Source organism: Parablautia sp. Marseille-Q6255 (assembly GCF_951230155.1).
GTDB lineage: Bacteria > Bacillota > Clostridia > Lachnospirales > Lachnospiraceae > Choladousia.
Genome location: NZ_CATNVD010000008.1, coordinates 1 through 57,671, shown reverse-complemented (window position 1 = coordinate 57,671; position 57,671 = coordinate 1). Strand labels below are relative to the sequence as shown.

The following is a 57,671-nucleotide window of genomic DNA, read 5'->3' as shown; positions in this document are numbered from 1 at the left end:
CATACCCGCCTTCGCGTACCTTCTGCATTACGCAGTTCTGGAACACCGCCCTGTTTTCCGAACCAGTATAATCACACAGGATTTTAAGCCCCTGCGGAGTCTCAAAAATATACGACCCGCGTCCCCGCCTTGTACTGATGATCTCAAGCTCGTACTGCTCCAGCACCTTCAAAGCTCTGTCATTCATTTCGTTCCCCCCTGTTTCTCCGCCGCGCTCCACTTTGGCGCCGCGTTCTCTCTATCATATGAACAGGGGGAATAAAATATGTCACGCGACCCGCTCAGGTCAAAAAAGCCGCTGCGCAGCTCTTTGATCTGTTCCTCTTCTCCTCATCAGAAGATACAGCCCGACTGTAAAATAATATTGGCATACGGCGAGCTTTCCCCGGTGCGGACCACTGCCCTGCACTGCTTTGTCTGCTCTTTTAGCAGACTGTGCGGTACAAACTGCAGCTCCACATCTACGCCCTTGCCCAGAAGCAGCAGCTCGATACGCTCCAGAAGCTGCGCGTTGTGCGTCCTGATCTCCTCCGCAAGCACCACAGCTTCCACTTCCATATCATCCAGTACCGCCTCCAGCACACTCAGAAAGGAAGGTTCGCCCAGGCGTACTGCCAGATCAATGCGCTCTGTCTCCTCCGGGATCGGAAGCCCGCAGTCAGCGACAGCGATCTGATCCGTATGCCCCATATAGGCCAATACCCTTGCAATATCCGCATTCAAAATCCCTTTTTTCTTCATAATAATACCCTGCCTTTCTCCTTTGCGCTCCATCTGGCTTTTTCACAGCCGGTCTGCCGTCTCCTCCCGGCTTATTTTTATTTAGTCCTGACTCCTGTGCTTTGACTGTTTGTTGATTTTTGACGCAAGCACGCCTGCTCCGAACCCATTATCAATATTGACGACACTGACTCCGCTCGCGCAGGAATTTAACATAGAAAGAAGCGCGGCCGCCCCGCCAAAGTTCGCGCCATACCCGACACTTGTCGGCACGCCGATCACCGGGCAGGCCACCAGCCCTCCGACTACGCTTACGATCGCACCCTCCATGCCTGCTACTGCTACGATGACATTCGCATCCTCAAGCACCGGAAGCCGATGCAGCAGCCGGTGAAGTCCCGCCACTCCCACATCATAGACCCGCTCGACACGGTTGCCGTACAGCTGCGCGGTCACTGCCGCTTCTTCCGCGACCGGAAGATCACTTGTCCCGGCGGCAAGCACTACGATCTTGCCTTCTGCTTCCGTCTCCTGCCGGTTGACCACCGCAATACGGGATACTGGATCATAGTCCAGCGCGATCTCCTGCGCCACCTGGTCCGCCTTCTCCTGCGAGAGCCTGGTCACCATGATATTTGTCACGCCGCGCTTCTCCATCGCGGAAGCGATCCCGGCAATCTGCCCGGCGGTCTTTCCCTCGCCGTAGATCACCTCCGGCATCCCCTGGCGCAGAGCGCGGTGCATATCGATGTCCGCATAATTGCCTACCAGCATCTCCGGCTGCATCTGGATATCCGCCATCGCCTCCTGCGCTGTTATTTTTCCATCCTCAATCTGTTTCAGCAATTGAAATATCATTTCCTGCTGCATATCAAAATCACTCCATTTCCCACTCTTTTTATACCTTCTGGTATGCGACCCGAGGACTTCCGTCTTCTATATAAATACGACCGCATCTGCGAAATCCGTTCTTCTCCAGCACATGCTGCATCACCCTGTTATCCTCATGCGTATCCATGCGCAGGTTGCCGCACTGCGCGTATCCCCACTGCATACAGCACGATCCTGCGCCCTTTACGCCCTCGCGGGCCGCAATCCGGTGGATCACTCCGTAGGGTCTGTCATTGATCCATGCCCCGTCCTCTATCACTGCATACGTTGGATCATCGCCAAATGCATACATAAATACTGCCGCGATCTCTCCGTCCTGTTCTGCGACATAGCTGATCCCCTTTTCTATATCCTCCCGGATCAGACCCTCGGGCGGATAGCTGGTCCCCCACTGCTCCGGATTTCCCGTGCGCGCCATAAATGCCCGCGCCTGTGCATACAGCTCCATGATCTGTGCCAGATCCTTCCTCTGTGCCTGTCTGATTTCCATATCCTTCCTCCTGTTCCTCCCTGCTCCCGCTCTTTCCCGTCTCCTTCTGTGTGCTGCCAGATCCATGCCCGCTCTGTACAGCGCCCAATTGTGCTCACCTTACCATGATGTACACGCCCTGTCAAGCGCCGCAGGAAAATACGGGGTTTACTTTTTGCCGCCGTCTGTGCTACAATGCACACATTCGTGCACAATATGTATGAAGTACAAAAATCCGAAAAATATCATCGAACAAGAAATGGAGGATACCTTTGAAGAAAAAAGAAGTGCTGCTGATCCTTGGCATCGTCGCTGCGGCCGTACTGCTTGGGATCGGACTTATGCTATTTAAAAGCAACGACGGGGAATCCATCCGCATCACCGTAGACGGGAAGGAATATGGCACATGGAAACTTGACGAGGACCAGACGATCGAAATCAAAGATACCAATGTCTGCGAGATCAAAGACGGAAAAGTCCGGATGATCAGAGCGACCTGCCCGGATCATCTGTGCATGGAGCAGGCCCCGGTAGACGAAAATGGCGGTATGATCGTCTGCCTCCCAAACAAGGTGATCATAGAAGGGACGAATACCGCTGGCTCCGGCAACGGGGGCGGCGTAGATGCCGTCGGATGATGCGCCATCCGGTCACTCCCCCAAAGCATCCTGGCTATCAGCAGACCGCGCAGCTCGGTCTGTTCACCGCCCTTGCCTCGATCCTGGGATATATCGAAACGCTGTTTCCGGTCTTTGCCGGCATTCCCGGGATCAAACTGGGACTCGCCAATCTGGCTGTCCTGTTTATCCTGATCCGCTACTCCTGGCAGAAGGCTGCTCTCGTGTCTATTGCACGCATCATCATCATCGGAGCGATGTTCGGAAGCATGTTCAGTATCCTGTACAGCACCGCCGGCGCAGCTCTGAGCCTCGCTGCAATGACACTCGTCCTCGCCCGCACTGACTTTTCTATTATTACGGTCAGCGTGATCGGCGGAGTCACGCACAATATCGGCCAGCTCCTGATCGCAATGGCGCTGATGGAGACAGGCAGCCTGATCTACTATGCACCTGCCCTTTTGATCTCCGGTGTTGTGACAGGCATCCTCATCGGCGCGCTTACGGGCGAGCTCTTAAAAAGGCTGCGGTAGCTTTCCGCAGCCTTTCTTATTTTCAGATAACCGTCTGTTTCCGCTTACCGGCGTTTATTCTGCCATGATCTGGTATTTGCGCAGAAATTCGTCCGAGAGTGTGATCTTTCCGATACATTCTGCCGTGCCTGTCATAGACGCATTCATCTGCTCATCAATATGGACCGTCAGCGTACCTCCCGGCATATGCACATACACACAGGGGTCTGTCAGCCCGAGCTGATACGCCACGCCCGCTGCCGCACAACAGCTGCTGCCGGACGCCAGCGTATAACCTGCGCCTCTTTCATAGACCTCTGTATAGATGTTGCTTTTATCTGCAATACAGATGATCTGCGTATTGATCCCGTCAGGAAAACGCTCTTCCTTCTCCAGCCCTGCGCCGATCTCGCAGACTGCTTCTGCGCTGATCTCCTCCATCGGAATGATGCAGTGCAGATTTCCCATCCACACACACGTCCCTTCATATGTCCTGCCGCGGTAGCCCACCTGCACATGCTCTGTCTTTTTCTCATCGCTGGACGGAGCCGTCTGCCCACAGTACAGCTTTCCCATGGAGACCGTCATTTCTTTGCCGATCTCATCATGATAACGCACAGATACCGTGCGGCTCCTGGTCTGCAGTACATATTCCTTTTTGTTGATATAGCCTGCGTCCTTTAAATACTTTGCAAAAATAAACAGTCCGTTTCCGCTGATCGCCGCCTCACTGCCGTCTGGATTAAAGATCCGGACTCCCATCTTTCCAAACATCTGGACCGGGCCTGCGAGGACGCCGTCTGCTCCTGCGCCAAACTGGCGGTTGCATATACTTCGGATATCCTCCGGTTTCAGCTCGTATTCATTTTTTAAGCAGTCATAAACCAGATAGTCATTTCCAAAGCTGTGATACATCCCAAGTGTCAATTCCATCATGATCCCCCCGTTTCACTAATACGGCTACGCCTGTGTTCTGTCATATCATTTCCTGTTCAAATATCGCATCCACGGCACACTGATACTGTGCAAGGCTTTGCGCTTTTTTGAGCTTCTTTGCGTACTTTTCACAGTCCGGAAATAAACGGAACATATAGATCCATATCTCCTTCATGCGGAACATCGCATTTCTGTCCTCACCGAATGCCTCGCGGTATCCTGCCAAAATCTCATCATGAAACTCACGCAGACGCTTCCGGCTCGTCGTCTCTCCGGTACGGATCCGGTGAAACAGACCCGGATCTGCGATCACGCCCCGCCCCAGCATCACATACTCCGTCTGAGGATACTTCTCCGTAAATGTCTCATAATCCGTCTGTGTCAGGAGATCTCCGTTGTAGCAGACAGGAAATGGAAAGCTTCCAAGCAGCTGTCCAAACAGCTCCTGGTCTGCCCGTCCCCGGTAAAGCTGCTTCTGCGTCCTCGGGTGGATGATCAGCTCAGAAAGCGGATACTTCCGGTATATCTCCATCAGCGCAGCCGCCTCATCTGCATCCTCGCTCCCGATCCGGGTCTTGACGGAAACCTTTATATCGATCCCGTCAAAGATCTCCCCGAGCAGACGATCCAGATCCTCCGGAAATGCCAGAAGCCCGGAGCCCCGTCTGCGCGAGACAACAGTCGCAGAGGGACAGCCGAGGTTCAGGTTTATCTCCTCATAGCCCATATCGCGAAGAACCTGTGCAGTCTGTATGAAATGCTGCGCGTTGTTCGTCAATATCTGCGGCACCAGCTCCGGGACATGGTTGTTTTCCGGCAGCACGTCCCTCGTCTCCTTCGTCCGCAGAAGCTTATTCTGGTCGGGAGCGATAAAGGGGGTAAAATACCGGTCTGCACCCGGAAAATATTTTTCCAGGGCATTGCGGTATATGTAGCCTGTGATCCCCTCCAGCGGCGCCAGGTACAGCTGCGTCCTGCGCATAGCTGTCTGCGCGGTCAATGCAGCTTCTCCACCGCAGCTCTCTCGATCGCAAGCCCTGCCTTGTAGCGTTCGATAAACGCATCAAAGCCTGCCACATCTGCTGCATCCGGCGCCATCTCCACGCCGGTATCCTGCCCGAATACCTTACCGTTCAGGAAGGCATCCAGCGTCTCCCCTTCCTTCTTATTTACCATATAAGAAGCCAGAAGCGCAATGCCCCACGCGCCGCCTTCTCCGGCCGTCTTCATAACAGATACCGGAGAGTTCATCGCTGCTGCGAGAATACTCTGTCCCACTCCCTCTGTCTTAAAGAGTCCTCCGTGTCCCATGATCTTGTCTACCTTTACATCCTCGCCCTTGAGCAGGATATCCATGCCGACCTTCAGCGCGCCAAGAGAGGTGTAAAGATTGACACGCATAAAATTCGCAAGGCTGAATTTACTGTCCGGCGTCCGTACAAACAGCGGACGCCCGGCTTCAAAGCCCGTAATATGCTCGCCTGAAAAATAGTTGTACGCAAGCAGACCGCCGCAGTCCTTATCCCCCTCAAGCGCCTTGTTGTACAGTGTGCCAAACAGCTCATTCATATCCGCCTTCACACCGAACGCATCCGCAAACTCTTTGAAGATGCTGACCCAGGCATTGAGGTCGGAGGTACAGTTGTTGCAGTGTACCATCGCCACAAGATCGCCGCTTGGCGTAGTCACAAGATCGATCTCCGGGTATGCCTTTGAGAGATCCTTCTCCAGAACGATCATTGCAAATACAGAGGTTCCCGCTGACACGTTTCCTGTCCTCTGTGCCACACTGTTTGTCGCTGCCATGCCGGTCCCCGCATCACCCTCAGGAGGACACAGCGGAATACCTGCTTTTAATCTGCCAGATACATCGAGCAGCCGTGCACCCTTCTCCGTAAGGACGCCTGCCGTCTCGCCGGCTACAAGCACCTTCGGCATGATCTGCTCGAGCTTCCATGGATATCCCTTTGGCGCTACGAGCTCGTCAAATTTGCGGATCATTTCTTTATTAAAATCCTTTGTCTCAATATCAATCGGGAACATGCCGGACGCATCCCCTACGCCGAGCGCCTTCTGACCAGTCAGCTGCCAGTGGATATATCCTGCAAGCGTGGTAAAAAACGTCACATCCTTTACATGCTCCTCACCATTTAAGATCGCCTGATACAGATGCGAAATACTCCACCGCTGCGGAATATTATACTGGAACAGGTCAAAGAGCTCTCTGGAGGCCTCTCCCGTGATCGTATTTCTCCAGGTGCGGAACGGAACGAGCAGCTCATCGTTTTTATCAAACGCCATATATCCATGCATCATGGCGCTGAATCCGATCGCCGCAAAGGATTCTACCTCCACACCGTATTTTTCTTTTACATCGGCAGCCATGCTGCTGTAGCAGTCCTGCAGACCTTCCCACACTGCCTCGAGGCTGTAGGTCCAGATGCCGTTTACGAACTGGTTTTCCCAGTCGTGGCTTCCTGATGCGATCGGCTTGTTGTCCTCTCCGATCACGACTGCCTTGATCCTTGTCGAGCCAAGCTCAATACCAAGTACTGCTCTCCCCTCTGCAATAGTAGTTTTTGCATCAAATCCCATAGTAACACCCTCCTGAATCGGTAAAATTTTCACAATATTTTGAAATATTATAACACGATTTTAGATTATCTGCTACATTATTCTGCTTTTTTTATAATTCTTCTGTGACTATTTGGGCAGGCGCACATCCTCCAGCCACTGACTCACCGGCCCATCCAGATGATCAAACAGATATCGTTTCCCGCCTGTCTGCCTGCCCAGATATTCCTTTCTGATTTCCTGCTGCATCAGTTCCACTTCCTCAAGGAGTCCCGCTGCTGAAAGCCTTCCTGCACCTGCGCCGAAAATAATGATCTGCTCCAGCGCATCCGACGTCGCTACGGTGACGTGATACCTCCTGCCTATCGCACGGACTGTTTTCTCAATATACTGATCTGCCGTTTCCGCTTCCTTCGTATAAACGACATGGATATTGTGATACTGAAATACCTCTCCTCTGCCCCCGGAGACCCTGTACGCGTCAAAGACAAGGATCAGATGACATTTTTTATATCCCTGATAATTGCACAGAATATCCATCAGCCTGCCGCGCGCAGCGTCGATATTGACCTTCGCCAGCTCCCTTAAATCCTCCCACGCAAAAATAATATTATACCCGTCAACCAGCAGATATTCCTCCTGCGCCTCCCCGGACTGCCCGGTCCTTTGCGTGTCTGTTCCGGAAGCCTCTATGCGCCGGCTTTTTTTATATGGATTGTTTCTTTGCCGGTCTGCGTCCCTTTTGGAGGTCCCGTACGTGCGTGCAAAAATCTCTTCGAGCTCCTTATCCTCAGCCGTGCTGATCCCATAGCCGCCCTCACGCCTTTTCTCCTGCGTCTTCGGATATCCTTTCATCGTCCCCGCAGCTTGGTCACTCATTACAGCCGCACCATCCGGCACCCCCTGCTTTGCGCTCCAGCCGCTTTCCACATGCATATAATCACGCACCTGATCCCAGCTTACCACATAACCCGCTCCATGCGCACAGAATACCGATCCGGTCGGATGTTCCAGATCCGCCTCGGGATCATAGGCGCGCGCTTCTATCACCTCTTCGGCATTGTGGCACACCTCATATCCCTTCAGCGTACACGTCATCCGGCCGCGCCCCTTGGTATAAGAGATCAACTCGGTCTGGTAGCCCCGCATCGTCACCACCGGCGCGCTCCCGCAGATCACTGTCATCTCACCATCTGTCTGAGGCGGTTCAAATTCTCCGCACATCTTCTGGATATCCGTCATCACACGCCCGATCGCTTCTGTCGGAACCTCGATCTTAAATGCATACACGGGCTCCAAAAGAATGCTCTGCGCACAGCGCAGTCCGTGGCGCACTGCGCGGTACGTCGCCTGCCGGAAGTCACCGCCCTCTGTGTGCTTCTGGTGCGCACGCCCCGCGATCAGCGTGATCCGCATATCCGTGATCTCCGATCCGGTCAGCACGCCTTTGTGCTGCCGCTCTTCCAGATGCGTCAGGATCAGGCGCTGCCAGTTCTTATCCAGCATGTCCTCGCTGCACGAAGCTGCAAACTGCAGCCCGCTCCCGCGCTCCGCAGGCTCAAGCAGCAGATGGACCTCCGCATAATGACGCAGTGGTTCAAAATGGCCGACTCCCTCCACCGCAGAGGCGATCGTCTCCTTGTACACAATATTTCCCGCGCCAAACTCTACCCATATGCCAAAGCGCTCCCGGATCAGCCTTTTTTGCACTTCGATCTGTACTTCTCCCATCAGCTGCGCATGGATCTCGCCGGTCTGCTCCTCCCATACAATATGCAGCTCCGGCTCTTCCTCCTCCAGCTCGCGAAGCTGCAAAAAGGTCTTATGTACGTCACATTCCGGCGGCAGCTCAATCCGGTAAGACAGCACCGGCTCCAGGATCGGCAGCGCCGCCTGTGTCTGCGCGCCAAGTCCCTCCCCGGCATACGTATGATCAAGCCCTGTCACCGCACATACCTCTCCTGCCTGCACTTCCTGGACTGCCTGAAAGCTGCTCCCGGAAAAGATCCTGATCTGATTGACCTTCTGCTCCCAGACCGCCCCACTGCCTGTCCCTGGAGCCTGTCCCTTTGCCTCTTCCCGCACAGGCTGCGCTTCCTGCTGCATCCCCTGTACCGCCTCCGGTCTCCGGTTCGTCAGCAGATCCTTCACCCTCAGCCGTCCGCCTGTGATCTTCATATGCGTCAGTCTGTTTCCCTGCGCATCGCGTGTGATCTTAAATACTCTCGCGCCAAATGCACTGCCGTACTCCCGCGCCTTCGCATAGTCATGGATGCCCGTCAGAAGCTCCTGTACGCCCTGCATCTTGAGCGCCGAGCCAAAATAACAGGGAAAAACCTTTCTCTGCGCGATCAGGCGCACGATCTCCTGCTGCGCGACTGCCCCGGATTCCAGATAATGCTCCAGAACCTCCTCGTCACACATCGCCAGATTTTCATAGAATCCCTCCAGAAGAGCCCCTGCACTTTCTGCCCCTGCAAGCGGACCAAAATCTACACACCGGCTATCCAGCCTCTTTTCCAGCTCCTGCATCAGCGCTGCGCGATCCGTCCCCTGCTGGTCCATCTTATTTACAAACACAAATACCGGGATCTGATACCTGTCCAGCAGCCGCCACAAAGTCTCCACATGACCCTGCACCCCGTCCGGACCGCTGATCACGAGGATCGCATAATCCAGGATCTGGAGCGTGCGCTCCATCTCCGCCGCAAAATCCACATGCCCCGGCGTATCCATCAAAGTCACGGGAACATCTCCCAGCAGAAGCCTGGCCTGCTTGGAAAAGATCGTGATCCCACGTTCCCGCTCCAGATCAAAATTATCGAGAAACGCATCCTGATGATCCACACGCCCCAGTTTGCGGATGCTGCCTGTCAGATACAAAATCCCCTCCGCCAAAGTCGTCTTTCCGGCATCGACATGGGCAAGGATCCCCACACAGATATGTTTTTGTATTTTTTCAGACTCCCTCTCACCCATAAAAAATGCCTCCTTCCATGGTCACATAATGCTGGATTATACCACAAAAAGAGGCGATAGTCGAGATGCCATGCGCAATCAGCCACAGCGACCACGACAGGCAGGAGGAATGACATGATACAGAACTTGTCTTTTTGGACACTTTTCAGTTGATAGCTGGCTGAAAAGCGTGAGTGCTTTTTCTAACGGAATTGGCGGCACCTTATTCTTTGGTATCTCTGACAACCGGAATCCAGTTGGACTTTCCGATGTTCAAAAAGATGCTGAAGCCATCAGCCGCTTAATAAAAGAACGAATCACACCATTACCTCAGTTTACCTTGAAGCCTTTACAGGAAGATGGTAAAAATTTATTGGCACTGGAAATTTCTTCTGGTCGCAGTACCCCATATTATTACAAGGCAGACGGCGTGATGGAAGCATATATCCGTGTTGGAAATGAAAGCGTAATTGCACCGGATTACATTGTGAATGAACTGATCTTAAAGGGAACCAATCAGTCCTTTGACACCTTAACAACAGAAGCTGTGAAAAAGGATTACAGCTTCACACTCCTGGAGGCAACCTATCTGGAACGAACCGGCCTCCGCTTTGAGCCATCCGATTATGTCTCCTTCGGTTTGGCTGACAAAAATGGGTTCTTGACCAATGCCGGAAAGCTCATGACCGATCAGCACACAGTTTATAACTCCCGTATATTCTGTACCCGGTGGAATGGCTTGGAAAAAGGCTCTATCTTTGATGATGCGTTGGACGATAAAGAATACGAAGGGAATCTGATTTATCTACTGAAAAGCGGCAGTGAATTTATTCGCAATAATTCCAAAGTCCGTTTTATCAAAGAGGCACAGTATCGTGTAGACAAGCCGGATTATGCTGAACGAGCTGTGACAGAGGCTCTTGTTAATGCGCTTATCCATCGTGATTATATTGTGCTTGGCAGCGAAGTCCATATTGATATGTTTGATGATCGGGTGGAAATCACATCTCCTGGCGGTATGTTTGGCGGCGGATCAATTCAGGAATACGATATTTATAGTATCCGTTCAATGCGACGAAACCCTGTGATTGCTGACCTGTTCCACCGCATGAAATACATGGAACGCCGTGGAAGTGGTCTGCGCAAAATCGTCAGTGAAACTGAAAAACTACCTGGATATTCAGAAACATATAAACCGGAATTTTTCTCGACAGCAATAGATTTCAGGGTCATCTTGAAAAATGTAAACTACATCATGTGCGGTGCTTCCGTACATGATGCCGCACATGAGACAGCACATGATACATCTGTGATCAGCAAGCAAAACTTGCTATTGGAATTTTGTGCAGACCCTAAAAGTCGAGATGAAATGCAAGCATATATTGATGTTTCCAGTCGTTCTCACTTCAGCAAATATTACCTCAAGCCTTTATTATCTTCTGGTAAACTTGAAATGATGTTTCCAGACAAACCCAAAAGCAAAAACCAGAAATACTCTACCGTTCATTCCAAATAACCAAGAAGCAGGGCATTGGGTCTCATCTCCCATTGTCCTGCTTCTTTTCATTCCAAATTATATTCACATCATTTACCCATACACCCAATCCTGGATCGCAAATTTCAAACTCTGCACCTTGCCCAGCAGCCAGATCGCAGCCAGCGGCAACCCCATCGGGTTACTCATATTATCCGGTAGAGACAGGCAAAAGACAAGGATACTGGCAAAAAGAAAAAGCATCATAACCCCCCGTCTCATGCACTTTGCGAGTCAACTGATTCAAGTTATTGCTGCATCTTTTGATGGATCAGCTCCAGTTCCTCTGCGAACACCCAAAACAAAACCGGAACATCCCGCTTTCGCTTTATACCCCAAAAAGAGGCGACAGTCGAGATGCCATGCGCAATCAGCCACAGCGACCACGACAGGCAGGAGGAATGACATGATACAGAAAACGCAGCTTCTGCAAGGATAACCGGTAACCTCATTGAATGAATTTATTGACATATTTTCTGAAGTTGCATATAAATAGTATAAGGTGGGCAACGGCGTGTGTCTGCCAAAGCGTTGAAGCATAACAGCGTACCGGGATGCCTTGTTATGCAGAGTTTTCAGTAGGGGTTGTGCAGTAACCTCAAACCGGAGTAGGCTGCAAAGCCGAAAGAAAATGCTCAAAGCCGCCTTGCATTGCAGGGCGGCTTTCTTTATGGACAGAGAGGTTTTATGGATAAATTACAAAAGTGCGCAAAAGCATTTGAGAAATTGTTGGAGATACAATATCGGATCGTGATTGGCCGAAAGGGAAAAACCGCAGAGTTAGTAATTGGCTTTTCCAAATTGGACTTTCATCATCTGATGAGTCTTGGAAAACTGAAAGATTTGCGGATCGCAAAACAAAATCGTGGTTCTGTATTTGATGAAATCATAACCGGAAGCACTACCTATGATAGATCAGTCCTTTTATTATTGAATGAATTTATTGTTAAATATTCGTGCAAAATATTGTTTTCTTCGTGCAAATGGCATATACTATAATTACCAGCAGAAAGGGGTTGATCGTATGGCTGGAAAGACCACAAACATCAGTATCCGCATGGACGCAGATTTGAAAGCGCAGGCGGACGCACTGTTTTCGGAACTTGGCATGAACCTGACTACGGCGTTTAACATCTTTGTGCGCCAGTCGCTTCGTGAAGGCGGCATTCCCTTTGAGGTAAGGCTGGAACAGCCGAACAAAGAAACGGTTGCTGCCATGCTGGAAGCGGAAAGGATTGCAAAAGCCCCGTCTGTAAAGGGCTACAATGACCTTGACGAGTTGTTTGCTGACCTGAAAAGATGAAAGAAACCAAATATACCGTCAAGTACACGACCAGTTTCAAAAAAGACTACAAACGAGCCATAAAGCGTGGCTTGAAGATCGAACTTCTGGAGCAGGTCGTGGCATTGCTGGCGATGGGCGAACCGCTGCCGGATAAGAACCGTGACCATGACTTGTCCGGCGATTGGGCAGGGCATCGGGAATGTCATATTCTCCCGGACTGGCTGCTTGTCTACCGCATAGAGGGTGATGTTCTGGTGCTGACGCTGGCTCGCACCGGCACACACAGCGACTTGTTCGGCAAATGAACAGTCTGCCGCAGCTGAATATGACCGTCAAGGTCCGATGAAAAAACCGATGTATTGAGCGTAAAGCAATCATGCGTCGGTTTTCTTTTTGCAAAATCCTGGTATGGCTATTCACCATTTAATCCCCAGTTGTATAGTAGAAAAGTGATGACGAAAAAACAGGCAACTGCTATAATGTTTGCATATAGATATGACAATTTGACAATCGCTTTTTCTTAGTAGCTGTCTTTTTTAACAGAGGTACTGAAATGACATTTTATGAACTGATGGTCCCTGCACTTTCCATATTGCTGGAAACCTAAAAAAGTCTATGGGTTTGCTATACAGGAAGAAAATCTGGACATCAACCCCTTACTTAAAGGAGATTACTTATGTATCAAGAAAACGAACTCCAAAAATTGTATGAGCGTCTAAAAGCGCAATATCCCCAGTATCAGCTGGATTTTTCCGGAGACAGTCTGACCCTGAACCGGCTCTACTGCAAGGTCGAGGTAAGGCAATCTGGCGCAAAGCTATATGTAAACGGAAATCTGTATGACCAATTTACCAGTGAATATGTGGATGACCCAGACGATCTGTATGAACTGATTGAGGCATTTTTACTGGATCTTCAGCACGCAGGTATGAAGCAGGGAAACGAAACCTACATTGCCGCCACAAAGCAGGCCGCCAAGATGGGAAGCCGCTTTCCGATTGGAACAGCGATGTGCTTTACCCTTTTGATGATTGGTCTGATCGCTTGGAACAGTCCCTGGCTGTTTTTGTTGATCCTTCTTCTTCCGGCAGCGTCTCTCCTGATACTAAAACAAATGCAAAAAAAGATCTTCCAGCGCTGCTGGATCTGCCCTGCCTGCGGCCAGCCCTTGCCCATGGGCGGGAAAGGTCACAGCTGTGAGATGGCGTATGTAGCCCAATGTCCTCACTGCGCCCATGTGCTGGAACAACCGCCGAAGTTAGCGGCTGTTCAGACGGAATATGCTCCCCCAAAGCCTCTGGAACCGCCCCATGATCTGCCAACCCCCGGAAGCAAGTGGCCATGTATGATTACTGGCGGTATTACCATCGCTTTTGCTCTGCTCCTGCTCCCGCTGATTTTTATTCCCGACGGGAATGAGCCGCTGGACATGGCGGGCGTGTGGACCGGTGTGGGGATTCTTCTCTACCTGCTTGGATTCGGTCTGACACTGCTACTGTGCCGCCATGTCGAACCGGAAGAAACCCAGCAGCCGCTGGTGATCGTACGGGAGCGGATGGTAGTCACGGTCCTTGGCGTAATTGTCTGGGTGCTTGGATTTGTTCTGACCCTCATGGGTGTCATTGTGGCCGGGACGCCACCCTTTGAACCAGATGTCACTGCCTTTGTGACAGTTCCCGGCGTGCCGCTTTTTCTTATGGGAGTATGGATGATTTTGGCCGGGCGCAACCGGTCTTTGTCCGTATTCCAGGATAACTCTATTTTGTACATCAGCAGCTGGGGAAGAAAACGGGAATTTGCGCCGGGGCAGGTAGCCTCCGTTCGGCTGACAGCCAACCGTTCCATTCATCTGCGGAACAAGGACGGAAAAAAGCTGGTATCTATCGAAACAAATATGCGGGGTATCCCACGGTTTGCAGAGTGGCTCGAAAGTACCCATCTTGCTGCAACATTGACTCCTGCGATGGAAAAACAAACCAGACAAGAGGAACAGCAGGAGAACACCGTCCAATGGCGGGAGGAGTACCACACTCACTGGCATGACCATATCAAAAGTATCCGGATCGGATTGTGGGTTGTTATTGTATTGTTTGCCATTGGCGTTCTTGTTCCTATTCCGCTATATCTTTTCGCTGATGCAAAGTTTACTGCGGTTATGAAAATTGGTGCACTTGCTCCTGTTCCATTTCTTTTATTTTGTTTGGTGTTCGCGCCTGTACTCTCCTTTGGAGACAAACCGCAGAACGCAACACCAGAGTGGAGAGCCATGCACATCCATGTCCCGCTGATTATTTGCTTGTTAATAGGATATACTTATTTCTGGCAAGTTAGTGACATCTGGGGCGATTTGGTGCTTCGGGAGGCAGATGGCAACTGGGGATGGCTAATTCGGATACTGTCTATCACCATAGTATTGGTTGTGCTGCAAGTTCTTCGTTCGCCGAAGCGGAATCGGGTAGCCGCAGGGTTGTATATGGGAGTGGTTGGGCTGTCCATTGCCTGTGGACTTCATTACTGTGTAAATGCAGCTCTTATTGGCCCGGCCCAGCATTATCCAGCTGTTATTGTGGATAGCCATGCAGAAGATCCGGATGTAGATGATGATGATTACACATTGACTATTGTGATGGATAACGGGGAAGAAACAGACCTTGTAGTTACTGAAAAAGTATATGAGATGGCTATGAACAGTGAACCATTGGAAATTTGCCATAGAGAAAGTCCTTTTGGCGTGGTTTTTCTGGGTATTCATATGCCGTCAACAGAATAATTAAATTTCATAAAAGATAGAATTATTTAAGGATGTCCTTATAAACAACCATATATCAGAGGAGATTGTGTAATATGAAGGAACAAAAGAAATCTTCTTGGGGAGCCGTTCTGGTGTCATTTTTAAAGGAATTTCTATTAAACTCATTCGAATCCCCAGGTCATCTTTATTATGATGAAAATTTAACCAATGAAGGAAAAAGAAAGAAAAATTATATTTGGAGAGTGCTTCTACTGGTGACTGCGATAGGAGTAGCTCTGCTTCCTTTTATAGCCTGGAATATGTTTGTTCCAGATGTATTATGGGCAAAAATAGTTACCGTTGTAATGTGTGAAGGCTATGTTGTTTTTATAGTACGTATGGAGATTATCCAGATAAAGGATGAACTAAAGGAAGATATGTTAAAAATAGGGGAATATATAATTACTCCCAAAGGAAATATTTCCCTATTTAAAGAAATTGATTTTAAGATTGCTCAAACAGAGTATTCTTATACAATATTGATTTCCAGGAAACCTTTAAAATGGCTTTATAAGAAGTTTTATGTTACAATCTACGGAAGACATGGAAAAGTAAAAAAGATTGAACTGGTTCGGGCAGACAAAAAAGATTCTACGAAATACGGGACAGTGAATGATACAGCCTTAGAAAAGTTACAAGAAGAAAATAATAGGTTTTTAAAGAAATGCTTAGGCACGCCCAGCAAAAAGAGTATGAGAGATGTCGAATATTATTATGACTGGGGACAAATACAATCATTCTATGATAATCGTTCTTGTCGAACAGGAATTGTAATTATATTTTAAATAAGGAATTTAAATTTTCATAGTTATATTAAGCAGGAAATCTGAAATGAAAAGATCTCCTGCTTTTTTGCACCGCCGATTTCTTTTACTCTGTAACAATGCTCTTGCAAGATAAATAGGTCGCAAGAAAATAACTCCCGTAAACAATAAGGAAAAGAATAATCGTCAAACCAAGGTTTGTTGAAATATGGATATTCATAAACTCCTCAACGACAGTCATTGCTTTGCCGATCAGGAAGGTCGAATATGTCCCGGCAACGGTCAGTGGAATTGCAAAGAACACAGCCGTCTGCGTAAAAAGTGTGCGGTTGATTTGCCTGCGTCTGGCTCCCAGCTTTTGCAGCAGGCCATATCGGTAAATATTGTCAGTCGTTTCCGTGAGCTGTTTCAGCGCCAAAAGAGCGGCACAGATCAACAAAAAGATCAAGCCGATATAGCAGCAAAGGAAACTCACCAAAGCATTAAGGCCGTAGAACATTTCGTACATCATGTTCTTTTCTGCATACCGATATCCACGCGTTTCGTCCAAACCAATGGGGATCATTTTTTGTAGAATCTCATTGGAATCCACATCCGGTTTGTATTGCACCAAAAGCACATTAACATCTTTTTCAAGGACAGCTGCCACATGCTCCGGGACAATCAATGTTCCGCGATCATTGTTTCCAACAGAAGTCATAAAATACGTTTCTTGCAGAACTTCATTGGATGCACGCTGTAAGGTCGTACCGCCGATTACAATTTCTGAATGACTTTGTAGAGCCGCTGAAACATGTTGATATGTTCCATTGTAATTACAGTTTAACAAATATTCGTCATTGTTCAGCATGATTGGCTTTTTACCCTGCATAACTAAAGCACGGTTAAAATCTGAAACGGTCATTACGGAAACTCTGCTATCGGGAATTTTTTCGTCAATCGGCCACAGCTCGACATTCTGACCTTCAAATAGCTCTGCATAGGTCATGTCAGCCTCATAAATGCTGATTTGCTCCATATCTTCGGCATAGTCACTCATTATAACATCTTGTGTGGCAAGATACTCTGCAATATCATTGTCGCCATCAATAGAAACATTAGAAAGAACATTCAAATCATAGGGAGTTGCAGCTTTTGACAATTCATTCATTGCAAGAGCTGTACTTGCTCCGATGGATACAGCGCAGATGGTAATGGTCAGCAGACCACAAATAATTGTCACCACAAAATAATTCGTGCGGATTTTACTGCTGATTTGGCATACAAGGAATGTATTCAAACCTTTCAAATAGAACTCTTTACCGGCTCTTACCACCTGGATGAAAACAGTGGATAATGAATGGAATAGCAGAAAAGTTCCAACAACCAAAGCCACTCCCGCAATCTGAAAAGACATGTTTTCACGAGATGGCAGTATTCCGTTTTTATTGAACAACACAGCGGAAATCCCTATACAGATCAGAGAAAGTACAAACAGGCAGATTGGTAAAACACGATTTTCTGCTTTTATGCTTTCGTTCTTTCTGCTGGCTGTCAATAAGTCGATTAATTTGACATTCGTTACAGACCACACATTAAAAAGCATAACGATAAAGAAGATAATCGCAAAGCAAAGTACCGTCTGTCGAAATGCTCCGGCAGAAAATACGATTTGAAATTTATCCAGTTCAATCGCAAAGAGCTTTAATGCAATCAAAGAAAGTCCCTGCGAAAAGAGAAACCCAAGAATCAAGCCAGAAGCCAAAGCAACGACACCAACACAGAGTGTTTCACCGGCAAACAGTCTGGAAATACGCCCTTTTTTCATACCGAGCGTCATATATACGCCCAATTCCTTTTTGCGGCGTTTCAAAAGAAACTGGTTGGCATAAATAATCAGGAAAGCCAATACTACCGCAATGACAACAGAAAGCGCCGACAACAGTATGCCAAGTTGGTCGTATAAGAGCGTTCCGGTCATTCCCATATTGGAAAAGGCCGGCTGATCGGAAATTGAGTTAAAGGCATAAAACAGACTGACCGAAAGCGTCAGTGTAAGGAAATAAACCAGGTAGTCCCGGATGTTCTTATGAGTATTTCGGAGGATCAGCTTAAATGAGGTCATTCTGCTCACCTCCCAAGACCGAAACCACTTCCAGAATCTTTGCAAAAAAGTCTTTGCGTGTGTCTGTCCCCCGATGCAGTTCATTGAACACCTGACCGTCTTTGATAAACAAAATGCGATGGCAATAGCTGGCTGAAAAAGCATCATGCGTTACCATGAGGATTGTCGCCGCAAGCTGTTCGTTCAATTCCGTCAGCATCGTCAACAGCATCCGTGAGGAGCTGGAATCAAGAGCGCCAGTCGGTTCATCAGCCAGTACCATTGCGGGATTGGTTGCCATTGCTCTTGCAGCGGCTACCCGCTGCTGTTGGCCGCCGGACATCTGATAGGGATATTTGTTCAATACCTCCTGAATGTTCAGCTCCTTTGCAATCTGAGGAACACGTTTTTGAATCTCGCCGGGTTTGATTCCTGCGATAGACAAGGCCAGCGAGATATTCTCGTAAGCTGTCAGAGTATCCAGCAGATTGAAGTCCTGAAAGATAAAGCCCAGCTTTTTTCCACGAAAGTCTGCAAGCTGCGATCCATGCAGCGTTGTAATGTCCTTTCCCTCCACATAAATATGTCCGCTGGTAACGGTATCAATCGTAGAGATACAGTTCAGCAAAGTGGTTTTCCCCGAACCGGAAGCACCCATAATACCGAGAAACTCACCCTTACGCGCAGAGAAAGAAATATGATCGACAGCTTTTGTCAGGCTGCCCTTGTTACCGTAAATTTTTTGGATGTCATCCACCCGTAAAATCATGTCCTCCATTGATTATAAGACTCCTTTCTCAAAAGCGGTTTGCTTTTATATTCTTACTCTACCATAGAGACTTCTCCTGCGCCATTAAGTTAAATTACATTTACCTTACCAGAATGTAAGGTTGAAAAAAGCGAGGTTTTACAGCCCCGCCTCTTTCAAATAGCTCTCCGTGGGAAATACCATGGTTGCGGTAGTCCCCTGTCCGGGTTCACTGGAAATGGAAAGTATAATATTCATTTTCTTGCACAGCTTTTGGCTCAAATACAGCCCAATCCCGGTTGACTTGGAATAGCAGCGTCCGTTTTCACCAGTGAAACCTTTATCGAATACTCGTGGCAAGTCTGCAGCGGAAATCCCAATCCCATTATCGGAAATAAAAAGGGAAACATTGTTTTTATCTACTCTGGCAAAAAATTCAATTTGCAGATTGTCTTTTCGATACTTAATCGCATTGGATATAATCTGTCCGATTACAAATGCACAGCTCTTGCTATCAGCAACAACGGGAATGTCCAGACCATCCAACACTGGTTTACCGCCTGCCTGGATCAGAGGCTTGGAATATTTTTTCAGCGCAGCATGAACAAGCGACTGCAATGTGGTTTTTTCCACCTTAAAATCCTTCTCCACATCCGTGCTGCGGGCATAGTATAGTACCTGTTCCACATAAGTATCAATTTTACGGAGTTCATCGTCGATGCGCAGCGTGGTAGGATTTTTTTCATTTTCTATCATCAGACGGGCAGAGGTAATAGGGGTCTTGATCTCATGTACCCATGAATCAATGTACTCCCGGTATTCCCTGCTTGCCTGTTTCGCATTGGCAATCTGGTCGTTCTGGTATTTATTGCAGCGCCTTAAAATATCCACTAAAATCTGACCTTCCAAAAAATGAGGCTGTGTCAAAAGTTCGCCCAAAAGCGACTTTTCTTCCATCTGTTCCGACATTTTCAGGAGTAGATTATAATAACTTCGCTTGCGTAAAAAATCATATGCCAAAGCAAAAATATGCGCTGCCATAAGGATCATTTCGGCAAACAGAATAAAAATAGCAGGGAGTTCAATCAGCCAAAGCAGGCCAAACAGCAGAAGTGCCGATACCAGCATACATATCAAGGAAAAAATTCGGTCTAAAAGATACTCGGAGAATCTCATACGCAATACCCCAAGCCACGCTTCGTTTCCAAATAGTCAGGCAAGCCGATCTCAGCCAGCGTTTTCCGCAGACGAACGATATTCACATTCAAAGTGTTTTCGTCTATGAATTGCTCACTCTGCCAGAGTTCATCAATAATGGCGTCACGAGGAATGATATTTCCCTTGTTTACCATGAGCAGACGCAAAATCCCCATTTCATTTTTAGTAAGAGATTTTCTCTTCCCCTGATAATTGATTTCTGCTTTGAGCAGGTTTAGAGTTAAGCCTTTGTGTGTCAAAACCATATTGTCCTGCACTTCATAAGTTCGTGCCAGAAGTTTTTGTATACGAGCCAAAAGGACCTGTGCATTGTAGGGCTTTGAAATATAATCATCGGCACCGATATTCAAACTCATTAACTCGTCAAAATCGCTGTTTCTGCTGGTAAGCACGATGATTGGAAGATTGGATTTCTGCCGGATTTCTCTGCAAACCTGAAAACCGTCCTGATACGGCAGATTAATGTCCAGAAGAATCAAGTCAGCCCCAGAAGAAAGAGCAGTTTCAGCAATACAATGAAAATCACTGCTGCTGGCACATTGATATCCGTATTTTTCAAGAAATTGGGTAAGTTCCTCACGGATTGCTGGTTCATCCTCTATGATAAAAATTTTCATTTCGTTGCCTCCCTTGTTTTGCTCTCATATCCAGCGCCCCTTTTCATGTCATATAATCCGTCTTGCATCTTCACAAAACATATTATAGTTCTCTTACTCGGGCAATACAAGTGTATCGAAATTTTTGCACCGGTGTTCCAATGCGGGCATTGCGATCTCTGTCAGGATACGCACCGCCTTTGGGTATGGCATACAAAATCGGCATAGCCGGACTTCTCCAGACTATGCCGATCGTTTTCCATGTATCAATTTTCTATAAGACGCTCTTTGCCATGTTTCTCTTCGAGCGTGTCAGAAGCACACCTGCCTGTAAAATTACAGCACGATCCCCTGTGCGATCATTGCCTCTGCTACCTTCTCAAAGCCTGCGATATTCGCGCCTGTCACGTAATTGCCCTCTACTCCGTAGCGCTTTGCAGCATCTGAGATCTTTGCGTAAATATCGTTCATCATCTCTTTGAGCTTGGCGTCTACCTCCTCAAACGTCCAGCTCATACGCATGCTGTTCTGGCACATCTCCAGTGCGGAAGTGCCCACACCGCCTGCGTTTGATGCTTTGCCCGGAAGGAAGAGCATGTCTGACTCAAGGATGAAATCTGTAGCCTCACGTGTGGTCGGCATATTTGCACCCTCTGCGATCACCTTGCAGCCGTTTGCATAAAGTGCCTTTGCATCATCGAGGTTCAGCTCATTTTGTGTTGCACACGGAAGTGCAATGTCACAGGTCACGCTCCAGATACCTTTTCCTTCTGTATAAACAGCTCCCGGTACCTGATCGGCGTACTCTTTGATTCTGCCGCGGCGCACTTCCTTGATCTCTTTTACCACATCAAGCTTAATCCCCTCCGGATCATATACATAGCCGTTGGAATCGCTCATTGCTACTACTTTAGCGCCAAGCTGCTGCGCCTTTTCTGTCGCATAGATCGCTACATTTCCAGAACCGGATACGACAACTGTCTTTCCTGCCAGCTCCATACCGTGATCCTTGAGCATCGCATCCAGAATATAGATCAGACCATATCCCGTCGCCTGCGTACGCACGAGAGAACCGCCCCACGTCAGACCTTTTCCAGTCAGGACGCCCTCATACTGGCCGGTCAGTCTCTTGTACTGGCCATACATATAACCGATCTCTCTTCCGCCGACTCCAATATCTCCTGCCGGTACATCCTGATCTGCGCCGATGTATTTGGACAGCTCCGTCATAAAGCTCTGGCAAAATGCCATTACCTCACGGTCCGATTTGCCTTTTGGATCAAAGTTTGATCCGCCCTTACCGCCTCCGATCGGAAGACCTGTCAGAGAGTTCTTGAAGGTCTGCTCAAATCCGAGGAATTTCAGAATACCCTGATTTACAGACGGATGGAATCTCAGTCCGCCCTTGTACGGTCCGATCGCACTGTTGAACTGCACACGGTAGCCTCTGTTTACCTGCACCTTACCATTGTCGTCCACCCACGGAACCTTGAAGGAAATAACCCGCTCCGGCTCGACCATGCGCTCGAGCAGACCTGCTGCGCGGTACTTTTCTTCATTTGCATCAATAACGAGTTTCAGAGAATCAAGAACTTCTTTTACTGCCTGATGGAACTCCGGCTCGCCCGGGTTCTGCGCTACAACGCGCTCATAAATTTCCTCTGTGTATGACATTCTTATCGACCTCCCTGACTAAAATAAATTACTTTTTGTATTATACAATGTCAAAAAACATTTCGCAAATATTTTTTGATGTCCGCACGAAAAAGACATTCGTTTTTTGTCATTTACGTGCAATATAGAAAAAAACAGGCAGCCCGACCCTGTATCGAACGCCGCCTGTTTTATTTATCCCGCTATATTACAGGGCATTTTTTGAATATTTTTTGTGCTGTTTTCACAGCGCGGGCGCGAATTTTTTCTATGTCGCTTCATCGCGTCACCGCATCAATGTCCACTGTCTTCCCCGGAAGGGATCAGTCCTGTGAAAGATCCTGATAATCAGCCAGAGCTCCGAGTGTCAGATTGACCTCCCGCTCCTTATACTCGCCATTATCTGCCGTGCTGACCAGTACCTTTACCTCCTCGCCAGCCGCGTAGTATGCAAGCATATCCTTCATCTCCGACATCGTCATAACACTGCTTCCGTCAAATTTTGTAATGATATCGCCTCTCTGAAGTCCTGCCTCATCTGCCGGACTGTCCTCAGCCACCTCAGTGATAAAGATTCCCTTCGGAATACCGTAGTACTCTGTCATCTCGCTGGATACGCTCTCGCCTGTGATGCCGATATAAGCGCTGTCTTCTTCTTCCACGGTCTCTGTCCGTGTCTTCTTGTTCATCAGATCCTCTAGGATCGGCTGTGCATAGGAGATCGGGATCGCATACCCCATGCCCTCTACACCACTCTCCGCTACTTTTGCGGAATTAATGCCGATCACATGGCCGTTCATATCAAGAAGCGCGCCGCCGCTGTTTCCGCCGTTGATCGCCGCATCTGTCTGGATCAGCTGTGTATTATCGTAACCGTCCAGCTGGATCGTACGGTTGAGCGCACTTACAATGCCTGTCGTGACAGACTGACCATACCCAAGTGCGTTACCGATCGCAACCACCTGCTGTCCAACTACGAGATCATCTGAATTTCCGATCTGGGCCACCTTGATCTGATCGAGCGTGTCATCAGAAATGTCAGAAAGGTTAACCGCTACTACTGCAAGATCATTGCCCGCATCCGTTCCCTTTACGACCGCCTCATAGATCTCATTATCCACAAAACCGACTGTGATCTCGGTTGCACCCTCTACTACGTGATTATTGGTGCAGATCAAAAGCTCATCGTCACTCTGTCCGATAATGATACCAGAGCCTGCGCTCTCCTGCTCGATCGTATATCCGCCATCCGGCTGGCCGTATCCGAAATAATATCCGTACATACCGAAAATATCCTGTACCTCCTGCACGGATTTATTCGTAATCGATACAACTGCCGGCATCACCTCCGCCGCGACGTCAGCCACGCCAGTAATCGTGCCGTCTGCCTTCACCTCATCTGCCTCATCTACATCCTCTGTATCCTCTGCGGAGAGCATGGTGAAATTCTCTGTGTTGTCCTGTGCATCATCTTTATCTGCAAAACCAGTCAGTCCGGTAAATGCTCCTACGGTCAGTACGCCTGCGCATAATAATGAAATAACTGTTTTCTTCTTCATAAGAACCCCTCCTTTGTTTTTATGGCTTAAGTATAATCAGCTCTTTTGACTATAATGTGATAAAATTGTGGTAAAACTGTGAACGCACGGGATTTTTTCTTATTTTTATTATTTTGTTTTATCATACATTCACTTATCCTGACATTTATATAAGATCATCCCGAACCACGTTACAATATTCCCGCCGTTCATAAACTCGATCCCTGTTTTTTCTGCAAGAAGCGGAACCACGATGCCGTACCCCTCAATGCACGGGATCATCTGGTCCGGACAGCGGCACGGCTCATCGGGATACGCACACGTCTGGCAGATCGCACAGGATTCTCCGGAAAGTGCGAGCGTCTCAAACGCTTCTTCCTGAAATATGTCCCGGATCTGCCTCGTGACCATCTCATGCTCCCCGCGCGTTGCAAGCATTTCTTCCATGTTCGCAGCGTCTGTGACCTCTGCGACAGTCGTAAATACAAACACACCGTCGTATGCTTCGCAGCGCTTCTGACACGCTTCCACGCTCCCCACACCGGGAGGACACGCCCAGCTTGTCCCGTATCTGGGACATTCCTCACGGCAGATACTGCGCACGCGCGCAGAAAATGGGATATCGCTGCACGCAAGCCACGCATACTGGACGACCGGCAGCTCTGACAGCTTCTCTTCTATATTTATTTTTCGATCTTTTTGTATCTTCATCCTTTTTCTCCAAAAACTGTTTTGCTTTTCCAGTATATCAGTTTTTGTCCTCCTTTACCACTGACTTCCTCAAAGAATAACTTGATTTTTTCGACAATCCTTGCTATCGTTGATACAAAAGACGCTACAGGAGGATTCTATGGATTTTCTTTTGAAAGGCCTTCTGGCACTGTTCTGGCTTGTCGTGATACCGACTGCCTCCGGTGCTTTATTTTTTAAAAAAAATGAGCCATTTTCTCTGGCAAAAAGTTTTCTGTTTGGATACTTGTTTTTATTTTCCATATCGGAGGTGCTGATCCTGCTGTTTATGTACTTCAGCCGGCCGCTTCATGAGCTTGTCCTGTGCTATGGCATCACAGCCGGACTTGCCGCAGCAGGGGGAGCTATCCGGATGTACCGGCGCAAAAGCTCTGTGCCTGGGGATTTCCGGGCACTGCGCGGCACCTCTGTGTGGTTGTGGGCAGCTGTCGGATTCATCGTATTTCAGGTTGCCGTAGCAGTCGTACTGGCGCACCATGATGCGGATGACGCGCTCTATGTCGCCGCTGCTACTACTGCGGTTGAGACGGATTCTATTTTCCGCATCAACGCATACACAGGACTGCCCTACGTGCGTCTGCCAAGGCGGTATATCCTATCTCCGTTTCCGATCTTTCTTGCTGTCGTCAGCCAGCTTTCCGGGGGACTTCATCCCGCCATTATGGCGCATACGATCTTTCCGGCTGTATTTCTCCCGGCTGCCTATCTTGTGCAGGATCAGATCGGTAAAAAATGGTTTTCAGACAACAAAACAGGGCGCGGGGTCTATCTGTTCTGCGCTGCGCTTCTTATCTGGTTTTCTGCCTATTCTGTTTATAATGCGGGAAATTTCCAGATGGTACGTATCTGGCAGGGGAAAGCGCTCCTCGCTTCCATCCTGCTGCCCATGATCTTTTATCTGTCATGGGCGATCGTTCTGAAAAAACAGGCAGAGCATTCCTGGCTCTTATACTTCATGGCGAATCTTTCTGCGTGCCTGCTCTCCTCTATGGGGATCATCCTCGCGCCCGTCATGATGGGGATCTTTATCGTTCTGGGACTGTTTTTTGTGCGCAGCCTGAAAAAAACCGCACTTGGGCTTCTGTGCTGTACGCCTTCGCTCCTGCTGGGAGCATCATACATTTTCATTATGCTGGGCAGGAAATGGGGAATTTTATGAAAGATATGATGACATGGATTTTTTCAATCTGGAAGCTGTACTGGGACGACGGTTTTTATCCGTATCTGCTGCTGCTGGCTATTGCCTATCTGCTGATCTTCCACAGAAAAAAAAGCGGAGCCAGACAGGTCCTGATCAGCTTTGGCGCCATTTTGTTCGTATTTGTATGTCCGCTGACTGCTGCCATCATCCGCGCCTGCATCGGCAGCGATGTATACTGGCGCGTCCTGTGGCTGCTCCCGCTGATACCCGCGATCGCAGCCGCAGCCGCATGGCTGGTGAGTACCCGGAGATCCCGGCTTACTCAGACACTGATCATGCTTCTTCTCATTGCCGCGATCGCTCTTGGAGGCCGCGGTATGCTGCAGGAAGGAAACTTTATCCGCACCGCCAACCGTCAGAAGGTGCCTGATACCGTTGCCCGCATCTGCAATATCGTTCAGGACGCAGCACGGTCCGATGGCCTTTCTGAGATACGGATCGCCTCGGACGACGGGGCAAACGCCTATATCCGGGTATACGATGCCTCTATCCTGATGCCGTTTGGACGGTGGGGCAAGGGCGCCCTCACCAAAAATGATCAGAAGCTTTATGACGAGATCATCTCCGAAACGCCCCACTACAAAAGGCTTGCCAGACGCGCCAGACGTGCCGGCTGCAACTTCCTCGCACTGCCGCAGCGAAAAAAAGATCCGCATCGCGCCATGGCGCAGTACGGATATGAAGAGATCGGAACCTCCGGTCCTTATACAATCTACCAGTTAAAAGAACCTCAGGCCTAGCTATTGCCGGAAAGGAGACATATGGCAAATTTCTGTTTAGTGATCCAGTATGACGGCACACGGTACAACGGCTGGCAGCGTCAGGGAAATACCTCTGATACGATCCAGGAAAAGCTGGAAAATATTCTTGCATATTTATATGGAGAGCCGGTCGAATTAAATGGTTCCGGACGGACTGACGCGGGTGTCCATGCACTGCGCCAGATCGCCAATTATCGTGTACCGCGCATCGTAAGCCGCTACTCCTGCCGCGAGATCCTTGATTATTTCAATCGCTATCTCCCGCAGGACATCCGCATACTTTCTGTTATCAAAGCGCCTGACCGCTTTCATGCCCGTCTAAGCGCTACGAGCAAAACGTACGAATACCGTATTGACTGCGGCCCCATTGCCCGGGTCTTTGACCGCAAATATCTGTACCGCATCGAAGAGCCGCTGAATCTTCCCAAAATGCAGGAGGCCGCCGCACTGATGACCGGACCCCATGATTTCAGGAGCTTTTGTGCCAACCGTCATATGAAAAAATCTACCGTGCGCACAATCTATGACATCTCCTTCGCCGAACAGGATGGCGTACTGTCTATCCGCTACCGTGGCGACGGCTTCCTCTACAACATGGTGCGGATCCTGACGGGTACGCTGATAGAAGTCGGTCTCGGAGACCGCCTCCCTTCCCAGGTGGCGGCAGCGCTGGAGCATCAGGACCGCTCCCTGGCCGGATTTACAGCCCCTGCGCAGGGACTGTTCCTCACTGAAGTCGAATATCCAGAAGAACTCTTTTCCTGATCACAGGGCTTTCAGTACCTGCCACAGCGCAGATACCGGAAGCCCTACTACGTTGTTGTAGTCCCCCTCGATCCCCTTTACCCACGCTGCAAATCTTCCCTGGATCCCGTATGCGCCCGCCTTATCCATCGGCTCTCCCGTCTCAATATAGGACTGGATCTCCTCCTGCGTCATAGGATAAATATGAACCCTGGTCCCGCAGGAAAATGTCTTTACCAGAGCGCCATCTGCGATCACCGTCACTCCCGTAAAAACCGAATGCGTACTGCCTGCCAGCAGACAGAGCATTCTGTGCGCATCAGCTTCATCCCTGGGTTTTCCCATGATCTCACCATCCTTGCAGACCACCGTATCCGCTCCGATCACAATCGTACCACATACAGTCTCCCCTTCCGTGCCGTGCAGCTGCTTTACCACTGCCTCCGCCTTTTGCCTGGAAAGCTCCTCTACCACCTGCTGCGGATCTGTCTTTGTAATGATCTCCGGCGCATTACTGATCACCACCTCAAAATCCACTCCGATCTGTTCCAACAGCTCTTTCCGCCTCGGCGATGCCGAAGCCAGGATAATCCTCTTCATACCAGTTACTTCCTTTCTTTTTCTTTGCCTTTCCCCCCACATATGCTATACTGTCCACGAAAGCAATGAGCAGTGCGAATCCGACTGACGGCAGACCGACTGCTTGCAGGCGCGGATGCCGTAAGACGGATTCATAGGGCGAATGCCCGTGAATGAGAAAATGCCTGCATTTTCGAGTGCCACTGCGAATAAACTCTGCCGCATCCACAAACAATCGGCAGTGCGAATCCGACCGATGGCAGACCGGCTGCTTGCAGGCGCGGATGCCGTAAGACGGATTCATAGGGCGAATTTATTCCTGCACATTATTTGTTTATCTACGAGGGGGTTCTATATGTTTACAATTATCACAACACAGATCCTGAAAATGCTGCTTCTGCTTCTGACGGGATACGCCTGCTACCGTTTTGGGCTCATTGACCAGAATGGTAATAAATCTCTGGCGAATCTGCTTCTGATGGTCGTCAATCCTGTCCTTGCAGTCACGGCGCTCCAGACAGATTATGAGCCGCGCCTCGTATCTGGTCTTTTGCTATCGTTCGCGCTTGCCTTTGCCGCACATCTGATCGGTATTGTGCTTTCGTCTTTACTTATTAAAAAAACCGGGAATCCGGATTACTCTATCGAGCGTTTTTCAGCCATGTATTCCAACTGCGGATTTATGGGAATCCCTCTGGTACAGAGTATTCTCGGTTCTGAAGGAGTCCTCTATCTGACTGCCTATATGACGGTGTTCAATCTCCTGTCATGGACACACGGTATGATCCTGATGACGGGAAAGGCGACCTGGGCTGATCTGAAAAAGGGTCTGTTTTCCCCCATGATCCTTGCCAGTACGTTGGGACTGATCCTGTTTTTCACACAGATCCGCTTTCCTGCCATGATCGGCGATACGCTGGACTACATAGCTGCGATGAACACGCCGCTCGCAATGATCATTGCCGGCGTATCGGTAGCGCAGACGGATCTGCTGCAAATGCTCCGCAACAAAAAGCTTTATCTGGTAGCATTCCTGAAGCTCCTCCTTATGCCGGCCCTTGTGCTCATCAGCCTGATGCTTTTGCACACCGGCTCTGTCGCAGCCTGCGCGATCCTGATTGCCGCAGCCTGCCCGGCTGCTACTACCTGCACCGCATTTTCTCTGCGTTTTCAGAAAAATTACAGATATGCCTCCGAAATGTATGCGTTTACCACGCTGTGCTCTCTGGCAACCATTCCTCTCTTTGTTTACGCAGCAGAGCGCCTTCTGGTCTGAACCGGAAGACGCCCTGCCATGCAACATAAGCACTTTTCCAAAAATAATCCTTTTCCATCGCATTTCCACTGCTTTTTAACTTTCATGCTGATTCAGTCATTGCCCTTCCAGAACCCTTCCTGTCCCAGCTCTGTCATGCGCACGCGATCCTTAAACTGAAGCTCCGGATTCTTAATGCTGACTCTCGTCCCTCCCGGCACAGAGGATGTGATAAATGCATTAGAGCCAATGATGGCTCCTTCTCCGATAACGGTCTCTCCTCCAAGGATAGACGCTCCGGAATATACGGTCACATTATCCTCCAGCGTCGGATGGCGCTTCGTGCTGCGCAGTGTCTGACCGCCTCTCGTCGAGAGTGCGCCAAGCGTAACACCCTGATAAATCTTTGCGCCGGTACCGATCGTTGTGGTTTCTCCGATCACGACACCCGTGCCATGGTCAATGAAAAAATAACTCCCGATCGTTGCTCCGGGATGAATGTCGATACCCGTCAGACTGTGCGCATGCTCTGTCATAATGCGGGGAATCAGAGGCACACCCAGTATATGCAGCTCATGGGCAATACGGTTCACAGTGATCGCAAACACACCCGGATACGAAAAAATCACCTCATCTGTATTAAATGCAGCCGGATCTCCATCATACGCCGCCTGCACATCCGTAGCGAGAATCGCCCGCAGCGCCGGGATCCTCTGCAAAAAGCGATGCACAATATCCTTTGCCTGCTGATAAGCAGCCTCCTCGTCTCCCGGTGCATTCTCCGAATGGAATAACGCCTTTGTAACCTGCTTTGTCAGACGATACTGAATATCCTCTAACAATTCTCCCACATGGTATTCAATTGCATTTTCATTGAGTGTCTTTGTCTCAAAAAACCCCGGAAATACTACGCACCGGATCTTATCGAGCAGATCAATAATAATCTCATTATTCAGACGATGTCTCGTATGGATGCTGCATGTCTGCGGATATTTCTGATAGCTGCCAAGAATCTCCCCGACCAGTACATCCATTTCTTTTTTATATGAATTCATATCCGCTCTCCTTCTTATATGTTTATCTATTTTATGCTGCATCCCGGCGCACTGCTGCAAATCTGATACAAAATATCCTCCGTCACACGGTACGGTACATTTCGCAGCTTGCTTTCATTTTCCATAAGCCCCTGCACAGCTTTCGCGATCAGCGCATCTTCTACCTGCATCGGCCCGATCAGCTTATGAAGAAACGCCGTAAAATACTGAATATCCGGGAAACCGATCAGATGAAGCACCTGCTTTTTCACAAGCGGCCCCGCAGCTGCAAGATACCCGGGGAGAAAATAGCCCACTGCCCTGCCATGCGGGATCCCCTTCTCATACGTCAGATAATAGCTCAGTCCATGCGGAAGAGCGGTCCCGGTATGAGCGATCGCCATGCCCGCAAGTGTCGAGGCAAGAAGAAGCGCGTCACACTCCTCTACCGTACGATTGGCGCCGATCAGCACTTTTTTATTGTCGTTCCAGATATGCATCCCATACTCACAAAGCATATGGGTAAATGGCGTCGCATTGACATTTACGTAGCTCTCCACAAGATGCCCCAGCGCATCAACCGCAGTATCAATAAGCGTATCCTTCCCGATCCCCAGCAGATATTTTCCATCCACCAAAGAGAATACCGGGAAAACCCTGTGCGGAAGGCTTGCTTTGATCCGGCGCTCATGCACTGTCAATATCGCATACGGCGTCGCCTCCGATCCAGTCCCGCATGTTGTCGGCACCTCGACAACCGGAAGCGCCGTATCATCCCCCTTCTCATACAGATACGCCGCTTCCTTATCCGGCTGTGCGATCATAAGCGCCGCTGCCTTTGCCGCATCCATCGGCGATCCTCCTCCGATGCCGATCACGAAGTCAACCTTCTCCAAAAGCCCCAGCCCGCGCAGATGCATTACCTGCTCAACAGACGGATTCACCTCTGTCTCATCAAAAACAATATACTCCGTTTTCTGTTCCTTCAGTGCCGCTGTGACATCTTTCAGCGCTCCATTGTGCGCAGAGCTCTTTCCGGTCACAATCAGCGCTTTTTTCCCCAGTCCTGCCCACTGCGAAGCATACTTCTTCACACAGTCTCTCTCACTGTATATCTTTGTCGGTACATAAAAATACATCCCGTTCTCCCCTCACTTTCCCTGCATCCGCATCCTTCCGCAATTATTTTTCTGTCGCATCTTCTGCTGGCTCTGCCACAGCCTCTGCCACAGTCTCTGCCTTCTCCTCCACAGCCTCTGCTGCTGCCTCTGTCTTCTCCTTCACAGCCTCCGCTGCTTCCTCTGCCTTTTCCGTCACTGCTTCCGCGATGTCTTCTGCTTTTTCCGTCACTGCTTCCGCGATGTCTTCTGCCTTTTCTTTCACCGCTTCCACTGCGTCTTCTGCTGTTTCTTCCACAGCCTCTGCCACAGTCTCTGCCTTCTCCTCCACAGCTTCCGCTGCTGCCTCTGTCTTCTCCTTCACAGCCTCCACAGCTTCCTCTGTCTTCTCCTTCACAGCTTCCACAGCTTCTGCTGCTTCCTCAGCCGTATCTTCTGCAGTTTCCTCCACAGTCTGTGTTACATCTGTTGATTCTACCGTGACTGCCTTTGCCGCCTCTTCCTCATCGACGATCTCAAATACCTCCGGCATCTTGTTCCCGCAGTTGGAACAAAATCTTTCTGTAGCAGACACTTCCATATTACAGCACGGGCACAAAACAACTCCTTTGACGTTTCGAATCTGTTCTTTTAATTCCGCGATGCGGATAAACTTATCACTGATCGCATGGATCTCTGCTTCAAACCCGGCAAGCGCTTCCTCCTTATACTGTTCATACAGCTTTTTCCCGATCTCTGCATACAGGCTCTGGATCTTTTTCTGCTCCTCATTGATCCTTCCATTGAGCTGCCGCACCTCATTCATCTTCTGTACTTCTTCCATCGTATCACGACTGAATTTCCTGACTTTTCTCCCCAGCTCTTCAAAATTCATTTCATTGCCTCCTCATCTTTCCCAGCTATTACTCATTGTAAATCAGCGCCATGAACACAAGATCCGTATCTGCATTATTCTCCATCGCATGGCTCTGTCCGACCTCAATCACACAGACATCTCCCGGTCCTACTTCTGTTTTGGAACCGTCATTGTCAATAAAGGTTCCTTTGCCTTCCAGAATAAAATATGGCTCTGTATTTCCGATATGCTGATGCCAGCCAATGCTGCATCCCGGCTTCAGCCTCATCAGAGCATACATATTTCCGTGACCATTTAACTCTTCTTTGGATACGATATGGCGGATCTCCACCTCGCCATTTCCTCCCCGAAGCTCTTTCTTTATCTCCAGCTGTGTTTTTCTAACCATGTTTTCGCTCCTTTCCGCAGTACTCCTTCCTCTGCCTGTCCGGCCTTTGCCTCTCTGGTTTCTATGCGGCACGGGCTCTGAAATTCTCTGCGTTAACCAGATAAATTTTAATACCCTCATCTTAAAAGAATCGCCAGAAATTGTCAACTTTAATCGCCTTGATTCAGAAAAATTTAAGGTGTTTTTGGCCGCTCATAAATGATATGCCATGACGATGCAAAAAACACTTACGGCTGAAAAACAGCCGACACAAGCAGAATATATCTGCCTATGTCGGCTGTACAAACAGATTGCCCTATCTGATTTGCCTGCGCTCCTATTACACAGTAAAAAAAGCATTTTTTTCTTCAAACGCTGCCGGTCTTTTTTTAAACAGAAATTCTCCCTTTCTAACCGAGGCGAGGACTCCGGCGCGCTCACTGATCGCCTCAAATTCACTTTGCGCGTCAAGGACAATGAAATTTGCCGGCTTTCCTTTCTCTATTCCGTAAAATGCCTGCATCTGCATTGTTTTTGCGCCATTTACCGTAATAAGATCGAGTACCTGATCCAATTCCTCAAAGGACATCATCTGTGCAAGATGGATCCCGTGATCCAAAATATTCATTAGATTTCCATTTCCCAGAGGATACCACGGATCCTGTATAGAATCCTGCGCAAAACATACATTGATCCCGTGTTCAAAAAGCTCCTTGACTCTCGTAAGGCCACGGCGCTTTGGATATGCATCCTGCCGTCCCTCCAAGTATACATTTTCCGTCGGACAGGAGATCATATGCAGCCCTGCTTTTTTTAGATTCCTCATCATCCGAAAGGCATAGCTGTTGTCTGCTGATCCAAATGAACATGTATGGCTTGCTGTAGTCCGTTCTCCGATCCCCTCCGTGATCGCAAGTGCTGTCAGCAACTCCAGGTGGCGGCTGTGCGGATCATCTGTCTCATCGCAGTGCAGATCAATCAGCTTATCATATTTCAAAGCAAGCTCTACAGCCTTATGAACAGAACGTTCTCCCAGCTCATACGACAGCTCAAAATGCGGGATACCGCCTACACAATCCGCTCCCATACGAAGCCCCTCTTCCACAAGATCTACACCGTTTTTATACGAATACATTCCTTCCTGTGGAAAGGAAACAATCTGAATATCAATCATTTCCTTCAGCTCCTCACGAAGCTCCAGTATTGCTTTTAAAGCAGTCTGTCCGGGATCTGTCACGTCTACATGAGTCCTGATCATCTGTACTCCGTGCAGCATCTCTTTGCGGACTCCATCCCTTGCCCTGCTTTTCACCTCCTCTATCGTCAGCACGTGCTTCATATCACTCCATCTCTGGATTCCTTCAAACAATGTTCCCGTATTGTTTTTATTTCCCTGCTTTCGTGCTGTAAAAACGTAGTCAAGATGAAGATGCGGATCGACATACGGTGGAAGAACCAGCCTGCCACCTAAGTCCTCTGTCTCACATATTACCGGAATTTTCGGCATGATCTCTGTGATATTTCCATCTTCCACTAATATTTCATACGTCTCTGATTTTCCTCGCAGACGGAGATTACTGAATTTTTTCATCTATATCACGCCTCCACTATACTTACAATTCTATAACGGCCTCCCCGTCCACTGTAATCCAGTCCGCAGGAGCTGCGCCTCTTGACGCCAGATAATAATATCCTGTATTCTTTCTCAGACCCCGGCAAGCATCATGCCAGACGTTGCGGTTTAATACTGCCACCTCGCCCGGATGCAGCACAAATGCCCGGATATCTTTTGCCTGCGGCGGCAGATCCCCGTGGGAAGCTGCCACAACAAGTACGATCGGCTCTGCCGCGCAAAACAGTGCCTCCTCTGTATGAAAATGTTTCTCCATACTGCTGACAATATACGGAGCACTGCCGCCAATCGTGTAACCCAAATGTCCCTGTGTATCGATCAGTGGCTCTTTTGTCATATGATCCTCAAAACTGTCTCCGCTGCTGTGCATCATATACGTTTCATCCTTCAGCATCGGAATATACCGTCCGTATGGCTCAAAACTGACCGGGTCCATTTCCTGTACTTTTATTTTCATACGCTTTCCTTTCTCAGTTCACTTAAATTTGTAAAACACATCACTACAATCGTTATCACATACGGAGTCATCAACACAAGCTGTGATGGAATACTGAAATTCTGAAGTCCTACAGACAATGCATCTGCAAAAGCAAAGATAAAGCATGCAAAAAATGCCTTTAACGGATCTCCGTTTCCGATTCGAGCTGCTGTTACAGCGAGAAATCCCTTTCCTGCAGACATATTCTCTGTAAACATCGATATTCCGCTCAGCGGCAGAAATGCACCGCCTGCTCCAACCAGCACTCCCGTAATAATCAATGAGGCCCATTTATACTTAATAACAGACACTCCGGCCGCTTCCATTGCACTTTCATTGATACCTACACCGCGGATACGAAGGCCAAATGGCGTTTTGTACATTATTATATGAGAAAGAATCACTACAACAATCGTCATATATACAAGAATATTCTGGTTATTGAAAATATCATTAATAATCGGAATATGATCTAAAAACGGAATATGTATTGTTGAAAAGCTCTTAATACGCGGATCCATAATAGAACCCCTGATATGGAATATATTCAGTAAGAGCAGCGACGTCAGACCCCAGGAGCTTAAATTCATTGCAATACCCACTACGATCGGATCTGCTTTCAGATGCAAAACAAAAATTCCGAAAATACCCGACATGACAATACCGGCAGCCATGCCAAACAACAGACCGATAAATGCATTTTCAAACAAATAGCTTCCCCAGGTCGCAAAAAATGCACTCGTAAGAACGTAGCTTTCCAACCCGATATTAAAAATCCTTGCTTTATGACCAAAGACACTACCCATCGCGGCCAGTCCAAGCGGTGCTGACAGACGCAATGTAGCCGCCCAGGTAGATGCACTAAACAAATATCGCAACATAATCAGCCAACCTCCTTTTGTGCGCGCAGCTTTTTCAGCTGACGTTTTTCACAGAAGCGCTTATACAGCGATTCGTAATCTACTGCGACGAGAAGTACAAATACAGCCTGCAAAAGCGTGATCACCAGTCGGTTCGTATTTGTCATTCTTTCCATATGGAACGATCCACTCTTGAGCATTCCCCAGAATATAGAAATAAAGATCACGGCGATCGGATTATTTTTTGCAATAGATGCAATCATAACGCCATCCCATCCCAAATTCGTAGCAAATGCAGGGCGGAATTTTCCAAAAGATCCTGACATCTCTGTTCCACCGCACAATCCTGCGATAAATCCGCTGATCAGGAAAATCAGAATGAACACTTTTTTGTAGTTTACTCCACCATATTTAGAAAATCTCAGATTTTCGCCCACCATTTTAAGCTCATATCCCAAAACAGTATATTTATATAACAGAAAAATCACGATGGCTATGATAATAGCTATAAAAATAGCTGTTGACGCGCTTGTCCGCGGAATAATCGTAGACAGTCTCGCCGTTGGATGCATATCCGGGGTGGCAATTGCATCTGCCAGTTCGGATGCATCGAATCCCATGTATTTAAAAGTCAGATACTCCGTAAACAGATTTGCTGCATAGTTCAGCATGAGGGTACAGATCAGCTCATTTACATTCAAAGTCAGCTTCAGAATGGCCGGAATAAAAGCAAATGCCATACCGGCAAGCCCTGCTACGATCAGCGTAAGCGGAAGGTGGATCATCTTCGGTAAAGTAAATGCAGATCCTACGATCGCTGCTGCAAAGGCTCCAAAATACATCTGCCCTTCAATACCACAGTTCCAGATACCGGACTTAAATGCGATCAGCGCCGCTATACCTGTGATGATGCTTGGAGTGGTCCAGCGGATGGTTGTACCTAATGCGCTCAGACTGCCTACAGAACCTTCCAGGAGCGCTTTCCCTGCTTCCAGCGGACTGTCACCCTGAGACAAAATGATCAGACTGCCGATAATAATAATCAGAACTACTGACACTGTATATTTCATGATCTCCAGCTTTGTTGACAGCTTCAGTTTAAGCTTCATCTTTCTTCCCTCCCAGCATATACAGACCTACTGTCTTTTCATCAAGATCTGCCGTATTCAGAAGATTTCCTGTGATTTCTCCATTGTACATGATCAAAATACGGTCGGACAGCTCCATGATCTCTCCAAGCTCATGGCTGACAAGCAAAATAGAACATCCCTGTTCAGAAATATCAATAATCTTCTGCCAGATAAATTCAATCGCTCCGACATCAATTCCACGCGTCGGATCCTCGATGATCAGCAGATTATTATCCTGCATAAATTCCCGTCCTACAATCGCCTTTTGAATATTTCCCCCTGACATTGTTCCCATTGCATCCGAAATATCCTGTATTTTGACCTGAAACTGCTTTTCTACATCTTCGGTAAAATCTCTTGCCTCTTTTTTATTAATCAGCCGCGGATTGCTGAATTTATGTGCAACATGATACCCCATGATACAGTTCTCCATCAGACTGCCATTCACACAGCATCCGGTCGCAAGGCGGTCCTGAGGAACGTATCCGATCTTTACCTGTCTTTTTTCTCTTGGCGTTTTGTTTGTTATCAATTCATTTTTGTAATAAATATCACCGGATTTCGGTCTTCTCAATCCAAAAATTGCTTCAACCAGTTCGCTCTGCCCCGATCCGGCTACACCTGCGATCCCTACAATCTCCCCCTTTTTCACTGTCAGACTGACATTTTTTACCCGGTCTACTCCATCGCTGTCTGCTACCGTCAGTTTTTTTACCTCGAGGATCGGTCCGCCTATCTGCTTTTCTTGCTTCGTTGTATTAAACAGAACCTTTCGCCCTACCATGAGGCTTGCCATTTCTTCTTCATTTGTCTCCTGCGGAAGAAGATTTCCAGTTACCTCTCCATCTTTTAACACCGTAATATAATCCGAAATTTCCATAACCTCTTTCAGCTTATGGGTAATCATAATAATAGTCTTTCCAAGTTTTGTCAGATTTCGGATAGCGGCAAACAATCCTTCGATCCCCTGCGGAGTCAGAACGGCTGTCGGTTCATCCAGAATAATGAGTTCCGCGCCTTTGTAAAGCACCTTGACAATTTCAACCTGCTGCAGCAGAGAAACTGGAAGTTCTTCTGCTTTCTGGTTCAGAGGAATCGAAAAATTATATTTTTTCGTGATTTCTTCAATATCTGCTGCTGCCTTTTTCTTATCTAAAAATCTGCCTGATTTCGTTGTTTCAAATCCCATCATCAGATTTTCCAGAATCGTCAGTTCTGGAAAAAGCATAAACTCCTGATGCACCATACCGATTCCACGTTTCGTTGCATCATTGGGATTTCGAAATACTACTTTTTCACCCTTTACATAAATTTCACCCTGACTGGGCTGATATATTCCTGAGATCATATTCATCAGAGTACTCTTTCCAGCTCCATTCTCACCAATAATGGAATGCACAGTACCCTTTTTTACCTTCAGGTCAATATTTTTATTTGCTGCAAATGTCCCAAAATATTTAGAAATATGTTTCACTTCCAGGATAATGTCATCCATCCAACCCCTCCATTTTAACAATTATGCTGCTGCGCAAATCCTGCACAGCAGCACCTATTGTATTTGCGTTATCGTATTTTGTGTGTCCTGTTTACTCTGTTTTGGCTTCTGTCTCAGCTTCCGTTTCGACAGTTACCTCAATATTTCCTGCCATGAATTCTTCTTCTACCTTCTTGACGGATTCCTGAACATCTTCGCTCAGGCTGTCAAACTCTTCCTGCGTATACATTGGCAGTCCATCTGTCAGACCATACTCTTTGTCACCGCTCATAAATTCACCCTCAAAGGATGACTTTCCTACTACATACAAAGCCTCATCAATCGGTTTGAGCGCTGACCAGATCACACAGTCACTGACGTCACCTTGATAGTCATCACTTCCAATACACTTAATACCAAGCTGTTCACATCCTGCAATCACGCCGAGACCGCTTCTGGAAGCTGACTGGAAGATCAGGTCTACTCCTTCATTCTGAACCATCAGCTTTGCCACTTCCTGTCCCTTTACCGGGTCCTGATCATTTCCTACATATGCTACCTTTACTTCAATATCGGGATTGACATACTCAACACCCTGAATAAATCCATCACGGTATTTGCGGCTTACCGGGCGATCCGCATGTGCAATAAACCCAACCTTATTTACCTCTGTATTGTTCGCAGCTACTACACCGGCAATAAATGCAGACTGAGACGGGTCTACCGCAACGGAGCTGACATTCGGCTGATCCGTTTCCATATATACGTCACAGAGAACGAAGTCTGTATCTGGATACTCCGGTGCAATGCGGTCTGCGATCTCAGAAAGATCTCCCCACATAGTGTAAACTGGATTTGCTCCCATTTCAGCCATTGCTCTTGTCTGATCCTCATACTCCGCTTTATCTACCGTTTCCACGATCTTCAGCTCTGCCCCCTGCTCGTCTGCAAGCTTCTCAAGACCTTTGATACAAAGACTGATAAACGGGTCTCCTTCCGGGGATGGAATCAGCAGACCGATCACCTTGTCTTTTTCCTCCGCCATAACCGGAACAACTGTTGTCGCACACATCACTGCACATAATGTCATTGCTGCCAATCTTTTCATTTTCATACTGTTACCTGCCTTTCTTTTTTGCTTGTTTCTTATTATTTATTATATTTCAGAATGGCTTCTGTCGTCTTCTCAGACAGCGAAGTAATCGTCTGGCTCTCCATCGTCCGTACATACGTATCAAGCTGATCCTGCAAAGGTAAAATAAATTTATCCCCGATTGCCTCTTTACCAAGCAGAGTACCATATGCATGACCGATCGGTCCTCCCGTACAGTCGTTGTCCTGACCTGCCATCATCAATATCGTCATTGCCTTTTCAAAATCATTTCCTGCGAAATGCATTGCAACAATTTCAAATGCCATATTCGGGTATGCGTGTACCCAGTTATACTCCTTATATTTCTCTTCACATTTTTCACATGCTTCTCTGTAAGTTGCCGATGTTTCACATGCCTTTCTCGCAAACGTGATAACGGAATAAAATTCACTGTCCTTTGGAATCATGTCACATGCCTTATCCAAAATCACCCGGATATCCTTTTCCACATATGCCATCGAGACAATCACTGCATTGAAAATCTCTGTAAGAATTCCGTTGTTATGATGAGAAATTGACCCGTCCTTCCACGCCAGCTCTGCTGCAAGCTTTGGATTACCCGGTGCGATCGTTCCGCACACAGCTGCTCTCATCGCAGCTCCGATCATCTCTCTGTATGGATTTGCCACATACGCGCTTTCCGGCGGATAAATACCCTGGCGCAGCTGATTCAGTGCAACACCTTCTGCCGTATAGGCAAATGGAATATATCCGATCCATTTGTCAGCGATATCGTCCGCTGTCAGATCATAGCCCTTTTCTCTGAATGCCTCTAAAAATGCAAGCTCAAATGTAATGTCATCATTCAGCGTCTCCGGCGGCTTTACATAATCATGGATTTCACCAAATACCTCCCACAGCCTTGAAGACTTAAACCCTTCTACTGCAGTCCCCAGCGCTGATCCGATGATCTCACCAAGCCATCCTGCATGTACCTGCTCAAAGAGCTTGTCTTTGTCCGGAATCTGATAATCTGGATACTCCGGGAAGGTGACGGCTGCGCAATACTGCTCAAAGCTCTCATATACCGTATAGCCCCAGTAAGGATGATCTGGAATCTTCTCTGCCTCTGCAAGAGCTTTAAATACCCGTGCATTTACAATCTGCAGCCGGATCAGATCATTTTTCTCAATACACTCAAAAGCCTCCGGGATCAGCTTTGTTGCCTCATCCACGTTGTAACCCATATTTTTCATAGAGGAGATCGCACCGAGCATCTTGGAAAACGGAGCTTTTGATTCTGGAAGCGGCTTTATCCACGCTCCCTTTCCGATTTCAAGCATCTCCTTTGCTTCCTCCAGAAATTTTCCCTCCAGCATAGTGTCCCACTGGATTAAATCCTTTCTGTCTTTTACTGGCACTGCATCACAAAAAAATTCGTAATCATATTCCCATGCCTGTTTCATTTTTTCACCTCATCCTTATTGTTTATTTTTAAGACGCACTTTTGAAATATCGAAAGATACTTGACACGCCTTTTCATTCTATGATAAATAATAGTAAGATATTTTTTGTTTTAGGAGTGATTATTATGTCAATATACTGTAGTGACCTTTTTTCTCTAACCACTTTTCGCAACGTAAAATTGCGTGCCGGTGAAGATGGCTTGACGAGGAAAGTCACTTGGCCATTTGTCTGTGTAACGCCTACCATATCACAATGGCTTCACGGCGGCGAATTGCTGTTTGTTACAGGACTCGGACTTCCTGTCAGCGATACATACCTGATTCACTTAACAGCCGAATGCATCGCCAAAAATTTATCCGGGATTATATTTTTGCTTCATCCCGAACATATTGCTTCGATCCCTGAGGAAGTCCTGCGCATTGCAAATGAAAAATCATTTCCCTTATTTGAAATGCCCTGGAACGTAAAACTCGTAGATGCTACAAAAGAAATCATTCAGCTAATTCAGGCCGAACACAATTCCAGAGAGCGCACTCGCTTTTTTCTGGAAAGTGCATTGTTTTCTGAAAACTGTGACATCGATTCACTGCTGCAATTTTATGATATCGCGTTATATGATAACTACTGTATTGCTATTGTCCAGGCCGATGAAACTGCATTTTCCAAAACTACAGAACTATGTTTTCGTCAGATGAATTCTTTTATCCGGCATAAACGTCTGGGCACGGATTCATCAAACATCCTTTCCTGCTCCTATGCGAATCAGCTGATCCTGTTTATCACTGCGGACCAGAATTTTGATGATACCCGTCAGGAAATTGAAAAGGCATTCCGCTATATGAAAGCATTATTTCCTTCTCATCCGATCTACCTCGCATTTAGCTCGGTCAAGCAGGAAATTACCGAAATCAAAGCTGCATACAAGGAAGTACAGCTTTGCCTTTCCTATAAGGACTATCACCTTTTACCCCCCCCCGAATGTATCATACGATATGAACAGCTCGGGATTTACCGCATTTTGCTTGAATTAAAGAAAAATAACCGCATTGTTGATTATTGTTATAAGAACATTAAAGTTTTGATTGAGTATGATGAAAAACACTCTGCCAATCTCCTTAAAACCTTAAAGTCTTATTTTATTAACAACAACAGCCTTACGAAAACTGCTGCCGATCTTTACATCCATAAAAATACGTTATCGTATCGCCTTTCACTGATTAAATCTCTGCTCGGATCAGATTTCTCAAATTCTCTGGAGCAGATGGAGCTTTTTATCAGTGTGCTTCTATACGATACATGACATCACAGCGGATCTGTCCGGGAAAAGATTTCTCTGGCAGATCCTTTTCTGCCGGATTTCCTCTCTCTCTTAAATATCCAGTTTCTTCAGATAGTCCGTTATATTCCGTATCACATCTTCTACTATTTTCCTGCCCTTTTCTGCACTGGAAGACTGAGCTGATGCGAGACATCCGTCCTTGGGAATGCTGTTTCGATCAATCGGATATTTATAGCAGATTTCCGGGACAGCATTGCTACGTTGCACGATCTGCTCTGCTCTGACCATCGCCGGTGCAAAATACATCATGAGAGAGGTTTCTGTAACAGCGGCATGCTCCAGTGCCCATCCCGGAAATGGTATCGTATCAAACACCTCATCTATCAGAGTCGGACTCATCGGATCCCACCAGTTCATCAACAAAATCTGAACAGTATCCCCAAATCTTCTCGAACAGATATCCATTGCCTCTGCGATAAATGCTTCGTTTTCAAAATGTGCACTGAAAATCAAGATTTTTTTAAATCCATCTCTGACAGCTTCCTCCAGAATATCCTCTATTATGTACTGCAATGTTCTGCCGCTTAAATCTATCGTTCCCGGAAACAGAGGTCCCCCTCCGCTAAATGGTTTTGACTTGTATCCATAACTGAGTGCCGGCGCCACTACACCATGCACCTGCTCTGCAATTCTTTCTGCAAATTCTTCTGCCAGAATTGTATCCACATATAATGGAAGATGCGGTCCGTGTTGTTCTACTGCACCTACCGGCAATATGAACCAGTCATCTGTCCTCCTCGCATACTCAAACCAGGTCATCTCTTTTATTCTTGTTGTATTCTCCATCTCCAACACCCCGTTGTTTTTGATAAGTCCATTATAATCTTTTGTCTGATAATTTATACGTTTGTCAAACACGAAAAAATCACCCGTCCTTTGTTCATTTAGCACAATAAAACTACTCAATAATACTTTTTTTAGTTTATTTGCCGTCAATGTTTCTAACTTTATTATTTACTTTCCTGTTTTTTAGCTTTTTATTCACAGCTTCATTATGCAAAATTATCTTTTCTATACTTAAAGCTACGCAGATACAGCCGATGCAGTCTTCCATACACCGAAATGTCTGCATTTTTCCGCAAATTCCGCTGTGAATTCTTGACACCCCACTGAATCTATACTATGATGTAAACAGGAGTATTTCCTTGTGAAAATCATTTCGCCTGCCGGTTTCTTCGGCATTTCTCAAAAGGCAGATTTCTGGCACATCGCCAACGTTTTCGCAGTTACTTAATTTCATTGTTGGCAGTCCGAAATCGCCCCTTAGAGAACGTGCATTTCTCGGTTATTGTTCGTATTCATGGCATTACGGTCTGCTCCACCAACAAAAGGAGGACTTATATGAATTACACGAAACGAACACTGAAAGACTTAAACGTACTCGATGATTTTCTGATGACCGCAGTTGCAACGGATCCCGATGTCGGCAATATCTTCTGCCGCACCTTGCTGTCGGTATTACTCCAAAAAGAAATCGGCGATATACGGGTTATCGCACAGCGTGTGATCCCTGCCATATCTCCCGAACACCGTGGAATACGCATGGATATTGAAATTGAAGAAATCCGACCAGAATCAGAAGAAACAACGCAAACAGACAGTACAGATGTCGCGTATCCAATCCTGAATCTTTATGATGTAGAACCGCACCTGCGCAGTCAGCAGGATTATCCACGCCACAACCGTTTCTATCAGGCCAAGATAGACGGACGCTATATGAACAGCGGAGAAAACAATTTTTCACACCTGCCAAATCTCTACGTCATAAACATCACAGATTTTGATCCGTTCGGTTACGATTACATGTTGTACACGATTCAGAATGTGTGTATCGAACTGCCGGAAATGCCCTATCCAGACGGACTTCAATTTCTCTACTTTTACACAAAGGGCACAAAAGGCGGTAACACTGCTATCAAATCCATGCTGAATTATCTCCAGGACAGCAGTATGCACAACGTTTCAAACCAGGATATCCAAACGGTGCATAACTGTGTAGAACGCGTTAAGATTTTACCGGAGGTGAAACAGGAGCTTATGAAATTTGATGAGATCATATATTATGCAAAGCAAGACGGAATGGAAGAAGGAAAAATCGAGGGGAGAGTTGAATGTATATTAGAACTGCTTCAAGAGTACGGTCCGATCCCTGAAAATTTAAAAGAACGTTTGTTGACAGAAGATTTTGCTGTTCTGACAAAATTATTGAAGATCGCCGCACGCGCAGAAAGCGTCGATGAATTTATCCAAAAATATAATGAATTAGCATCATAGAGTAACAAATAAAAAACCGGAGCTGTACTTTATCTTTCTTAAGTACAATTCCGGTTCTTTTGCTTTATCGCACTAATTCCACCAGGCCAGCAAAAGTGCGATCAGCACACCTCCGCCCACCAGGTAGACCATACCGATCAGGAGAGCTGCCTTCATAGCTCCCAGCACATACATGCGGCGCTCTTCTTTTGTCAGAGAATCGTCTTCCCACGGGCGGTGCGGGCGCGTTTCTTCCTGCTGCTCCGCATTATTTTTCGGTATGTGTCCTCCGCCAACCGGACGCCAGCTTCCAGAAAATATACTACGCTGCACGTCGCTCATATCTGCGACTGTACGCCCGTCGTCATCCTGATCTTCCCGATATTTTTTCCAATTATCGCTCATAGTGCCGTTTCCTTTCTATCTGACAACTTCAAATGCGAATCCTATTAAACAAGATAATACTTTGTTCCTCTATTTTTCCCATCTGATTGAATAACAGGGTATATTCTGATTGCTACAGGTTCTGGTTCCCTATGACATGGATTATACCATTATCCCGCAATAAAATACATATAAAAAGAACTCCCCAAAACCGAAATTCTGAGGAGCTGTCTATCATATTGAACCATCGTGAAATGTATCCTCACTGTTTGCTCAGCTACACTGCCCTTTGTACAATGCCCATGCAGCTTTTACTTATCGTACAGGTGGCACACTACATAATGTCCCTTTTCTACCTCGCGCTGCTTCGGCGCTTCTTCCTTACAACGAGCCGTGCAGTACGGACAGCGTGTATGGAACTTGCAGCCAGAAGGCGGATTTGCCGGAGACGGGATAGAGCCTTCCAGCACGATACGGTTCATTCTCGCATTCGGATCCGGGATCGGGATTGCCGAAAACAGAGCCTTTGTATATGGATGAAGCGGATTTTTGAAAATATCTGCTGTCTCACCATATTCTACGAGATTTCCGAGATACATAACGCCTACCGTATCAGAAATATGCTCTACGACAGAAAGGTCGTGCGAGATAAACAGATACGTCAGTGAGTATTTCTCCTGAAGCTCATTCAGCAGGTTGATGATCTGTGCCTGGATCGACACGTCGAGCGCTGATACCGGCTCGTCACAGACAACGAATTCCGGATTGAGGGCCAGTGCGCGCGCGATACAGATACGCTGTCTCTGACCACCGGAGAACTCATGCGGATACCTGTCTTTGTGGAACGGCTGAAGTCCGCAGTTATCCATGACCTGATCGATGTAATCCTCAAACTCATTCTTCGGCACAAGCTTATGCTCGCGCACTGCTTCTCCTATGATCTCACCAACCGGAAGTCTTGGAGACAGACTGGAAAACGGGTCCTGGAAAATGATCTGCATCTTTGTACGCAGAGCACGCATTTCTTCGTTGCTCACATCGTAGACTTCTTTTCCATTGAAAAGTACCTGACCGCCTGTTTTTTCTCCGGAAAGACGCAGGATCGTACGTCCTGTCGTTGTCTTTCCGCAGCCGGACTCACCTACAAGGCCCATCGTCGTACCACGCTTTAAGTTGAAGGTAACGCCATCAACAGCCTTTACATAGCCCTTTGTACGGGATACCATTCCGCCCTTTATGGGAAAATATTTTTTCAGCTCATTGACCATCAGAATATACTGCGGATCATACGTTACCGGATGCTCGACCGTCATCTCTCCATTTGTCTTTGCAGCCATCTATTTTCCCTCCTTTTCACCTGTGGGAGCCTTTACGTGTCCCTCCAGGATATTTTTCTTTTCCTCATCGGAAATCTTGCCGCCGTCATAGTAGCGGTAGCAGCTTACCTTATGCGTATCGCTTAAGCTGATCTCCTGCGGATATGCGCCGTCACACTGTGCGCAGTTCATCTCACAGCGATCCTTAAAGTAGCAGTAATTCGGCATATTGATCGGGTTTGGCACCTTGCCCGGGATGGAGTAAAGCTTATCTACCTGCTTTCCTACTACCGGCTTGGACGCCATCAGTCCAATCGTATACGGATGTGCCGGGTTCTCAAAGATCTCCTGCACTGTTCCCTTTTCTACGACACGGCCTGCATACATGACAACCACATAGTCAGCCATCTCAGCAATCACACCCAGATCGTGCGTGATCAGCATGATGGAAGAATTGATCTTGTCCTTAAGCTGACGCAGAAGATCAAGGATCTGTGCCTGGATCGTTACGTCCAGCGCCGTTGTCGGCTCATCGGCAATAATGATCTTCGGGCTGCATGCAAGCGCCATCGCGATCATGACTCTCTGGCGCATACCGCCGGAAAGCTCATGCGGATACATTTCACTTACACCCTTGCTGTTCGCGATGCCAACGACCTCAAGCATCTCGATCGTCCGCTGGCGCACTTCCTCTTTGCTCATGCTGCTGTTGTGAAGCTCGATGACCTCATCGACCTGATCTCCGATACGGAACACCGGGTTTAAGGAGGTCATCGGCTCCTGAAAGATCATGGAAACATAGTTTCCACGCAGTGACTGCATCTTCTCCATCGGGATCTTCGCAATATCATACGCCTTGTCCCCAAGATTCAGACGGATCTCACCTTCTACGATCTGCCCCTGCGGTCTCTGGATGAGCTGCATCAGTGACAGGCTCGTAACGGACTTTCCACAGCCGGACTCTCCTACGACGCCGACTGTCTTGCCGATCGGTACCTCAAAGGATACGCCATCAACACTTTTTACTGTACCTGCATCTGTAAAGAAATAGGTGTGAAGATTGTCAAACTCAACCGCATTCTCCGGATTCTTCATTGTCGTCAGGTACTCTGACTCCGGCACATTCTTTCTTTTGCGCTGTTTTTCAAGCTTACTTGTGATCCGGCGGTTTTCTTTTGAGATCCGGCGGGATTCTTTCGCTGAAAGATAGCCCTCTGCATGTTTCTTAGCCATAATTCATATCCCCCTTACCGTTTCATCTTCGGGTCAAATGCATCCCGAAGTCCATCGCCTACAAAGTTGAATCCAAGCACCGTAATGAGCAGGCAGATACCTGCCGGGATCCAGATAAACCAGTAATGTGTCATTACGTATGCGTTATTTACATCGTTGATAATATTACCCCATGAAGCAAATGGGAATTTAACACCAAGACCGAGGAAGGACAGTGTTGCCTCCGTAATGATCGTGGAGCCAAGACTCATCGTACACATAACGATCAGCTGCGGGATAACATTCGGAATCAGATGCTTAAAGATCCGGCGGTGTATACTGATGCCGCAGGCCTCTGTCGCCGTCATAAATTCCTGCTCACGCAGTGAGAGGATCTGTCCTCGCACGAGACGCGCGATAGACGGCCAGCCAAGGAAGCCAAGGATCAGCATCAGATAAAGCATACGGATCTGCGGGTCGACACGCATCGCATCCATTGCTGCACCGAGTATGATAACGAGCGGCATGGACGGGATACAATAGAAAATATCCACGATACGCATGATCAGGTTGTCGATCCAGCCGCCAAAATATCCGGAGACTCCGCCAAGCACCACGCCGATCGAGCATGACAGAAATACAACGATAAATCCGATGACCAGAGACACACGTCCTCCGTACATCAGTCTCGTCAGCATGTCCATACCGTTCGTATCCGTACCGAGCCAGTGAGCCTTTGACGGATTTGCATAACGGTCATAGACATAAGTCTTTGTTTCCTGGATGACAGAGTACGTATCGCTGTCTGCCTTGTAAGTGATCGTATAGGTGTTTTCATTGCCCTCTTCATCTTTGAGCACGAATTCTTCCGCACCGTTGTTAATCGCTTCCTGCACTGCCTCTTTAAACTCATTGCTGATCTTTGTTCCGGCCTGAGCCGGCTGTACAATAAAACGGCCGATCGATCCGACGATCGTATCGCCGTCGAGGATACTGCCTTCCTCATCGATCTTGTACTTCTTTCCGTCTACTTCAAAGGAATCCTTCTCCTCTGCATTTGCAGTAAGCGCGCCGTACTTCACTTCATATGGAAGCTCCTCGCCGGCGGAAGTAATGATATCCTTGCTGGCTACGGCAAGCGGCTCTCCATCCGCAGTAACAGAGTAAAAGTCATCGCCGTGTGTCGTCACCTCATACTTGACATTCTTTTCTGTAAAGGAAGTCTCCTTCTTTGTCATGGCAAGCTTGAGTTTTGCCTGAAGCAGCGTGCCGAACTCTTTCCCGTCCGCTACAGTAAAGCGCACCTCGTCGTTCTGAACGACTCCGGCATACTCTTTGTCCATGTAGGTGTATGTGTAAAACTGCTCATCCTCACCGTACGGGCTGATCATGCCTCCGATAAAGGAAAAAACAAACATTACGATCAGCATGATCATACCAAGCACTGCCAGACGGTTTCGGAAAAACCGCTTTGCAACAAGCGCACCCGGTGAAAGCACCTTGACACGGCGGTCATCATTCAGAGAAAACTCCTGGTGCTGGCTGCCTTTATTGCTTCCGCCATCTTCCATCCTGTTTTCTGCATGATGTGCTGCTGTCTTGCCCGGCACGTCCTGTACACGCATCGGACGCTCCTGCGCAAGATCCACAGGGGATTTTATATTTTTATTATTACTCATATCCTTCTTCCCCCTCCCTTACGCGATACGCACGCGCGGATCTACCACAGCGTACAGAATATCAGAAATCAGGTTGCCTGCGAGTGTCAAAACTGCCATAAATGTCAGATAAAACATGGAAAACGGAATGTCTCCCGCGATCATCGCCTGATAGGAAGTATACCCGATTCCAGGGATTGAATACAGTGTCTCTGTGATCAGCGCACCCGCAAAAAGACTCGGAAGAGATCCTCCGATGATCGTTACGAGCGGAATCAGTGTGTTGCGGAATGCGTGATGATAAATTACCTTTTTCTCACTTAAGCCCTTGGCACGCGCCGTCCTGATATAATCAGAGTTGAGTACCTCAAGCATATTAGTACGTGTATAACGCATCAGCGAACCGACAGAAACGATCACCAAAGTTGCGATCGGCAACACCAGGTGATGCGCCTTGTCGAGAAATTGTCCCATAGCATCCAGCTGCGCATAATCTCGTCCTACCAGTCCATACAGGTCGAACCAGCCCAGCTTTACGGAAAACAAAAGCTTTAATAATGTTGCAAAAAAGAAGGTTGGGAGCGAAATACCGATCAGCGCTCCTGCTGTAATACCATAATCAAGTCTTGAATACTGCTTTGTTGATGCGATCACACCAAGAGGGATCGCAATCAGAAGCTGAAGTACAAAAGAAATGCCTCCCATTACGAAGGAAAGCCAGATAACATCGTTAAATTTCTGGATAACCGGAACTGTATATTTCCAGCTCTCTCCAAAATCACCGCGGATTGCGTCAGAAAGCCATACAAAATATCCTGGGATGATCCCCTTGTCCATACCGTAGGTCTCATTAAGCTGTGCCAGCCACTCCTCAAACGGCTTTGCGTCTGGAGCCTGCGACAACTGCATTGCCATATTCTCCACAAAGGAGCCTGGAAGACAACGCATCAATGTATAAATAATGAAGGTGACACAGAAGAGAATCACTACAGATAAAGCGACTCGTTTAGCAACGAATTTTTTCATGAAAAGTCCTCACATTCTCCTGATGTAGTCAAAGAACCGCTCCTGGTTGGGAGCGGTTCCCGATTATCAGATGATTAGTTCATCTCAAGTTTCTCAACTTCATTCTCCCAGCCCCAGAACGGAGTAATGTCTGTCGGGATCGTGCTTGTGTTTACACGCTCTGTAGAGAAGATGAAGCATTCGCTTCTCTGGTATACCGGAACCTCAACACCCCAGTCCATGATGATATCCATAGCTGCTGTGTAAAGAGACTTACGATAATCCTGATCTGTGGACATACGTCCGCCAACGATCATCTCATCAAGATCCGGATCATTGATCTTGTAGTAGTTTGTTGCACCCTGGCTGTGATACAGCTGATACATATCCGGGTCTGCTGTTGCCTGCCATGCGGCACACCACATCTCAGCAACACCTGACTGATATGTCTGGTACAGCTCAGAAGCTGTAGAAATATCGTTTACTGTAAGAGTAAAGCCGATCTTTGCAAATGCATCTGCTGCATTCTTCAGAAGCAGGAAGGACGGATGGTCTCCGTTTCCGTTTGCACCGATGTTTACTGCATACTCAAGCTTAGCGCCTTCCGGAGCTGCTGTCAGCTTGCCGTCTTCTACTGTGTAGCCTGCTGCCTCGAAGTATCCAAGTGCTGCCTGAAGAGCTGCGTCATACTTCTCTTCTGTGCTCATACCCTCTGTGTAGATCGGGTTGCCCTCTACGTCTACAGAGTATGCCACCTGATATCCATCATCTGTTACCTGCGGTGATGCCCAAGATGTGCTGGAGATCGGGTAGTTGATAACAGAAGCTGTCTCGCCGTAGTAGGAGTCGATGGACTCGTCACGGTATACAGACAGAACTGTGCTGATCGCCTTACGAAGGTTCTTGGACTCCTCAGATGCCGGATCATCGCCAACCTTAATATTGTCTGCACTCAGACCAACATAGCCATAGCCAAGGAAGTCATACAGTCTTACTGTAACTACGCTTCCGTCAAAGCTCTCATCGCCGCCGTTGTACTCCTGGATCTGCTGCATAACCTCTGTTGAGTAGGACGGATCACCGATATCGATCGTACCTGCCTCAATACCTACAGTCTTGTCATCCTCCAGAGTCTCGATGTAGTTCATATATTTGATCTTCGGCTCACCCTTTACGTATGTCGGGTTTGCTTCGAAATAAACAGTACCGTTTGTGTACTCCTTGAATACGAACGGACCTGCGCCCAGCGGCTGTGTTGTTACGGAACGTACATGAGAAAGATCACCCTTCTCAAATCCGAACTTGTTTGCCTCGTAATCGTACAGATCCTCTTCGCCGTAGTAGTGAAGCGGAGCTACCGGGATCTGGAACTGATAGATCATGTTCGCAGCAATCTCTGTAGCTACTACACGCATGCTGTAGTCGCCTGTACGCTGGATACCCTCGATGTGATCTGCGGACTCGCCTGTCTCGACACCGATTGTAGAATAATTGTAAACATCCTCCGGGATCAGATCAGCAAGAGCTGTACCTGCTGTCTCTGCTTCCATAGATGCGAAATTCCATGCATAGTTCTCTGCAATAGCCATAAAGAAGTCTTTTGCTGTAGCATCTGCTGCCAGGCCTTCGTATGCCCAGTTTGCTGCAGCCGTAGCTACATCGCCTTCTTCACACAGTCCCTGTGCTACACAGGCATCAACGATCTCCTGTGCGAAAGCAACACCGCCCTCATTTACTGCGTTCCAGAATGCAGTCTGCTGCTCTTCTGTCCACAGTGTGAAGTCTGTGTTCTCCTCGCCTGCTGCTGCGATCAGAGAGGAAAGCGTAGCCATACCGGAACGGTACTCTTCCATCCCCTGGATCGGGAGAGAATAGAATGTAGCTGATCCATCGTATGTCGGATCTGCATATACATACATATTGAAAATAACATCATCAATATCCATCGGAGTACCATCTGAGAATACGAGGTCGTCACGCATTGTTACGTCATAATATACCGTACCATCCTCATTCTCTGTCACTACGATGTCAGAAATTCCTGTGTAGGTGTAATCTGTGCCATTGTATGCACGAGTCTCACCCTCGATACCATTGAGCACTGGAGCGCCTACGCGGTCAAGATCCATCAGGTTTACAAACGTTCTGTTTACGACATCCTGATCCTCTGCACTCTGTGCGAAAAACGGGGAGAATTTTCCCTCAAAATGGTTGTTGGAAACTACCAGCGTCTTTCCGTCTGTCGCTTCCTCCGGTGCTGCCTCTGCACCCTCTGTTTCAGCCTCCGCAGCATCTGCTGCCTCTGTAGCTACTTCTGTTGCAGCTTCTGTAGCTGCCTCTGTTGTAGCTTCCGTAGCTGCTTCTGTTGCTGCTTCCGTAGCTGCCTCTGTTGTAGCTTCCGTAGCTGCCTCTGTTGCTGCTTCCGTAGCTGCCTCTGTCACAGCTTCCGTTGCCGCTTCCTCTGCAGACACGCCCATAAACTGACCGAACGTCATACCTGCTGCAATCGTAAACGCCAACAGCTTCTTTGCATTCATCATCCTTCTTCCTCCTTTTTTATTTGCTGAAAAAACTGTAAACAAGACTTTTATGCTTGTAACACAAGCATAAAAGGGGGGATATCCCCCCTTTCGGTGAAGTTATATCTTACCTATATTGTTTTCAGTTTTGCTTTTAGTATTATACCTTTTTCCTGCTGTCTTGTCAATTTTTTATATAATTTTGCACTTCCTTTTTGTGTCAAATCGTGCGTTATTTTTGCATTTTTTGCCGTTTTTTTCGTTCTTTATAGAAATTTTATGCTTTTACCACTTTACCGCAGCGATAGCACCCATATTTTTTATATTTTCTCCCACCTCTGAGCTTTCGATTCACGGTGCAGATACAATGCGCTTCCAAAAGAAGCAAGCTGCAAAACAAAGAAAATCAGTACATACACAGAGCGTGCCTGAGAAAAATCCTGTGCCAGATAGAGCAATTCACCAAAAAGTGCCGCCCCGGCTCCAAACAGTGCGATAGCAGATCTTCCCGGAAGCTTCATCACAGTTGCCTGATATACGTATTCCCGCAACGCTTTTCCATTTAGAATAATTCTTCCAACAGCGACACAGCAGCTTATGGAGGCTATGAGCTCCACCGCGAAAGGCAGCAGCACGAAGGCGCTGTTCTGAAGACCGGGAACAGGCAGAAAACCATTTACCACGGCAGTGAAAACGAGAGCGCCGCACAGTCCGCATACTTTTGCCAGCATTTTCTTTCTGCTCTCATCTCTTTCGCAAAATGCGTACATCGCGCCCTCATAGACGTAATCGCCACTGTCATTTTTTTTAAAATCATCCAGATATGCACGACGCTTTTTTTTCTGTTTCTTTTCGTTTTTCTCCATGGCACCTCTCTCCATTTCTGCCGCCATCCCAAAAATCCCGGTAACCGTCCGGTCACAGAATCTTCGTTTTTGTTTTTCGTGATACAATAAAACCTCAGAAAATAATTTCTGAGGTTTTAAGAGGCGCCAACCAGATTTGAACTGGTGATAAGGGTGTTGCAGACCCGTGCCTTACCACTTGGCTATGGCGCCATATTCTATTATATTCACAGAAGTCTGTGAAAATGACTCCTACGGGAATCGAACCCGTGTTACCGCCGTGAAAGGGCGATGTCTTAACCGCTTGACCAAGGAGCCATATCTGTATTTGTCATGGATAAGAACTCCTACGACAAAACTCCCCCTGTTGGACTTGAACCAACGACACTGCGGTTAACAGCCGCATGCTCTACCGACTGAGCTAAGGAGGAATATATAATTATGAACACTTAACGACCCATTACGGTCGTTGTGCCTTGAAGCTATATCGTTACCAACATACCTTCAAAACCACATACAGAATACCATATCTTTCCGATCTTTACAAGTCTTTTTTACCCTTCCGATTGCTTCGATCAGCGTCTTTTCTATGTGTCTACGCTCTCCCGTTCGGAACCACTTTGTGCTTCCTTCCGCTTTCGCGTACCCACATCCGCCTTTCTCCGTCTTTGGATAAGCTTGCGACCTATTAGTAGCAGTCAGCTCCATGTGTTACCACACTTCCACCTCTGCCCTATCTACCTCGTATTCTTCAAGGGGTCTTGGGATATCTCATCTTGAGGGGGGCTTCACGCTTAGATGCCTTCAGCGTTTATCCCTGCCCGACTTGGCTACCCGGCCATGGTCTTGGCAAACCAACCGGTGCACCAGAGGTCAGTCCACCCCGGTCCTCTCGTACTAAGGGCAGCTCCTCTCAAATATCCTACGCCCGCGCCGGATAGGGACCGAACTGTCTCACGACGTTCTGAACCCAGCTCGCGTACCGCTTTAATGGGCGAACAGCCCAACCCTTGGGACCTACTACAGCCCCAGGATGCGATGAGCCGACATCGAGGTGCCAAACCACTCCGTCGATGTGAACTCTTGGGAGTGATAAGCCTGTTATCCCCAGGGTAGCTTTTATCCGTTGAGCGATGGCATTCCCACTTAATACCACCGGATCACTAAGCCCTACTTTCGTACCTGCTCCACCCGTCGGTGTCGCAGTCAAGCTCCCTTCTGCCTTTGCACTCTTCGAATGGTTTCCAACCATTCTGAGGGAACCTTTGGGCGCCTCCGATACCCTTTCGGAGGCGACCGCCCCAGTCAAACTCCCCGCCAGACATTGTCCCACTGCCGGTTAACGGCAGCTGGTTAGAAACCCAATAACGCAAGGGTGGTATCCCAACAGCGGCTCCCCAGAAACTGGCGTCCCTGGTTCTTAGCCTCCCACCTATCCTGTACATGCATTACCGAATCCCAGTGTCAAGCTGGAGTAAAGCTCCATGGGGTCTTTCCGTCCTGGCGCAGGTAACCAGCATCTTCACTGGTACTTCAATTTCACCGGATGCATTGTCGAGACAGCGCCCAAATCATTACGCCTTTCGTGCGGGTCGGAACTTACCCGACAAGGAATTTCGCTACCTTAGGACCGTTATAGTTACGGCCGCCGTTTACTGGGGCTTAAATTCAAAGCTTCGCTTGCGCTAACCTCTCCTCTTAACCTTCCAGCACCGGGCAGGCGTCAGCCCATATACTTCACCTTGCGGTTTTGCATAGACCTGTGTTTTTGCTAAACAGTTGCTTGGGCCAATTCTCTGCGGCCTGGTTTCCCAGGCACCCCTTCTCCCGAAGTTACGGGGTCATTTTGCCGAGTTCCTTAACAATGCTTCTTCCGTCGGCCTTAGGATTCTCTCCTCATCCACCTGTGTCGGTTTACGGTACGGGTACGGTACAAACAATAGCGGCTTTTCTTGGCACATGGCTCACATGCTTCCCTACTTTAATTCGGTCCGCGTCACGTCTTCACCTTATGCGGGGGGTTTTCCTCCCGCACAGCTACCTCGCTTGCACGCGGCTTTCCATTCCGCGCCCATGCTCTCCACATGCGTCCCCACAGTTCTGTTATACCGTAGTACAGGAATCTCAACCTGTTGTCCATCGGCTACGCCCTTCGGCCTCGCCTTAGGTCCCGACTTACCCAGGGCAGATCAGCTTTACCCTGGAAACCTTGGATATTCGGCCGGAAGGATTCCCACCTTCCTCTCGCTACTCATTCCGGCATTCTCTCTTCAATGCACTCCACAGCTCCTTCCGGTACTGCTTCGCCGCGCATCCAATGCTCCTCTACCAATTCCTTAAGAATTCCTCAGCTTCGGTGTCGTATTTTAGCCCCGGACATTTTCGGCGCAGGACCTCTCGACCAGTGAGCTATTACGCACTCTTTGAATGTATGGCTGCTTCTGAGCCAACATCCTGGTTGTCTTCGAAATCCCACATCCTTTTCCACTTAACACGCACTTTGGGACCTTAGCTGGAGGTCTGGGCTCTTTCCCTTTCGACTACCCAACTTATCTCGTGCAGTCTGACTCCCATACATCATCTATACGGCATTCGGAGTTTGATATTCTTCGGTAAGCTTTGACGCCCCCTAGGAAATTCAGTGCTCTACCTCCGTTAGACTAATATGAGGCTAGCCCTAAAGCTATTTCGAGGAGAACCAGCTATCTCCGGGTTCGATTGGAATTTCTCCCCTACCCACACCTCATCGCCACCCTTTTCAACGGATGTGCGTTCGGTCCTCCACTACCTCTTACGGCAGCTTCAACCTGGACATGGGTAGATCACCCGGTTTCGGGTCTGCACCTGCTGACTATCTCGCCCTATTAAGGCTTGGTTTCCCTCCGGCTCCGGACTTTCTGTCCTTAACCTCGCCAGCAGCCGCAACTCGCCGGACCGTTCTACAAAAAGTACGCGGTCCTACCTTAACGTAGTTCCACAGCTTGTAAACACAGGGTTTCAGGTTCTCTTTCACTCCCCTCCCGGGGTCCTTTTCACCTTTCCTTCACAGTACTATGCGCTATCGGTCACTAAGTAGTATTTAGCCTTACGGGGTGGTCCCCGCTCCTTCCATCAAGGTTCCACGTGTCTCGATGTACTCTGGATCCTGCCGCGCTGACTTGGGTTTCATGTACGGGGCTTTCACCCTCTCTGGCCGGCTTTCCCAAAACCGTTCCATTACCCTCATCAGTCACTTATGCAGTCCGAACCCCAGCATGCACGCACGCTGGTTTGGGCTCTTCCGCTTTCGCTCGCCGCTACTCACAGAATCGATGTTTCTTTCTCTTCCTCCGGCTACTTAGATGTTTCAGTTCACCGGGTTCCCCTCCATACGTTATGGATTGGCGTATGGATACTGGAGGGCTCCTCCAGTGGGTTTCCCCATTCAGATATCTCCGGATCAATGGATATTTGCTCCTCCCCGAAGCTTTTCGCAGCTTATCACGTCTTTCATCGGCTCTTAGTGCCAAGGCATCCACCCTGCGCTCTTCTTCGCTTAACCTTCATATACATAGCGTTGTATATGCGGTCGGGTTGTGTTTACGAGTTTTCTCTCGTGTGACTTCTGTCACTTTGTTGCTTGCTTTTTATAAGTTCAAATCTCTTTGAACCTATCCTCGGATGTCTTGTTGATAAATAGTTCCGTTCGTATTCGCATGCTCAGAAACAAGTTTGCTCGCTCGAGATATTCTTCGAATATCTCTCAGTCGTCACCAACAGTCATATGTACGCAAGCGTCCAATTCCTGTTCCTGCCGCCTTTCCGAATACTCTCTTCATTATTTATCGGATATTTTTGTCTGTATGCGGTTTTCAAGGTACGTTATCGACTGATGTTTTATCAGTCATTTAAAACCAAAACTTTTTTTGATTTTAAATCACTGGTAAAACCAGTTATGGTAACAGCACTTCCCTGCTGATTGGGTTAACACATCCTACGATAGCAGACGTGGTGCTCATCCCACTGTCATTCGGATCTGTCTGTATATATATGAAACAGAATCGCTTCTGTTTTTTCTTTTTTAATCTGGCAGCCACCTACTCTCCCACACCGTCTCCAGTGCAGTACCATCGGCCGCTTAAGTCTTAACCATCGTGTTCGGGATGAGTACGGGTGTTTCCCCTAAGCGCATCGCCACCAGAAGCTTTGAGTACTTAGCGAGGTCCTTTCGAGCTTAGTACGAAAGCTGTTCGCTGCAACTTGATGAGATCGAGCTTTGCGACGATCGAATCTAGTGCAGCCGAACTTCCTCTGCTTGATAACTCAACAGCAAAACAACCTCTACTCATTCTTCCTTAGAAAGGAGGTGATCCAGCCGCACCTTCCGATACGGCTACCTTGTTACGACTTCACCCCAGTTACCAGTCCCGCCTTCGGCAGCTCCCTCCTTGCGGTTGGGTCACTGACTTCGGGC

At 47.9% G+C, this 57,671-nt stretch carries 49 protein-coding genes, 3 tRNA genes, 3 rRNA genes and 3 pseudogenes (1 of these 58 running past the window's edge); 14 read left to right on the top strand and 44 right to left on the bottom strand.

The window, feature by feature from the left end; all coding sequences use genetic code 11:
* The 4 genes from QOX44_RS07360 to QOX44_RS07345 all read right to left on the bottom strand — a co-directional run.
* A protein-coding gene (locus tag QOX44_RS07360) for a phosphotransferase (protein ID WP_283682358.1) crosses the window boundary here: on the bottom strand, positions 1 to 187 show its 5' end (the start). 818 nt of this gene lie to the left of the window's left edge; 187 of the gene's 1,005 nt are visible here — the first part of the coding sequence; it begins with the start codon at positions 185 to 187; its stop codon lies beyond the left edge, outside the window.
* Between the two features lie 146 nt (positions 188 to 333).
* Positions 334 to 741 (bottom strand): D-ribose pyranase, encoded by a 408-nt coding sequence (gene rbsD / locus QOX44_RS07355; protein WP_283682357.1) that lies wholly within the window; start codon positions 739 to 741, stop codon positions 334 to 336.
* An 81-nt stretch (positions 742 to 822) separates the two neighbouring features.
* Complete coding sequence (larB, locus tag QOX44_RS07350; RefSeq protein WP_283682356.1) at positions 823 to 1,590, bottom strand: nickel pincer cofactor biosynthesis protein LarB; 768 nt, start codon at positions 1,588 to 1,590, stop codon at positions 823 to 825.
* Between the two features lie 28 nt (positions 1,591 to 1,618).
* The gene (locus QOX44_RS07345; RefSeq protein WP_283682355.1) at positions 1,619 to 2,101 is read right to left on the bottom strand and encodes a GNAT family N-acetyltransferase; all 483 of its coding nucleotides are present in this window, start codon (positions 2,099 to 2,101) and stop codon (positions 1,619 to 1,621) included.
* Between the two features lie 251 nt (positions 2,102 to 2,352).
* Here QOX44_RS07345 and QOX44_RS07340 point away from each other — a divergent pair, with 251 nt between their 5' ends.
* Positions 2,353 to 2,718, top strand: coding sequence for a NusG domain II-containing protein (locus QOX44_RS07340; protein ID WP_283682354.1), 366 nt, complete (start codon positions 2,353 to 2,355; stop codon positions 2,716 to 2,718).
* Positions 2,715 to 3,230 carry a Gx transporter family protein gene (locus tag QOX44_RS07335; RefSeq protein WP_283682353.1) on the top strand — a complete coding sequence of 172 codons (516 nt, stop codon included), beginning with the start codon at positions 2,715 to 2,717 and terminating at the stop codon, positions 3,228 to 3,230. The genes QOX44_RS07340 and QOX44_RS07335 overlap by 4 nt, the downstream gene beginning before the upstream one ends.
* A gap of 54 nt (positions 3,231 to 3,284) precedes the next feature.
* Here the strand turns inward: QOX44_RS07335 and dapF are convergent, their stop codons facing one another.
* The 4 genes from dapF to QOX44_RS07315 form a co-directional block, all read right to left on the bottom strand.
* The gene (dapF, locus tag QOX44_RS07330; RefSeq protein ID WP_283682352.1) at positions 3,285 to 4,145 is read right to left on the bottom strand and encodes a diaminopimelate epimerase; all 861 of its coding nucleotides are present in this window, start codon (positions 4,143 to 4,145) and stop codon (positions 3,285 to 3,287) included.
* Positions 4,146 to 4,185: 40 nt separating this feature from the next.
* Positions 4,186 to 5,145 carry a tRNA dihydrouridine synthase gene (locus QOX44_RS07325; RefSeq protein ID WP_331488348.1) on the bottom strand — a complete coding sequence of 320 codons (960 nt, stop codon included), beginning with the start codon at positions 5,143 to 5,145 and terminating at the stop codon, positions 4,186 to 4,188.
* A complete protein-coding gene (locus tag QOX44_RS07320; protein ID WP_283682351.1) occupies positions 5,142 to 6,740 on the bottom strand; it encodes a xylulokinase in 1,599 nt (532 codons plus the stop codon). Before QOX44_RS07320 ends, QOX44_RS07325 begins: the two co-directional genes overlap by 4 nt.
* Positions 6,741 to 6,848: 108 nt before the next feature.
* The gene (locus QOX44_RS07315; RefSeq protein WP_283682350.1) at positions 6,849 to 9,698 is read right to left on the bottom strand and encodes a TetM/TetW/TetO/TetS family tetracycline resistance ribosomal protection protein; all 2,850 of its coding nucleotides are present in this window, start codon (positions 9,696 to 9,698) and stop codon (positions 6,849 to 6,851) included.
* Between the two features lie 154 nt (positions 9,699 to 9,852).
* Here QOX44_RS07315 and QOX44_RS07310 point away from each other — a divergent pair.
* Positions 9,853 to 11,193 (top strand): annotated as a pseudogene (locus QOX44_RS07310) (ATP-binding protein); the annotation flags it as partial.
* A gap of 72 nt (positions 11,194 to 11,265) precedes the next feature.
* Here QOX44_RS07310 and QOX44_RS07305 read toward each other — a convergent pair.
* Both QOX44_RS07305 and QOX44_RS18310 read right to left on the bottom strand, forming a co-directional pair.
* Positions 11,266 to 11,355, bottom strand: a pseudogene (locus tag QOX44_RS07305) (CD1845 family protein); the annotation flags it as partial.
* Positions 11,356 to 11,462: 107 nt separating this feature from the next.
* Positions 11,463 to 11,543 (bottom strand): annotated as a pseudogene (locus QOX44_RS18310) (plasmid mobilization relaxosome protein MobC); the annotation flags it as partial.
* Between the two features lie 355 nt (positions 11,544 to 11,898).
* On the opposite strand from QOX44_RS18310, the gene QOX44_RS18205 reads away from it, so the two are divergent.
* From QOX44_RS18205 to QOX44_RS07275, 5 genes are all read left to right on the top strand, one after another.
* Positions 11,899 to 12,210: a PBECR4 domain-containing protein gene (locus QOX44_RS18205; protein WP_283682349.1), complete on the top strand. Its 312-nt coding sequence runs from the start codon at positions 11,899 to 11,901 to the stop codon at positions 12,208 to 12,210.
* A 25-nt stretch (positions 12,211 to 12,235) separates the two neighbouring features.
* Positions 12,236 to 12,514, top strand: a complete 279-nt coding sequence (locus QOX44_RS07290) for a type II toxin-antitoxin system RelB/DinJ family antitoxin (RefSeq protein ID WP_283682348.1) — start codon at positions 12,236 to 12,238, stop codon at positions 12,512 to 12,514.
* Complete coding sequence (locus QOX44_RS07285; protein WP_283682347.1) at positions 12,511 to 12,801, top strand: type II toxin-antitoxin system YafQ family toxin; 291 nt, start codon at positions 12,511 to 12,513, stop codon at positions 12,799 to 12,801. Before QOX44_RS07290 ends, QOX44_RS07285 begins: the two co-directional genes overlap by 4 nt.
* Positions 12,802 to 13,172: 371 nt before the next feature.
* On the top strand, positions 13,173 to 15,266 hold the full coding sequence (locus QOX44_RS07280) for a hypothetical protein (RefSeq protein ID WP_283682346.1): 2,094 nt from the start codon (positions 13,173 to 13,175) through the stop codon (positions 15,264 to 15,266).
* A gap of 74 nt (positions 15,267 to 15,340) precedes the next feature.
* Entirely contained in the window at positions 15,341 to 16,072 is a 732-nt protein-coding gene (locus tag QOX44_RS07275; RefSeq protein ID WP_283682345.1) for a hypothetical protein, read from the top strand.
* An 85-nt stretch (positions 16,073 to 16,157) separates the two neighbouring features.
* Here QOX44_RS07275 and QOX44_RS07270 read toward each other — a convergent pair whose 3' ends face one another.
* The 7 genes from QOX44_RS07270 to QOX44_RS07240 all read right to left on the bottom strand — a co-directional run bounded on the left by QOX44_RS07270 (position 16,158) and on the right by QOX44_RS07240 (position 24,598).
* The gene (locus QOX44_RS07270) at positions 16,158 to 18,155 is read right to left on the bottom strand and encodes an ABC transporter permease (RefSeq protein WP_283682344.1); all 1,998 of its coding nucleotides are present in this window, start codon (positions 18,153 to 18,155) and stop codon (positions 16,158 to 16,160) included.
* Complete coding sequence (locus QOX44_RS07265; RefSeq protein WP_283682343.1) at positions 18,142 to 18,912, bottom strand: ABC transporter ATP-binding protein; 771 nt, start codon at positions 18,910 to 18,912, stop codon at positions 18,142 to 18,144. Before QOX44_RS07265 ends, QOX44_RS07270 begins: the two co-directional genes overlap by 14 nt.
* A gap of 129 nt (positions 18,913 to 19,041) precedes the next feature.
* Positions 19,042 to 20,058 carry a sensor histidine kinase gene (locus QOX44_RS07260; protein ID WP_283682342.1) on the bottom strand — a complete coding sequence of 339 codons (1,017 nt, stop codon included), beginning with the start codon at positions 20,056 to 20,058 and terminating at the stop codon, positions 19,042 to 19,044.
* The gene (locus QOX44_RS07255; RefSeq protein ID WP_283682341.1) at positions 20,055 to 20,717 is read right to left on the bottom strand and encodes a response regulator transcription factor; all 663 of its coding nucleotides are present in this window, start codon (positions 20,715 to 20,717) and stop codon (positions 20,055 to 20,057) included. Before QOX44_RS07255 ends, QOX44_RS07260 begins: the two co-directional genes overlap by 4 nt.
* Positions 20,718 to 21,032: 315 nt before the next feature.
* Positions 21,033 to 22,370 (bottom strand): NADP-specific glutamate dehydrogenase, encoded by a 1,338-nt coding sequence (gdhA, locus tag QOX44_RS07250; protein ID WP_283682340.1) that lies wholly within the window; start codon positions 22,368 to 22,370, stop codon positions 21,033 to 21,035.
* Between the two features lie 302 nt (positions 22,371 to 22,672).
* Entirely contained in the window at positions 22,673 to 23,908 is a 1,236-nt protein-coding gene (locus tag QOX44_RS07245) for a S1C family serine protease (RefSeq protein ID WP_283682339.1), read from the bottom strand.
* Positions 23,909 to 24,037: 129 nt separating this feature from the next.
* On the bottom strand, positions 24,038 to 24,598 hold the full coding sequence (locus QOX44_RS07240) for a DUF2284 domain-containing protein (RefSeq protein ID WP_283682338.1): 561 nt from the start codon (positions 24,596 to 24,598) through the stop codon (positions 24,038 to 24,040).
* A 139-nt stretch (positions 24,599 to 24,737) separates the two neighbouring features.
* On the opposite strand from QOX44_RS07240, the gene QOX44_RS07235 reads away from it, so the two are divergent.
* Genes QOX44_RS07235 through truA form a run of 3 tightly spaced genes read left to right on the top strand, consistent with a single transcriptional unit; the run spans position 24,738 to position 27,364 of the window.
* Positions 24,738 to 25,796, top strand: a complete 1,059-nt coding sequence (locus tag QOX44_RS07235; RefSeq protein ID WP_283682337.1) for a DUF6077 domain-containing protein — start codon at positions 24,738 to 24,740, stop codon at positions 25,794 to 25,796.
* Positions 25,793 to 26,578 carry a hypothetical protein gene (locus QOX44_RS07230; RefSeq protein WP_283682336.1) on the top strand — a complete coding sequence of 262 codons (786 nt, stop codon included), beginning with the start codon at positions 25,793 to 25,795 and terminating at the stop codon, positions 26,576 to 26,578. Before QOX44_RS07235 ends, QOX44_RS07230 begins: the two co-directional genes overlap by 4 nt.
* Before the next feature lie 21 nt (positions 26,579 to 26,599).
* Positions 26,600 to 27,364 (top strand): tRNA pseudouridine(38-40) synthase TruA, encoded by a 765-nt coding sequence (gene truA / locus QOX44_RS07225; protein ID WP_283682335.1) that lies wholly within the window; start codon positions 26,600 to 26,602, stop codon positions 27,362 to 27,364.
* Here the strand turns inward: truA and QOX44_RS07220 are convergent, their stop codons facing one another.
* Both QOX44_RS07220 and QOX44_RS07215 read right to left on the bottom strand, forming a co-directional pair.
* Positions 27,365 to 27,943, bottom strand: a complete 579-nt coding sequence (locus tag QOX44_RS07220; RefSeq protein WP_283682334.1) for a Maf family protein — start codon at positions 27,941 to 27,943, stop codon at positions 27,365 to 27,367.
* Positions 27,870 to 28,226 (bottom strand): hypothetical protein, encoded by a 357-nt coding sequence (locus tag QOX44_RS07215; protein WP_283682333.1) that lies wholly within the window; start codon positions 28,224 to 28,226, stop codon positions 27,870 to 27,872. Before QOX44_RS07215 ends, QOX44_RS07220 begins: the two co-directional genes overlap by 74 nt.
* A gap of 51 nt (positions 28,227 to 28,277) precedes the next feature.
* Here QOX44_RS07215 and QOX44_RS07210 point away from each other — a divergent pair, with 51 nt between their 5' ends.
* On the top strand, positions 28,278 to 29,198 hold the full coding sequence (locus QOX44_RS07210) for an AEC family transporter (RefSeq protein WP_283682332.1): 921 nt from the start codon (positions 28,278 to 28,280) through the stop codon (positions 29,196 to 29,198).
* 92 nt (positions 29,199 to 29,290) lie between these two features.
* On the opposite strand, the gene QOX44_RS07205 is transcribed toward QOX44_RS07210, so the two are convergent.
* From QOX44_RS07205 to QOX44_RS07155, 11 genes are all read right to left on the bottom strand, one after another.
* Entirely contained in the window at positions 29,291 to 30,232 is a 942-nt protein-coding gene (locus QOX44_RS07205; protein ID WP_283682331.1) for a serine O-acetyltransferase, read from the bottom strand.
* 26 nt (positions 30,233 to 30,258) lie between these two features.
* Positions 30,259 to 31,350: an iron-containing alcohol dehydrogenase family protein gene (locus tag QOX44_RS07200; protein ID WP_283682330.1), complete on the bottom strand. Its 1,092-nt coding sequence runs from the start codon at positions 31,348 to 31,350 to the stop codon at positions 30,259 to 30,261.
* A 43-nt stretch (positions 31,351 to 31,393) separates the two neighbouring features.
* Positions 31,394 to 32,203 (bottom strand): zinc ribbon domain-containing protein, encoded by an 810-nt coding sequence (locus QOX44_RS07195; RefSeq protein WP_283682329.1) that lies wholly within the window; start codon positions 32,201 to 32,203, stop codon positions 31,394 to 31,396.
* A 28-nt stretch (positions 32,204 to 32,231) separates the two neighbouring features.
* A complete protein-coding gene (locus tag QOX44_RS07190; protein WP_283682328.1) occupies positions 32,232 to 32,573 on the bottom strand; it encodes a cupin domain-containing protein in 342 nt (113 codons plus the stop codon).
* Positions 32,574 to 32,892: 319 nt separating this feature from the next.
* Positions 32,893 to 34,143 (bottom strand): cytosine deaminase, encoded by a 1,251-nt coding sequence (gene codA / locus QOX44_RS07185; RefSeq protein WP_283682327.1) that lies wholly within the window; start codon positions 34,141 to 34,143, stop codon positions 32,893 to 32,895.
* A gap of 22 nt (positions 34,144 to 34,165) precedes the next feature.
* On the bottom strand, positions 34,166 to 34,642 hold the full coding sequence (locus QOX44_RS07180) for an ureidoglycolate lyase (protein ID WP_283682326.1): 477 nt from the start codon (positions 34,640 to 34,642) through the stop codon (positions 34,166 to 34,168).
* Positions 34,639 to 35,544, bottom strand: coding sequence for an ABC transporter permease (locus QOX44_RS07175; RefSeq protein WP_283682325.1), 906 nt, complete (start codon positions 35,542 to 35,544; stop codon positions 34,639 to 34,641). The genes QOX44_RS07180 and QOX44_RS07175 overlap by 4 nt, the downstream gene beginning before the upstream one ends.
* Positions 35,545 to 35,546: 2 nt before the next feature.
* Positions 35,547 to 36,632: an ABC transporter permease gene (locus QOX44_RS07170; protein ID WP_283682324.1), complete on the bottom strand. Its 1,086-nt coding sequence runs from the start codon at positions 36,630 to 36,632 to the stop codon at positions 35,547 to 35,549.
* On the bottom strand, positions 36,622 to 38,148 hold the full coding sequence (locus tag QOX44_RS07165) for an ABC transporter ATP-binding protein (RefSeq protein ID WP_283682323.1): 1,527 nt from the start codon (positions 38,146 to 38,148) through the stop codon (positions 36,622 to 36,624). Before QOX44_RS07165 ends, QOX44_RS07170 begins: the two co-directional genes overlap by 11 nt.
* 91 nt (positions 38,149 to 38,239) lie before the next feature.
* Positions 38,240 to 39,241 (bottom strand): BMP family ABC transporter substrate-binding protein, encoded by a 1,002-nt coding sequence (locus QOX44_RS07160; RefSeq protein ID WP_283682322.1) that lies wholly within the window; start codon positions 39,239 to 39,241, stop codon positions 38,240 to 38,242.
* A 35-nt stretch (positions 39,242 to 39,276) separates the two neighbouring features.
* Positions 39,277 to 40,686 (bottom strand): ADP-ribosylglycohydrolase family protein, encoded by a 1,410-nt coding sequence (locus QOX44_RS07155; protein WP_283682321.1) that lies wholly within the window; start codon positions 40,684 to 40,686, stop codon positions 39,277 to 39,279.
* A 41-nt stretch (positions 40,687 to 40,727) separates the two neighbouring features.
* Here QOX44_RS07155 and QOX44_RS07150 point away from each other — a divergent pair, with 41 nt between their 5' ends.
* Entirely contained in the window at positions 40,728 to 41,987 is a 1,260-nt protein-coding gene (locus QOX44_RS07150; RefSeq protein WP_283682320.1) for a PucR family transcriptional regulator, read from the top strand.
* A 69-nt stretch (positions 41,988 to 42,056) separates the two neighbouring features.
* On the opposite strand, the gene QOX44_RS07145 is transcribed toward QOX44_RS07150, so the two are convergent.
* On the bottom strand, positions 42,057 to 42,884 hold the full coding sequence (locus QOX44_RS07145; RefSeq protein WP_283682319.1) for a creatininase: 828 nt from the start codon (positions 42,882 to 42,884) through the stop codon (positions 42,057 to 42,059).
* Between the two features lie 483 nt (positions 42,885 to 43,367).
* On the opposite strand from QOX44_RS07145, the gene QOX44_RS07140 reads away from it, so the two are divergent.
* Complete coding sequence (locus QOX44_RS07140; protein WP_283682318.1) at positions 43,368 to 44,300, top strand: hypothetical protein; 933 nt, start codon at positions 43,368 to 43,370, stop codon at positions 44,298 to 44,300.
* Positions 44,301 to 44,372: 72 nt separating this feature from the next.
* On the opposite strand, the gene QOX44_RS07135 is transcribed toward QOX44_RS07140, so the two are convergent.
* The 13 genes from QOX44_RS07135 to QOX44_RS07075 form a co-directional block, all read right to left on the bottom strand.
* Complete coding sequence (locus QOX44_RS07135) at positions 44,373 to 44,684, bottom strand: hypothetical protein (protein WP_283682317.1); 312 nt, start codon at positions 44,682 to 44,684, stop codon at positions 44,373 to 44,375.
* 290 nt (positions 44,685 to 44,974) lie between these two features.
* Positions 44,975 to 45,976 carry an ABC transporter ATP-binding protein gene (locus tag QOX44_RS07130; RefSeq protein ID WP_442955389.1) on the bottom strand — a complete coding sequence of 334 codons (1,002 nt, stop codon included), beginning with the start codon at positions 45,974 to 45,976 and terminating at the stop codon, positions 44,975 to 44,977.
* Positions 45,977 to 46,000: 24 nt separating this feature from the next.
* Positions 46,001 to 47,212, bottom strand: coding sequence for an ABC transporter ATP-binding protein (locus tag QOX44_RS07125; RefSeq protein ID WP_283682315.1), 1,212 nt, complete (start codon positions 47,210 to 47,212; stop codon positions 46,001 to 46,003).
* 14 nt (positions 47,213 to 47,226) lie between these two features.
* On the bottom strand, positions 47,227 to 48,870 hold the full coding sequence (locus QOX44_RS07120) for an ABC transporter permease (RefSeq protein ID WP_283682314.1): 1,644 nt from the start codon (positions 48,868 to 48,870) through the stop codon (positions 47,227 to 47,229).
* An 18-nt stretch (positions 48,871 to 48,888) separates the two neighbouring features.
* Positions 48,889 to 49,875 carry an ABC transporter permease gene (locus QOX44_RS07115; protein WP_283682313.1) on the bottom strand — a complete coding sequence of 329 codons (987 nt, stop codon included), beginning with the start codon at positions 49,873 to 49,875 and terminating at the stop codon, positions 48,889 to 48,891.
* A 74-nt stretch (positions 49,876 to 49,949) separates the two neighbouring features.
* A complete protein-coding gene (locus tag QOX44_RS07110) occupies positions 49,950 to 52,394 on the bottom strand; it encodes an ABC transporter substrate-binding protein (RefSeq protein ID WP_283682312.1) in 2,445 nt (814 codons plus the stop codon).
* Positions 52,395 to 52,693: 299 nt separating this feature from the next.
* Entirely contained in the window at positions 52,694 to 53,239 is a 546-nt protein-coding gene (locus QOX44_RS07105; protein ID WP_283682311.1) for a hypothetical protein, read from the bottom strand.
* A 121-nt stretch (positions 53,240 to 53,360) separates the two neighbouring features.
* A tRNA-Cys gene (locus QOX44_RS07100) sits at positions 53,361 to 53,431 on the bottom strand.
* Positions 53,432 to 53,464: 33 nt separating this feature from the next.
* Positions 53,465 to 53,536, bottom strand: a tRNA-Glu gene (locus tag QOX44_RS07095).
* 40 nt (positions 53,537 to 53,576) lie between these two features.
* Positions 53,577 to 53,649 (bottom strand) — tRNA-Asn (locus QOX44_RS07090).
* A gap of 237 nt (positions 53,650 to 53,886) precedes the next feature.
* Positions 53,887 to 56,759: ribosomal RNA gene (locus QOX44_RS07085) — 23S ribosomal RNA — on the bottom strand.
* Positions 56,760 to 57,281: 522 nt separating this feature from the next.
* Positions 57,282 to 57,399, bottom strand: a 5S ribosomal RNA gene (gene rrf, locus QOX44_RS07080).
* Between the two features lie 157 nt (positions 57,400 to 57,556).
* Positions 57,557 to 57,671, bottom strand: a 16S ribosomal RNA gene (locus QOX44_RS07075); the annotation flags it as partial.

What these genes read in the sequence shown, in the direction of transcription:
- QOX44_RS07285 (WP_283682347.1), top strand. Translation starts at nt 12,511, where the DNA reads ATGAAAGAAACCAAATATACCGTCAAGTACACGACCAGTTTCAAAAAA.
- QOX44_RS07270 (WP_283682344.1), bottom strand. Translation starts at nt 18,155, where the DNA reads ATGACCTCATTTAAGCTGATCCTCCGAAATACTCATAAGAACATCCGG.
- QOX44_RS07180 (WP_283682326.1), bottom strand. Translation starts at nt 34,642, where the DNA reads ATGAAAATAAAAGTACAGGAAATGGACCCGGTCAGTTTTGAGCCATAC.
- QOX44_RS07275 (WP_283682345.1), top strand. Translation starts at nt 15,341, where the DNA reads ATGAAGGAACAAAAGAAATCTTCTTGGGGAGCCGTTCTGGTGTCATTT.
- QOX44_RS07315 (WP_283682350.1), bottom strand. Translation starts at nt 9,698, where the DNA reads ATGGGTGAGAGGGAGTCTGAAAAAATACAAAAACATATCTGTGTGGGG.
- QOX44_RS07320 (WP_283682351.1), bottom strand. Translation starts at nt 6,740, where the DNA reads ATGGGATTTGATGCAAAAACTACTATTGCAGAGGGGAGAGCAGTACTT.
- QOX44_RS07125 (WP_283682315.1), bottom strand. Translation starts at nt 47,212, where the DNA reads ATGGCTAAGAAACATGCAGAGGGCTATCTTTCAGCGAAAGAATCCCGC.
- QOX44_RS07255 (WP_283682341.1), bottom strand. Translation starts at nt 20,717, where the DNA reads ATGAAAATTTTTATCATAGAGGATGAACCAGCAATCCGTGAGGAACTT.
- QOX44_RS07110 (WP_283682312.1), bottom strand. Translation starts at nt 52,394, where the DNA reads ATGATGAATGCAAAGAAGCTGTTGGCGTTTACGATTGCAGCAGGTATG.
- QOX44_RS18205 (WP_283682349.1), top strand. Translation starts at nt 11,899, where the DNA reads ATGGATAAATTACAAAAGTGCGCAAAAGCATTTGAGAAATTGTTGGAG.
- QOX44_RS07205 (WP_283682331.1), bottom strand. Translation starts at nt 30,232, where the DNA reads ATGAATTCATATAAAAAAGAAATGGATGTACTGGTCGGGGAGATTCTT.
- QOX44_RS07220 (WP_283682334.1), bottom strand. Translation starts at nt 27,943, where the DNA reads ATGAAGAGGATTATCCTGGCTTCGGCATCGCCGAGGCGGAAAGAGCTG.
- gdhA (WP_283682340.1), bottom strand. Translation starts at nt 22,370, where the DNA reads ATGTCATACACAGAGGAAATTTATGAGCGCGTTGTAGCGCAGAACCCG.
- QOX44_RS07115 (WP_283682313.1), bottom strand. Translation starts at nt 49,875, where the DNA reads ATGAAAAAATTCGTTGCTAAACGAGTCGCTTTATCTGTAGTGATTCTC.
- QOX44_RS07175 (WP_283682325.1), bottom strand. Translation starts at nt 35,544, where the DNA reads ATGTTGCGATATTTGTTTAGTGCATCTACCTGGGCGGCTACATTGCGT.
- QOX44_RS07230 (WP_283682336.1), top strand. Translation starts at nt 25,793, where the DNA reads ATGAAAGATATGATGACATGGATTTTTTCAATCTGGAAGCTGTACTGG.
- QOX44_RS07335 (WP_283682353.1), top strand. Translation starts at nt 2,715, where the DNA reads ATGATGCGCCATCCGGTCACTCCCCCAAAGCATCCTGGCTATCAGCAG.
- QOX44_RS07155 (WP_283682321.1), bottom strand. Translation starts at nt 40,686, where the DNA reads ATGAAACAGGCATGGGAATATGATTACGAATTTTTTTGTGATGCAGTG.
- QOX44_RS07190 (WP_283682328.1), bottom strand. Translation starts at nt 32,573, where the DNA reads ATGGTTAGAAAAACACAGCTGGAGATAAAGAAAGAGCTTCGGGGAGGA.
- QOX44_RS07170 (WP_283682324.1), bottom strand. Translation starts at nt 36,632, where the DNA reads ATGAAGCTTAAACTGAAGCTGTCAACAAAGCTGGAGATCATGAAATAT.
- QOX44_RS07195 (WP_283682329.1), bottom strand. Translation starts at nt 32,203, where the DNA reads ATGAATTTTGAAGAGCTGGGGAGAAAAGTCAGGAAATTCAGTCGTGAT.
- QOX44_RS07290 (WP_283682348.1), top strand. Translation starts at nt 12,236, where the DNA reads ATGGCTGGAAAGACCACAAACATCAGTATCCGCATGGACGCAGATTTG.
- QOX44_RS07140 (WP_283682318.1), top strand. Translation starts at nt 43,368, where the DNA reads ATGAATTACACGAAACGAACACTGAAAGACTTAAACGTACTCGATGAT.
- QOX44_RS07345 (WP_283682355.1), bottom strand. Translation starts at nt 2,101, where the DNA reads ATGGAAATCAGACAGGCACAGAGGAAGGATCTGGCACAGATCATGGAG.
- QOX44_RS07200 (WP_283682330.1), bottom strand. Translation starts at nt 31,350, where the DNA reads ATGTATTTTTATGTACCGACAAAGATATACAGTGAGAGAGACTGTGTG.
- rbsD (WP_283682357.1), bottom strand. Translation starts at nt 741, where the DNA reads ATGAAGAAAAAAGGGATTTTGAATGCGGATATTGCAAGGGTATTGGCC.
- QOX44_RS07210 (WP_283682332.1), top strand. Translation starts at nt 28,278, where the DNA reads ATGTTTACAATTATCACAACACAGATCCTGAAAATGCTGCTTCTGCTT.
- QOX44_RS07160 (WP_283682322.1), bottom strand. Translation starts at nt 39,241, where the DNA reads ATGAAAATGAAAAGATTGGCAGCAATGACATTATGTGCAGTGATGTGT.
- QOX44_RS07135 (WP_283682317.1), bottom strand. Translation starts at nt 44,684, where the DNA reads ATGAGCGATAATTGGAAAAAATATCGGGAAGATCAGGATGACGACGGG.
- QOX44_RS07105 (WP_283682311.1), bottom strand. Translation starts at nt 53,239, where the DNA reads ATGGAGAAAAACGAAAAGAAACAGAAAAAAAAGCGTCGTGCATATCTG.
- QOX44_RS07240 (WP_283682338.1), bottom strand. Translation starts at nt 24,598, where the DNA reads ATGAAGATACAAAAAGATCGAAAAATAAATATAGAAGAGAAGCTGTCA.
- dapF (WP_283682352.1), bottom strand. Translation starts at nt 4,145, where the DNA reads ATGATGGAATTGACACTTGGGATGTATCACAGCTTTGGAAATGACTAT.
- QOX44_RS07215 (WP_283682333.1), bottom strand. Translation starts at nt 28,226, where the DNA reads ATGAATCCGTCTTACGGCATCCGCGCCTGCAAGCAGCCGGTCTGCCAT.
- QOX44_RS07120 (WP_283682314.1), bottom strand. Translation starts at nt 48,870, where the DNA reads ATGAGTAATAATAAAAATATAAAATCCCCTGTGGATCTTGCGCAGGAG.
- truA (WP_283682335.1), top strand. Translation starts at nt 26,600, where the DNA reads ATGGCAAATTTCTGTTTAGTGATCCAGTATGACGGCACACGGTACAAC.
- QOX44_RS07245 (WP_283682339.1), bottom strand. Translation starts at nt 23,908, where the DNA reads ATGAAGAAGAAAACAGTTATTTCATTATTATGCGCAGGCGTACTGACC.
- QOX44_RS07165 (WP_283682323.1), bottom strand. Translation starts at nt 38,148, where the DNA reads ATGGATGACATTATCCTGGAAGTGAAACATATTTCTAAATATTTTGGG.
- QOX44_RS07265 (WP_283682343.1), bottom strand. Translation starts at nt 18,912, where the DNA reads ATGGAGGACATGATTTTACGGGTGGATGACATCCAAAAAATTTACGGT.
- QOX44_RS07235 (WP_283682337.1), top strand. Translation starts at nt 24,738, where the DNA reads ATGGATTTTCTTTTGAAAGGCCTTCTGGCACTGTTCTGGCTTGTCGTG.
- codA (WP_283682327.1), bottom strand. Translation starts at nt 34,143, where the DNA reads ATGAAAAAATTCAGTAATCTCCGTCTGCGAGGAAAATCAGAGACGTAT.
- QOX44_RS07130 (WP_442955389.1), bottom strand. Translation starts at nt 45,976, where the DNA reads ATGACGGTCGAGCATCCGGTAACGTATGATCCGCAGTATATTCTGATG.
- QOX44_RS07280 (WP_283682346.1), top strand. Translation starts at nt 13,173, where the DNA reads ATGTATCAAGAAAACGAACTCCAAAAATTGTATGAGCGTCTAAAAGCG.
- QOX44_RS07260 (WP_283682342.1), bottom strand. Translation starts at nt 20,058, where the DNA reads ATGAGATTCTCCGAGTATCTTTTAGACCGAATTTTTTCCTTGATATGT.
- larB (WP_283682356.1), bottom strand. Translation starts at nt 1,590, where the DNA reads ATGCAGCAGGAAATGATATTTCAATTGCTGAAACAGATTGAGGATGGA.